Origin of the sequence: Catenovulum agarivorans YM01 (genome assembly GCF_000281085.1) — a bacterium.
Lineage (GTDB): Bacteria > Pseudomonadota > Gammaproteobacteria > Enterobacterales > Alteromonadaceae > Catenovulum > Catenovulum agarivorans.
In genome coordinates, this window is the sequence record NZ_JH767524.1 from 120206 (window position 1) to 177876 (window position 57671).

A 57671-nucleotide genomic window follows, 5' to 3' on the forward strand; every position below is an offset into this window, starting at 1 on the left:
GCTGCTTTTGTTCGGCAGCAACTGGCGTGCCTACTTCTTCGACAGGCGTTTGCTCAGTTACAGCTTGTTTAGTTATCTCTTGTTCAATTACAACGTCTTCAACTTCAGTTTCTTCAATGCTTGCTTGTTCAACAGCTGGCTGTTGAGATTCAACCGGCTCTTTAACAACAAGCTCTGCAGTACTTTCAGTAGGTTCTGCTGGCGTTTTATCTGCTGTATTAGTATTTTGTTCAGCCTCTGGCTGAACGACAGCTTGCTCAATTACTTCTTCAGTGTTTTTTTGTTCAGACTTGCGTCCAAACCATCCAAATAAACCTTTTTTCTGACTCATTTTGGCTAACTTACTCTTTAAAAATCGCGTTAAATATGATGGAAACTGGCTCTAACACCCAGCTTTGAGGTAAAATATCATTTTTATATTAAATCTAGACGCCAATGGTATCACGCCCAGCCCGTAGACAAAATAAAGCAAATGCTAAAGCAAGCAAGAATCCAGGAAGTGTACGTATTATTTCTGGTTTATTTAAAGGAAAAAAGCTTGCTGTGATGGATATAGATGGTTTGCGCCCGACCACAGACAGAGTTAAAGAAACAGTATTTAACTGGCTAATGTTTGATGTGGCAGGCAGTACCACACTTGATTGTTTTGCAGGCTCTGGCTCACTCGCTTTTGAGGCGCTCTCTCGTGGCGCTACTGACGTTACACTTTTAGAAAAATCATCGGCAGCGGCACAACAACTGGAAAAAAATTTAACTAGCTTAAAATTAGCTGCAAATACCAACACTCAAGTTATCACAACTGATAGCCTGCAATATTTGGCAACTTCGGCAAACAAACAGTTTGATTTAGTTTTTATCGACCCGCCTTTTCGACAAAACTTAGTCAGCCAATCTTGTCATTTACTGGTAGATAAAGGTTGGTTAGCGCCTGATGCCCTAATTTACCTTGAATATGAAAAAGAACTCAATTTTGTAGATTTACCAAGCACTTGGCGCTTATTAAAAAGCCAAACTGCCGGCCAATCGAGCTTCCATTTATATCAACACACAGCTTAACTTTCGCTAGTTAGTGTTGCAGATAAAAAATTTTCATAAAAATTTAAAATATTGAGCGACATTTAACCAATTTAGCTGCTACAATGAATTCTGCGGTTTTTCGCAACTGAAAAGTTGTCAGATCCTGTGGCAACTTAGTTTTATTTTGTAAGAGAAGAAAATGTCAAATCAAGTTATCGGTACAGTAAAGTGGTTCAATGATGAAAAGGGTTTTGGATTTATTGAGCAAGAAGGCGGCAAGGACGTATTTGTTCACTACAGCGCAATCCAAACTGCTGGTGGACGTAGAACCCTAGCTGAAGGCCAACAAGTAACTATGACTGTTACTCAAGGTCAAAAAGGTCCTCAAGCTGAGAATGTTGTACCGGCATAATTTCCTTTAAAGGTAATTACGAATCTTAAAAAGCCGACTTGAGTCGGCTTTTTTGTATCTAAAATTCAAGCGCATCCCTTGGCGCAGCCTATTAAGCTTGTATAATCACCCCAGATTTATCTTAGTTTGACCATAGGAGCTTGCTTTGGAAAAGCAGTTAGAAAGATTGTTGTATGCAACACGATGGCTTTTAGCGCCAATTTACATCGGTTTAAGCTTGGCATTAGTCGCACTAGCAGTGAAATTTTTCCAAGAAATATTTCACCTTATTCCTCATATACTTGAAACCAAAGAAACTGATTTAATTCTGGTTATCCTGTCATTGATTGACATGGCGCTGGTTGGTGGCCTTCTGGTTATGGTGATGTTTTCTAGCTATGAGAACTTCGTTAGCCAAATCGACATTGGTGAAGGACAAGAAAAACTCGGCTGGTTAGGTAAAGTGGATGCTGGCACACTCAAAAATAAAGTGGCAGCATCAATTGTGGCAATTTCGTCAATTCATCTACTGAAAGTCTTTATGAATGCCGACAACATAGAAAGCGAAAAGATGTATTGGTATGTCATTATCCATTTAACGTTTGTCGCTTCTGCTTTTGCTATGGGTTATTTGGATAAAATTACCCGCAAAGGTCACTAAAGCGGTTGATGGCCCTTAAGCTAAAAGTAATCTAACGCTTTTAGCTTAAGTATAGCCGCAACACTAATTGAGTCATGAATTTTTCCGGCAAGAACTAACTCATATACATCGGCCAGCGGCATTTTAACCAATTGTAATTGTTCGGTTTCTTCTGGTTCTGCTTCACCTTCTACAATACCTGTCGCCAAATAGACTATCGCTTTGTCATCGGTAGAACTATTAGAAAGCGATAATTCCATAAACGGCATGAGCTTCTCTGCGGTTAATCCCGCTTCTTCCTTCAACTCACGTAGTGCGCAATCTTCTGGTTTTTCCCCTTTGGGGCAACCACCTTCAATAATTTCCCAACTGTAAGCTTCCAGTGGATAGCGCCACTGGCCGACCAACCAAGTATTACCTTGCTCATCAATTGGTACTATACCAACGGCTAAGTTTTGGAACTCAACCACACTATAAATACCTTGCGTATTCGCTGGTGTTGTTACTTGATCTTCACGCACTCTGATCCACGCATTACTATAAATTTCTTTGCTAGCATGTACTAACCAAGGATTACTTTCATCTTTTAATTCAATCGCCATATTTTGTCCTTTTCTGTTGTAACTGGTTAATCACTTACGCAATTTCGCCCAGCTTTTTTCGCTCTATATAGAGCTTCATCCGCCACTTTTAAACAAGCATCAAAACCACCATGCGCTTTGCTGCTAATACAATAGCCTAAACTTATCGTGACATTTACCACTTGTTTGCTCGCTTTAAGGTTCGTTTGGCGGTCTTTTTTGCTTTGATTTGGTCGTGTTTTATCACGGACAACCATGTCGTAATCAGCTATGCTTTGACGCAATTTCTCTAGCTCTGCGACCACTTTAGTTTGTTTATGGCCTTTAAACACTAATGTGAATTCTTCACCGCCATAGCGAAAAACGCGCCCACCTTGACCAACTTGATTGAGTCGGCTCGCAACCAGTTTCAGTACCTGATCTCCAACATCGTGGCCATAGGTATCGTTAAACTTTTTGAAGTGATCTACATCTGACATCACTACTATATAATTGCGTCCAAGTGAAGAAGCATATTGGTTTAACGCTCGGCGTGATGGTAGCCCAGTCAATTCATCATAATAAGCAAGACGATAAGCATGCTGAGCAACAAAAATGATAGCAGTTACAGCAACAGCTAAATAACTTAAAACAACCAATTGCACATTATCAGCCAATTGCGTGGATAACCATGCAGCACAAACTAATCCAATAAATACGCCTTCTTGCGCCTGTTTATATCGCCAACAAGCAAACAAGCTAAATAACATTGACGATATGCAAGCTATCAAGGCTGCGTATGAATAAAACGGAGCTTGCAGAGCCGGCTGATTTAACGCTACGAATAATGCAGTTAACTTAGTTGGTGCGAGCTGCCAACCAATATAACTCATGATTAACGGACTCAAACCAATAATTAACAACATCCAGCCTAACCAATGGCGTAAACTCTTATTCGGTAGGGCTAAACAAATGATTACGGCTGCAGATAGTGTGGTGAGCTTAGCCGCATTTTGTCCGGATAGGTCTAGCTGACCATGAGTATTCCAAATATCAAATTGCGGTAACAACAAAGCAGCAAGTATGCAGGCTAGCGCAACGCGCAACTGATTGTATTGTACAGCAAGGCCTAAAGCGAGTAATAAACATGCTTGAGGTAACCAGTCTAACGCCCTATGCCAAGCGCCAAATTGGTATAAATATTCTACGTGAGCAAGGTAACTTACTATGACTAGGGCAACCGGAATAATAAGCGCTTTTAGTAACATCTGGTTATATCAGTTCAAAACTCTGTTTTTTGCCAGCAGTATACTGACTTCCCCTAGAAAAAACACGTTTAACCAAGACTCAAGCGCATATATCCGCTATAGTTAACTGGTCGTACCATTTAACATCTGTAAATGTTTGGGGGAATCATGAGTGCCGTGTTAGACGAATTAATTGGTTTAATGTCGTTGGAGCGCATTGAGCAAGGAATATATAGAGGACAGTCGCAAGATTTAGGTTTCGGCGCAGTATTTGGAGGGCAAGTACTTGGCCAAGCTTTGTCTGCTGCACAACAAACGGTTGAAGCCGAGCGCGATGTTCATTCATTTCACTCATACTTTTTGCGCCCTGGCGATGTTAAACACCCGATAGTTTACAAAGTAGATGTAATTCGTGACGGTAAAGGTTTTAGTACCCGCAGAGTTGAAGCAATCCAACATGGCAAAACCATATTTTATCTTACCGCTTCATTTCAAATTGACGAGCAAGGGGTCGACCATCAAGCACAAATGCCTGATGTTGTTGGCCCGGAACTGCTTGTCAGTGAGCTCGAGTTTGCTAGGGCTAATCAAGAATTAATCCCAAGTTCAATTCGTGATAAATTTACTTGTGACAAACCAATTGAAATTCGCCCAGTTGAATTAATTAACCCACTTAAACCCGAGGTTTTACCACCACACAGGCATATTTGGCTCAAAGCCAATGGCAGCGTACCGGATAATATTGCCACACATAAGTTTTTGTTAGCCTATGCGTCCGACTTTAATTTCCTAACAACAGCTCTGCAACCACACGGGCGCTCATTTATGGACCCTAATATGAAAGTGGCCACCATTGATCACTCAATTTGGTTTCATCGTCCGTTTAAATTCGATGATTGGCTGCTTTACCAGATAGATAGCCCGTCAGCTTCAGGTGCTCGTGGTTTAGTAAGAGGCCAACTATTTAACCGTGACGGCCAACTAGTTGCCTCATGTGTACAAGAAGGAGTTTTGCGGTTTAAGTAATTAACTGGCCGCTTTTGTTTGATACCTTAATTCAGGTCGAACATAACCCGGTATCTTGTCCAAATCGACTTCGTCAATTTGTTCTGGGTTAAGAAACTCTTTGGCAAAGATTTTGTAAATCCCCGAGTCGACAAACACATCAAATAGATCTGGATCTATATGATTATCTTTTTTCATAAAACCCAATATTTTTAAACACTGGCTCAACGACTTAGCAGGTTTGTACGGTCTATCAGCAGCTGTTAATGCTTCAAAAATATCTGCAATGGCCATCATTCGCGCTGGTACCGACATCTGCTGACGAGTTAACTGTCGAGGATATCCTGTTCCGTCCATCTTTTCATGATGCCCACCTGCATATTCAGGTACCCGGCGTAAATGCTTAGGAAATGGCAGTGCTTCCAGCATATCTATGGTGATTTCGATATGACGATTAATAATCGCTCGCTCTTCATTATTTAACGTACCACGGGCAATTTGTAAGTTGTATATTTCATCGCTGGTTAACAACGGAGTTGTAGTACCATTAATAGTTACTTCCGCTTGCTGACCTATTTCCTCAACTCGTTTTTGATCTTCTGGCGTCATAAATTCACCGCCAATATTAGCGTTGCGCAGAAATTCAAAATCAGCGTCAAGTTGAGCAAGCGCCTCATTCAGTTCGGCTTCGTAATTGACTATAGTGTCTGCTTGGTTCGTTTTATACGCATCAATTATTTTTTGCTGATAACTTAATTGGATATCACGTTTAACAATTTCAAATCGACTTGCAACTAAATGAATTCTATCGGCAATAGTTTCTAATTTAGTTGCTTTGTCCATCACATATTCAGGCGTGCCAACTTTACCACAATCGTGCAACCAAGCGGCAATATTAAGCTCGTACATGTCTTTTTCTGTCATTGAAAAATCGGACAATGGCCCATAATCAACTTGATTAACGGCTTGTGCGAGTAACATGGTAATTTCGGGTACTCTACGGCAGTGCCCCCCCGTATATGGAGATTTTTCATCTATCGCTTTCGCAATCAATTTAGTAAATGATTGGAAAAGCGTTTGCATGTCGTCAATGAGCTGCCTGTTTGTCAATGCAACAGCGGCTTGCGAAGCAAGTGAATCAACTAAACGTTGGATTTCAGGAGAAAACGGAATTATCTCAGTTTCCCCATTTTCCAATATTTTTTGCGCATTAATTAATTGCAATACGCCATTTAATTCACCTTCATGGTTTTTCATCGGAATGGTTAAAACAGACTGAGTACGATAGCCGATTTTTTTATCCATTTCCCGTGCAGCTGTCATATCAAAGCCATCAAAAGGTTGATAAGCATCTGGAATATTGACCACTAAGTCTTTATTTGCAGCAAAAGCCACCAAGGCATTTAAGTTGGCTTTGCCTTCAATTTCTAATGGGATATTTGGAAACGGAATCGCTTGTCCGCTGGTGCCACCCATATACATGTTTAATGTATGATTAATGAGGGTCTCAAATTTAAGCTGGCTGTCTTCGGTAACTGAATAAATAGTACCGCCGTCAGCGTGGGTAAGCTGTTGTGCGGCAAATAATATTTGTTCGAGTAACTTAGTGGTGTCTTTTTCAGACGACAGCGCGACGCCTACTTTTATTAGGTGATCAACTTGCTCATGCAAGTCTTGCTGAACTATCTCTGAAATAGTTTCCGAAATACTCTCACTCATTAACTGCTCACTTACTTATTCACATTAAACATCCATGCGCCTCTTATATTATTTACTCGTATGGGTAAAACTTCCATCCCAATTTTCAATAAAGTCTTGCTCTCGCAATTCTTCAATACGTTCAAGGTAGATTTTATATAACATTCTAGCCGGATACTGGTCGGATAACTGACTAAAAACTTCTTCTGCCTGTTGCCACTCTTGTGATAAATACCAATCGTAAGCTTGTAAGTGCAGTGACAATTCGTCTTTGATATCTTCAGTTAACTCTGAAAACAAACAAATTGGCTCTACAATTGCCACGGCTTGATTTTTACCTTTAACTTTAACTCTGTCAATTGGTCGATAAACATAACTGGTGGCGAGCTCTTGTGTCGATTCACTTACCAATAGTTTGACACCATAAAACTTGGTTAGCCCTTCTAAGCGACTGCCTAAGTTTACTGCATCACCCAACACAGTATAGGCTCGTCTAAATTCGGAGCCCATATCACCCACATTCATCTCACCGGTATTAATACCAATACCAATTGCTATTTCAGGTAAACCTTGTTCGACAAAACTAACATTCAGCTCTTCAGTTATTTTTAACATAGCGAAAGCTGCAGTAATTGCATTATCTGCATGCTCTGGGTCGTCCAATGGTGCGCCCCAGAATGCCATAACCATATCACCTACATACTTATCTATCGTACCTTTGTGATCTAAAATGCTTTTAGTGATAGGTGAAAAATACTGATTGAGCAGTTGTTTCAGCTCTGTTGCTGACAGCCTTTCAGAAATAGTCGTAAAACTGCGAATGTCTGAAAACAGTACACTCATGACCTTTCTTTCACCATCAAACGATACACTGCTTGGGTCACTTAACATTTTGTCAATATGCGCAGGCGGCACATATTGGTCAAAGAACCCCTTGATCACTTTTTTCTGGTTCGACTCTGCTGCATATCCAATAGCGACATTCACAGCTGTTATTGTAACCAGCAAAGCGATTACGGTAAACAATGGTAATACAATACTAAAAAAATGCCATTGAACCAGATTAAACACTATACTGATTGCGATTAAAGTTGCGCCTGTCAATGCCATTTTGATTGAATCTAACTTAGGCATTAACCAACTCGTCAGCATACCGAGCACACATAAAATCAACACTACCATACCATTGGCAGTATCGGGTTTAAATTTGAGTATATCTGGATGTAACAAGGCCTCAGCAACATTTGCATGAATCTCAACCCCCGGATATTGAATACCAACTGGGGTTTCCCGTAAATCAGCTAAACCAACAGAAGAAGTGCCTATAAACGCAATTGCGCCTGCGAGCTTTTCATCACCGACTCTGCCTTCAATCACATCAGTCGCTGAGATGTATTCAAAGCTTTGTTTTCCGCCACGGTAGGGCACCAAAATGTGCCCATGTATATCTGTCCGTATATTTTGTTTATTTAATTCAATACCCACAATATTGTATTGACCACCTTCAGGCTCAGTTTTTACCTTAATAGTAGGTTCAAACAAATATGCGCGGACAGCTTCTAAAGCCAGTGAAGAGTAGAGTTTGTCTTGATGACGAATGACTAGGGCTGCACGACGAATCGAACCATCTTCATCTGGCATTGAATTCATAAAACCTTGAGAGATGATAAAACCACTTTGTTGTGCAGCTTGATACAAGGTATCAACAACCCCGACAAATGCAGGTTTTGCGACAGCTTTTGTTCTAGTAATGTCGACTTGTGGCTGCATAATAATAGGGCTATCAGGCAAATGCCCAGACATAGCGACTAGTTGATCTTCAAATAATGTCCCAAGAATCACATCACCTTGGCTAATACTTTCAGCTAACTGAGTATCGGGATCGAGCTGCTGCCGATACTTGGATAAATGCTGCTCAACTACATCTGACTTTGGCGTATTGGATAAAATAAAGTCAACCGGATTAACTTCTTCTTCGGAAAACATGACGTCGAATGCGATAACAACGGCACCCGCGTTAAACAATTGATCGACCATTTTTGCGGTTTTGACCCGACTCCATGGAAAGCGACCTTGTTCACGTATGCTTTTCTCGTCAATATCTATAACAACAATCTTGTTGTCCGAATATTGATTACGATAAGGTAATAAAAAGTTGAAACGCAAATCGTAGAGCAAACCATCTAAGCGATTTAATCCAGCACGAGTGTCTGAGTTGACGGGCGATAACTGCAGCAAAATAAAAGTTAGTGTTAATAATAACCCACAGAAAACAGCTAGTCTGTGGGAGGTAATTTTAATCATTTATTGGTGCTGCATCATCTGCGAGTTGGATCACCATACCTTCGTATGCGGCAAATATATGTGTTTTCGATTTTCTGCGCTCTAACATAGCTTGTATATGTGCAACTTGATGTTCAATATCTTCATCTGTGCGCGTGTAGTCATGGCTATATAAGGCACACTGTTTTACTTTAGCGGTAACGGCTAATTCAACCGCCTGGTCAACTAAGCTGTGTCCCCATCCGTGTTTATGTGGCATATCTTTGTCAATATATTGAGCATCATGGATTAATAAATCAGCCTCGCTAATAAACTCAACCCATTCTTCAAAGGTAGTCGATATTTGATATGGCGGGTACAGTTCATTATCTGTTACATAAGCGAGTTTGTAGCCATTTTCTTCGATTAAATATGCAGAACCACCTCCAGGATGGTTGAGCGATTTGCGTCGCACGGTTGCACTACCGACCTGCCAGCTATCTTGCCCTTCGTATGGCGTTAATTCGATATCAGCTCTAAGCTCATCCGATTTTATCGGAAACCAAGTACCTGACATTTGTTGTAAGACTGCATCATCTTCTCTGGGTGTGGTTAACCCGGGTGTTAAAACAATTTTACGCTTTACTTGGTATGCTGGAGTAAAAAACGGGAATCCTTGAATATGATCCCAATGATTGTGCGTCAACATTAAATGAATAGGTTTACCCTTAGCGAGCAACTCATCACCTAATTTAACTATACCTGTACCCGCATCAAGTATGATATCTGTACCGTCTTCAAGTTCTACATGAACACAAGCCGTATTGCCGCCATATTTTGCAAACTCAGCGCCTGCTGCTGGCATACTACCTCTTACTCCAAAAAACTCTACCCACATGCTTTACTACCTTTTGTTTCCATGTACTTACAGATCTGTTGCAATATCATCGCTTGCGACTGATTCATTCGTTTCAGTTAGCTCAAAGGTTCCTGAAGCATTAACTTCTGGGTTATCAACCTCATTTAACGCCACATTACCGTTTATTGTCTCGGATGTAGTAAAAATAGCGTCAATTTCGCCTTCTGCCAAGTTATCACCATGAGACGCATAATTAACACCTACATCTAGTTCAGCGCCGCGAATCGCCCCATTAAAACGAGCTAACCATTCCCCCCCTTCATCGGAGAATGATAAAAAGCCTCGCTCAACACTTTGTTGATCAAAGTTAATTTGCATGCTCACGGTCACATCTGATACGGCCCCTAAGCTACTAACAATTTGATGTTCGTCCAAACTAAAATTCGCGATGCCAACTCGGTCAGCAATCGGATCAAACGTTGGATCGTCGAAGTCAGGTTCTTTGTCAAATTCCTCCGGCAATGGGACTTCCGGCGTCTCATCTTGAGTTGGCTCAAATACAATTTCTGTGGGAGAATCGTCTTGCGCAGTTGGGCTAGCGCTCTGTTCAGACTCAGTCATTCCAACATTCAAAGAGTCCGCATTACCTTCGTTGCTTGCTAGCGTCGATGATTCATTCGACCCTGAATTATTGCTCTGCTCGCCATCATTCTCATCTTGCTCTGATTCAGTTGATTCCTGCTGCTCTGAATCCTGAGTTGGATCAACACTATGTCCCGAATCAAAAACTTCCGGAGCAGTCAACAACCCAGTTACTTGACCGTTTGCTTGTATTTTACCAAAACTAAAGTTTTCGTTAGCCCCAAAAGAAACTAAGTCAACTCCACCACCAACTTCAACATTAACGTCAATCGCGCCATCCCAAACGGCAATAAACATTTCACCATCAACCAGTTCAATCTCAAAATGAGTCCCGCGAATACCAATACTACCAACAGGTGTTTTTAACTGATATTCGCCATTGTCATTTTTTATTTTTCCACTAATAGTCCGAATGCCACCTGAAAGCAAATTCATTACGGCTGAGCCAGTATCTGTTTCTGGATCATACTCATAGGTTGAAATAATCAGTTGTGTATTCTCTTTTACTGCCAGCAAACCGCCATCCATCATTTTAAACTGAGCTTTGCTTTTAGGCCCGGTTGTTACCGTATCAACATCATACACAGCTGAACGTCGTTTTAATGGGCGTGTTTCTTCACCAACCGCCGCCACATCACCTAATGCGACTAAGGTGCGTCCAGCAATATCAGCAGCAGTGCCTAGTTGTGGCATAAATGCTAGAGGTAAAAAAACGATACGTAGACCAAAGTTAATTTTCATGAGTTACCTCTGCACTAAAACGTATATCGAATACCGCTGTTCACGACATTACGATCAAAGCTATAGACATATTGGTTACTGTTTTTACGACTAATTCTGGCTTGGGTACGCCAAGTCCAATTATTTGCAAATGGATATTCATAACCCAATTGGTAAATGATATTGTGATCTTTGCGCTTTTCAGCAAAAAACGGTGACACACCATCAAGATTTTTAAAACTTAAATTTAAATGCTGATGTTCTGCTTGTTGGTATTGCCAACTTAAACGTAGCATGCCCCAAGACTCAAATTTTTGCATCCAACTGGCGGAAATACCATTAATAGTTCGTTCGTACTGCTGAGATTGTTCAGTAAAACTCTTAACATTTTCATCTCTAAATGACGTACCAATAGCTAACCTAGCATTGTTTAACTGTTTAATATATTGGAGACGAAGGGTTGCGCTGTTGATATCTAAATTATCGTTTACCGCGTTGTTGATCATTGAGTAGTTGCCAGACAACTGAACACTAGTACTTTCACTGATGGATAAATTCGCGCTACCCATTACGGCCAGCATGTCGTGATATTTCTCACCACCATACCAAAATGCCTGAGCAAACGCATTTGCTCGCAGTTGCATCGCCCCCAGTTTATAATTGTAACCGGCGGCTAAATCTAAATTGGATTTATTAAAGTCAGTCAATTTACTATTTTGCGTATGCGAGACATTAGCGCTAGCAAACCAAGCGTTAAATTTAGCTGTTGGATAACGGTATGCAACATTTGCATCAAATTTACTAAAACTATCTGATTCAACTGGAAACTGTAGATCAAAAATACCAACCCCAGCAACAGGTATAGGATACAATTCGTCGCCCAAACCTGAATTGGCATTAGAATCATATCCTAGAGCCAAACCTGCATAACCAGACCAAACCGGATCTAGCTGTTCACTTTTTTTATCTATTAATAGCAGATACCGTTCGGCCTGTTCAGTTACTTTTGCGGTTGGTTTCAGTTTAAGTAGATTGACAAATTCACGTTTAGAAGCCACCAAGTTATTAACTTCAAAATAAGCGACTGCCAGCGCATATCGTGCGTTTAGGTTGTTCGGGCGATTAATTACCACACGCTCAAAAGCAAATATCGCTTCTTGGTGCATACCAATTTGCCGTGCAGCCAACCCGTATAAATAATCAAAATCTGAATCACCCGCATATTGATCAAACAAAGATTCAGCCAACTCAAAAGCATCTTGGTATAAACCTGCTTCAACAAGTTTTATAAGATATTTACGATCATCCGTTTGTGCATTTGCCGTATGGGCACACAACAATAAGCCCAGATATACAATTTTTTTAAGATTTTTCGCTGTCGAAAACATTGAATATATCCCTAGTGGATAGCCTAGTTTGTTCGCAATCGAGTGATTGCTGGATTTCCCAATAATTACTATTAAACTAACAGTATAAGTGTAGGCAAACAAAATAGACAATGATAGAGCTAAGTATTTGTTAATCTAGTTCATAAGTAAACCTAAAGGCTGATAGTTGCGTCACATTATTTTTATTCTCATCGGATTAATATTTTGCTACTCACATGATTTAAGTGGCAAACAATTGGCGTTTGAAAAACTTAAACAAGGTCAGCAAACCCAATTCAACTATGTGTGGCTAAACCACCAACAACAAAAGTTACAACTCAGCTTCGCCCTCGACAATAGACAACTATTTGGTTTATTTAGAAAATTCAAACTCTACCAACCCCATTTAGCACAAAGATATGTTTACGTTAGTATGCAAAAAGCTCTGGTTAGTTGGCCAAATAAAAAACAACGAGTGAAACTAATTTCTCGGCCTAATGACATAAAAATTGTTGCTTATGGTAGTCAAGATGAACAACCACATGAACTCATGCAACATCTACTACAAATCCAATATCAAGCACAACAAACCTACCTTGAGCAAAACACCTATAGCCAAATGACTAATGCTTTTGGTAATCAAGTTATCAAACCAGACCATATGCGTATTGCCAAAGAGTCACTTGAGTTTGTTCAGCCTATTGTTGAGCAAGTTCCACAAGAACTATCAGGTTATATCACCCGTGATTCAATTAATTTTTTATTGTCCTGGCTACAAAGCATACCTTATTCAGCACTTGAAAGTCGCAGCGAATCTATGGGGTTAGGCTTTAATCCACCGAATAAATTATTATTTGAAAACCAAGGCGACTGCGACAGTAAAAGTACTTTATTTGCGGCGATTATGCGCGCTTTTGTGCCTAATTTAGGCATAGTTATGGTTTATTTACCTAATCACGCATTAGTCGGTTTGCAAATCCCGTATTCACAAGCGGACGAATATATCGAATTAGATGGCAATTATTATGTGTTAGCTGAACCCACTGGCCCAGCTGTATTGCCGCTCGCAGAGATAGGTGTTGAATCAAAAAGAGCCATAGACGCTGGCTCTTTTAGTGCAGAGTCGATGCCTTAGATTAATCAATGACCCAAGGTTGTGACAACCAGTAAAAGCGCCCGTTTTGCTTAGTTTGCATGGTGCAGTTATAGCGCGAGCGTCCTTTTTCTAATTTTTGTTTTGCGCTGATTTTATACTCAGTAGCAGATAACTTTTGTAAATCCATTTCAGCTTTGCCACCAATAAAACAATTCAGCGGATTAACCGGCGCCGTCAATAATTTAAGCTGTAAACTTGGTGGGTTAGAATTTGGCTGTACAATAGGTGATGGCAACAAGTTATAATCCACCGGCAAGGCTTTCGTTAACAGCTTAGTTGTTAAGGTTTTTTCGTCTGCATAAATGCCAGAAGCTGGGAAACGTGGCAAGGCAGTAAAATCAGAAAACTGTGCCACGGCACCACTTTGCTGACCAAAAGTAACTAATTTTTGCGCTTTCAACCAATCTTGTATCCAAGTGTCGTATTCACCATATGGATACGCGACCAGCTTTTTACTGTAACCAATGTGCTGCTCAATCGCCAGCTCTGTTTTAGTAATAGATTGCTTAATCTTCTGTTGCCAACTTTGATTCGTGGCCGCATCGTTACGTACCCAATAATCGTGCTCCCACCCATGATTAGCAATGGTCATTTTATGTTTCGACCAATATTTCAATTCATCCCAAGTTAAATAAAAACTAGGGCTTTTTGTCAATAACCCAGGGTTAACAAAAATAGTTGCTGGCCAGCCGCGTTTTTGAAGTTCAGGTAAAGCTTGCACAGCAATATTTTTGTACCCGTCATCAAATGTAATCGCGACACTTTTATCTGGCAATGCTTTACCTGTTCGAACACTGTCAATCGCCTCAGCCAAATCAACCACAGTAAAACCAAGCTTTTCAATTAACTGCAAATGCTGAATAAATTTTTCATTGCTCAGGCTTGTTACATCAGGCGTCGTTTCATCAACATGATGATACTGCAAAATAACAAAACTGTTATCTATGGCACTTGGGTCTATAGCTGCGCAGGCAAGTTTGCTAAACTGTAGCCCAACCAAGCCCAATAAAATTAAGCAACTACGCTGAAATAATTTAACCATGCAACTTTCCCCTTCTTTAACTGCGTATTTGGCACTTGCAGTGCCTATGATAGTGTCTAATATTACCACACCTTTATTGGGCATTGTCGACACCAGTATCTTAGGCCATTTACCTCACGCCTATTTATTAGCGGGCGTTGCACTTGCCAATACGGTTATTACCGCTGTTGTTTGGTTGTTTGGTTTTTTACGCATGTCGACCACAGGCTTAACCGCACAAGCCATTGGTAAAAACAATCCCCTGCAAACAAGCCAACTATTGGTACAAGGCTTATCAATTGCAATAGGTGTTAGCCTAGCATTACTTATTTTGCAACCTTGGATTTTGCAAGGCGCGTTATGGTTTGCCGAAGCAGACGCGCAAGTAAATCAAGCTGCGAGCGAATACTTTTTTATACGCTTTCAAGCCCTGCCCGCTAGCTTAATCAACTTAGTTTTAGTCGGCTGGTTACTCGCACACGGCAAAACCAAAGCAATCATGTTGACACAAATTGCAATTAATTTGGTTAATGTAATTTTAGATTTAATCCTAGTATTTGTGTTTGATTTAGCCGTTAAAGGCGTTGCTTGGGCAAGCTTAGCGGCTGAGTACACAGGTTTAGTTATTTACCTGCTTATAGCATTTAAGCTGATAGTAACAACTAACTTACATCGTTCAATTCATCATTCGTTTGTGCACCTAAGTAAAATAAACTTCCGCCAATTTCTAGCAGTTAATCGCGACATACTTATTCGAACGCTAACTTTAGAATGTGCCTTAGTCTTTTTAACCTTTCAAGGCGCTAGAATTGGCGTAGATGTACTAGCTGCCAATGCTTTGTTAATGAATTTTTTAATGTTGATATCACTTGGGTTGGACGGCATTGCTTATGCGGCTGAAGTGCAAATTGGCAAAACATTTGGTGCAAACGATAAAACAAAACTTAAGCAGAATATTATGCTTGGCATGAATTTAAGCCTAGCTTTAGCCGCTGTTTATAGCTTAGTGTTTTTATGGTTTGACCAGCACATAATCGGCCTAATGACAGATATACAGTCGATAAAAACCGCAGCGCTCGCATTTAGTTTTTATATAATCATTTTGCCGCTGACAGCTGTATGGTGTTTTTTATTGGACGGAGTATTTATTGGTTTAGCTGACAGCAAAAGCATGCGCAATAGCATGTTAATGTCGGTTGTTGGGGTATTTTTTCCAGTTTGGTATACAGCTAATTATCTAGCAGAGATTCACAGTTATAATCCAAATCATGCTTTATGGATTGCCCTGCATGCCATGATGTTAACCAGAGGCATTACTCTTGCTCGGAAAATAACTCTTTATATTTAGCTTTATGAAAGCGCAAGTTAGCTATTCGTGTGGCAAATATGCCAACATAACCGTAAACAGCTAAAGCAAAAGCAATTAGTAAAATCGCCAGTAATGGATATAAGAGTATTGTTGGAATGTTAGAGATAAAAATAAATGCACTGGCGCATAACCAAAACAAAGCTAAGCCGATTAAAAACACACGCCAGCTGCGTTTGGGGTTTTGGCTGAGTTTGTCGCTCCAGTGCATTATTAAGTATTTTTAGCAGTTGTTAATAATAAGAGTGGTCGCCAGATTTGTGCTCTGTAATATCGCGCACGCCAGTCAACTCACCTGCAAATTTTTCTAACAATTGTTTTTCGATGCCTTCTTTTAGCGTCACATCAACCATAGAACAACCGTTACAACCGCCGCCGAATTGCAATATAGCAACACCGTCATCTGTGATTTCCATAATATCAACTTTACCACCATGGTTAGCTAATTGTGGATTCACTTCGCTAACCAAGACGTACTCTACACGTTCAATTAAGCTTGCACCTTCGCTAACTTTACGCATTTTTGCATTTGGCGCTTTTAAGGTTAATTGTGAACCCATTTGATCAGCGACAAAGTCAATTTCAGCGTCTTCAAGATATGGTGCTGAATCTGGGTCAACCACCGCATCAAAACCTTGGTAGCTGTATTTTAAGTCTTTGTCTTCAACCGCATCAGGTGGGCAATACGAAACACCACATTCAGCATTAGGTGTACCTGGATTAACAACAAAAATGCGAATTTGTGTGCCTTCTGCTTGGTTTTCTAACAAGCGGGCAAAATGAGATTGGGCCGATTCAGAAATAGAAACTAATAGCTTTGAGTCGCTCATAAAGTACCTGACTATTTTACTCAAGAAATAGCCATATCATACCGCAAAAATTGAATATTGGCTAAGAAACTGTATAGTTTGCCTAACTAAGTCAAATTGTTCCGTCGGAGCCTAACTTTGAGCCGCTTGAGCCATTTTTTCGTTGTTTTTTTAACCTGTATTTTCAGCGTCAGCATTTCCGCCAATGTTATCAGTCCAGAACAATATATCCCGAGCTACAAAGCAGACAAACACCTGCGCTTTAGTCAAATCACTAATTACCTCAATCATGTTGCACAAAATAGTGCCAACACTAAATTAATCCAGTTTGGTTGGAGTGAAGAAGGCCGACCTCTTTATTTATTGGCAGTATCCTCTCAGCAAAATATTCAAAATTTGGATGAAATTCGTATCCGCCACGAACAACTGAGTAATCCTTACGCAACTCGCCTCAATAGCAAAAATTTACCTGCTATTATCTGGTTAAGCTTTGCCAGTCATGGCGACGAACCAAGTGGTCCACACGCGGCAATAAAAATCATTCATTATTTAATTAGTAGCCAACAACAAGAAATACAATCTTGGCTAAATAACAGCGTATTGTTATTTGAAGTCGTAGCCAATCCTGATGGCTTTGACCGCTATGCGACGTGGGCAAATGCATTTTATAGCCAATACCCAAGCAAGCATGCAGAACATGCAAAAAACACTCAAGAATGGCCAACCGCCCGTGGCAATCATTATTGGTTTGATTTGAATCGTGATTGGCTGCCACAAACCCAAGTTGAAAGCCAAGCGCGTTTAGCTGAATACCACAAATGGAAACCCAATGTATTGGCTGATTTTCACGAAATGCAGTCTAATCAAAGTTACTTCTTCCAGCCTGGTGTGCAAGCACGCATTAACCCATTAACACCTGAAGACAATATCACACTAACCAAAGCTTTATCCGACTATACAGCTCGTGCTTTCGACCAACAGAACAAGCTATTTTATAGCGAAGAAAACTTTGATGACTTTTATATAGGCAAAGGCTCGACCTACCCTGATTTACAAGGTGGCTTAGGCATATTGCTAGAACAAGCTCAAAGCCAAGGGCAACAAATTGAAACCAGCAATGGTTTATTAACCTTTGCCCAAACTGTTGATAATCAAATGACTGGGGTAATTTCCATGATCCGTGCAGCCAATGCCAAACGTCAGGCTTTGATTGATTTTCAGCAAGATTTTTTCCGCGACAATATTAAACAAGCACAAAAAGACAAAGTATCGGGTTACTTAGTGCAAGCGCAATACGACCAACATAGTCTGGATGACTTTTTACAGTTAATGGCCGCACATCAAATAAAAGTCTATCCATTAGAACAAGACTACCAAGCGAATGAGCAGCTCACTTTTTATAAAAACACCAGTTTTTGGATACCTGTACAACAGGCACAATACCGCCTAATAAAAAGTATATTTAGCCAACAAACTGAGTTTAACGACCACACATTTTACGATGTAACTAACTGGAACATAGCTTTAGCTTATGGCCTAGAGCATCATACAATTGAAGGGCGATTCTTTGGGGTTAAAGCACACAAACAAGCTTGGGATATTAATCGTCAACCAAACAAAATAACTCAGCCCAACGACTATAAAACTGATGCGGTCGGTTATTTGTTAGATTGGCGCGACGGCGACAACCGCCATATTTTAGCTGAGTTGCTCAGGCAACAAATACAAGTTAGAGTCGCAAAAGCAGCTTTTAAAGGCGTAACCCCAAATGGTAGTCAAAACTTTGCTGCTGGCAGTTTATTAATTTTACAATCTGATAATTCACAGCAATCACTGCAAAACTTTAAACAGCTGATTGGCCAGTACAATTTAACCATCACGAATCTAACAACAGCACATACACCCGAAGGGCCAGATTTAGGTAGCGACAAAATGCAGCTAATACAGTTGCCAAAAGTGGCCACGTTAGCTGCGCCTTGGGTTCAACAAACTGAAGTGGGCGAATTTTGGTATTGGTTGGATAAAAAAATAAAACTGCCACTGATGATGTTGACTGGCGCTTCGGATACAAAGTGGCCATTAAAAGATTTTAGCCATTTGTATTTAGTTGATGGCCAGTATCAAAATTTAACCACCAGCCAAACTGAACAAATCAAACAATGGGTTGAACAAGGTGGCACTTTAATTACCACTAAACGGGCTACTGTGTGGGCAAGCCAAAATCAATTAATTAAAAATGATTATTTGTCAGAGCGTGATTTAACTTCACCTTTTAAACAAAATTATGATTATGTTGATAAAGAAAAGTTTTACAGCGAAATGCGCATATCCGGCACTGTTTTTAGTGGTGAAATAGACAACACCCACCCGCTTGGATTTGGCCGCATTAATAAAGCATTAAGTTTATTCCGCAACGACCGAGTGGTTTTGCTGGAATCAAACACAGCATTTGCCGACGTGGCGCACTACTCTGATAAACCTTTAATCGCTGGATATGCTAGCCCGGAAAACATCAGCCATATTCGCAACAGTGTCGCAGTTACCAGCCATAAATATGGCCAAGGCCGAGTCATTGCTTTTAGTGATAACCCTATATTCCGTGGTTATTGGTTGGAGACAGCTAAAATACTCACCAATAGTTTGTTTTTTGCCGAGTTGATTGATTAATTTTATTGTCAGCGCGCAAAATGCCAAATGAGGGATTGAGAGTTAGGGACAATATGCGGGAATTGCTTGAATAATCGAGGCATAGAAGGTCAAGGTAATTTAGGTGATTTTCACAAAATCGCTGCGAGGCCATCCATGGCACGCTCTCAAACGGTATCCCTACCGTTTGGAAGTTTTGTGAAAATCACCTAAACCACCTATCCCGACAACTTTATCGCTGGTTGACAAACACCTTCAACCAGCGACTCGATTTCAGGAAATCGCCAGAGCATAACTTTCGCAAAACCGCTGTGAATACAATCCCTGTACGCTTCGCTTTTTCATCCCTGAAAAAGAAATTTTGCTCTAAGTTATTGCTCTAACACTTTCCTCACATATGTATCGCTGCATTTTCCAGCTCCGAAAACTACGAAAATGCCAAATTAGGGATTGGGAGTTAGGGACAATGAGCCAACCTCCGATTACATGGATGTAATCGGCGAGCGACCACGGATGGCTCGAAGCGTTTGGTGAATTGCCCCGAGCTTTCAAGCCCGTGAACCCTAATCTTGTCGCTGGTTGTGAGGTGCAATATACAGAAATTGCCAGAGCATTTAACCCAATTTCGCCCAACTAACCGTGACCGCCGATACACTCGCAACTTCATATTCCAATAAACAAGCAGCCAATGAATTCAGCGTTGCACCCGTGGTAATAACATCATCTACCAGCAATAAACGTTTCTCCTTAACTTGCTGAATAAACTGTGACTTAACCGCATAAATATCTTGTTTATGTAATCTGCGTGCTTGACCGGTTAATTTAGCTTGATGTTTAGTAGCTTTAGTTTTTTGCAGTGCATGTAGAACAGGTACTTGGCTATAGATGCTAAACTGTTGCGCCAACCATGCAGACTGATTAAACCCACGAAACCACAGGGCCGAATAATGCATAGGTACAGGAATTAAATAATCGAACTTAGATAAATCGCCAAGCTGCGATAACTCACTATCGGCAAAACTTGCAGATAAAAGTTGTGACAATGCGGTGCGCGCCGTTAAATCACGCTGATATTTGTATTGAGTAATTAAATTAGCAATAGGTGTTGTATGTTCAGCCAAACAAAAAATATGCTCAAGTTCGTCAATTTGCATGCTTTTTTGTGCATCTAACAAAGTGGTTATATCCGACCAAGCTAAATAATTAGCACCTTGCTGCCAGTCGTTAACACAATATTGGCAAACTAAATGTCGTGCTTGAGTTGCACTGTTACAAGCTAAACATCGACTAGGTAGCTTTTTATGAACTTGTGTTAAAATAGCCGATAATTTTTTAAATCCATTAAAGTAGTTTTGCAGTTCCATGGCAAATAATCATCCAATTTATTTTATACACGGTTGGGGTATGAACCGTGCAGTCTGGCAACCGACATTTGAGCAATTAAGTCAAAAAACCAAGCGGCCGCTAATCGCACTCGATTTACCCGGTTATGGCAATAGTATCAATCAATTGCCAACTAACTATAACCTAGCTGAAATCAGCCAACAAGTTGCTACTCAAATGCAAACTCCTGGAATGATCCTTGGTTGGTCACTAGGTGGTTTAGTAGCGCAGCAAATTGCCATCTCTCAACCAGAGTTGGTAGATCAGCTAGTACTAGTTGGATCTTCACCGTTTTTTGCAGCTAGCGACAACTGGCCGGGCATACAAAATAAAGTACTAAGCAACTTTCAGCAGCAATTAAAATTAGACTATAAAAAAACCTTAGAAAGATTCTTAGCCATCCAAGCCATGGGCAGCGCGGATGCAAAACAAGATATCAAGACTTTAAAAGCCTTATTACTGACCTGTGAAGAGCCAAATGCAGAAGCACTCGCCGCTGGATTAGTCATATTACAAACAGCTGATTTACGTGGGAAAATTCAGCAAATAGCTGCGCCAACCTATCGTCTATATGGCAAATTAGACAGCTTAGTGCCAAAAGCGGCTATCAGCCAAATCGAGGACTTACACCCACAAAGTACGAGTTATGTGTTTGACAAAGCGTCACATGCGCCGTTTATTTCACATGCTGATGAATTTTGTAAATATTTGCAGACGCTGCTCAATGGTTAATTTGTCGTTTACAGCTTTATTTCCAACCCATTTTGATTAATAATTAAGCATTGGTTGAGTAGTTGAGGTGGTTTGATGGAAATTTCATCTGGGTCTTTATCTGGTGCTTTGCAAAGCAGTTTGCAAGGTTTACAGAAAAGCAGTGACGGCATAACAGAACATGCGCGAAATATTCGCGATAATAGCTTGCCGACTCAAGCGGACGCCGAGCAAAACCAACAAACAACTTCAGCGCCATCTACTACTGATAGTTTAGTCGGTTTAGTTGAAGATAAAAATTTAGCTAGTGCTAACATTAAAGCTTTGCAAACTGAAAACGAAGTTTTAGGCAGCATTATTGATATTAAGGTTTAACTCGCAATGAACATTGTGACTCAGTTTCCAGTTAACATTAACTTGAATATTGCCAACCCGCAAACTGAAGCGGCGCGCAAAGAAGCTTTGTCACGTGATGCTATTACCCAAGCCACTGAAAACGAGCAGTCAGCTAAAGAATCTGGTGTAGGCTCAGAGCGTGAACGTGCCCAAGCAAGGGCCAATCAACCAGTTACCTACGAATTTATAAAACATGAGCGCCATGAACAGCATATTGAACAGCGCCATGCCAAAGATCATTCAGAAGATAATCCAACTGAAGATAATTCCGAAAAACAAACGACAGACCAAAATCAACAACAAGCTAAACAACAAAAAGGCTCGGATGGACAACAATTATCCGGAGGTGAACAGCAAAAAGTTGATGATTTAGAAAAACGTGATCGTGAAGTTAGAACCCACGAACAAGCACACGCTAATATTGGTGGCCAATATGCTGGTTCTCCTAGTTACGAATTTGAGCGAGGACCCGATGGCAAAAGCTATGCGGTTGGCGGCGAAGTAAAAATTGATGTTTCAAAAGTTCAAAATGATCCACAAGCGACCATTCGTAAAATGGAGCAAGTGCAACGCGCTGCGTTAGCCCCAGCAGAACCATCAGCTGCGGATAGACGTGTTGCCAATGAAGCGGCACAAAAAGCCCAGCAAGCTCGCGCTGATTTACAGCAAGAACAAATTGAAGAAATTCAAAGTGTCAGCAAAGTGGCTGAGCCAACTCAAGTTGATGGCGTTGCAGCCAATAGAGAAATCAATCAAGCTGAAGCAATTGCAACCATCTTTGGGGTGAAAGATGCCATTCCTAACTTTGAACCAAAACAAAGTTTAAATATTGAAGAGACAGTACAACCGCGCACAGAAGATTACGACCCAAGCGTCAGTGCGCGTGCATTGCGCATACAGAAGTTTTACAACAGCACAAGTGTGCCACAATCCACTCATTTTACCCGTTACGCCTAGGGCCTGTTGACCTTTCGTGTACAAAATTTCTTGCTATACTTAGGATAAATTCAATTGAAATAATAGGTTAGGATGGCTATCTCAAAACAATTTTATCTAGCAATTGCATTTTGCGCATCATGGCTTTCAAGCGTTCAAGCAAGCACGCTCGCCAGCGCAATTGGTCCGCAGCTACAAAAACCTTGTAGTGAAATTACTAACAATGAAAAACGCCTTGCCTGTTTTGATGCGAAAAGCCAACAAAACAAACAAAAATCGTTACAAAAAGAGCGGCGAGAACTCGAAAAAGCCACCTCAGATACGCCGTTTATTATGCAATCATATCGCCCGAGTTATTTTTTGCCGCTCAGTTACAATCCCAAACAAAATCCAGTCAATCCAAACATTTTGTTCAATAGTCCAAAAGAAGGTATTAGCATTGATGATGTTGAAGTAAAGTTCCAAATTAGTTTTAAGTTACCTTTGGCAAAAAATGTCTTGATGGATAATGATGTGATTAGCATGAACTATACCCAACTGTCATTTTGGCAACTTTATAATAAACACGCATCAAAACCCTTTCGCGAAAACAATTACGAGCCAGAAATAATGTGGATGTTAGATTTTGACAATAAACAACCACCTAGTTTATTCGGTTTACCTATAGATAGTTTTGGTGTTTCGTTTAACCATCAATCAAATGGCCGCTCTAATAATTTTTCGCTTGGTTGGAATCGGGTGATCTTTCACTTAATGTTCAGCGATAAAAACTGGTTAATCGCCTTCAGGCCTTGGATACGCATGCCGGGGGATCATCTAAAAGTGCATGATACTTCGACTGACCACTATATGGGGAAATTTGATTTATCTGCTGCGTATAAGGTCGGTAAACATACTTTTTCAACTAAGCTACGCAACAACTTAAACACAACCAAAAATAAAGGTTATCTTGAGCTCAATTGGAGTTTCCCACTGCCCGTGAGTCAATTAAAAGGATTCGTACAATATTCAACTGGTTATGGTGAAGCTTTAATTGATTACAATCACAAAGTTAATCGCGTGAGCTTAGGCTTTTTACTTGCAGACTGGTTTTAATAAAAACAAGGTAGTCAATACTACCTTGTTTTCTCGGGGATTAACTAGGCGATGCCGTATTGAGCGCGGTACGCCTGAACTTTTTCTAAGTTACTTTGGCTTTGTGCGTCTTGGCTATTTTGTTTTAAATATTCAATTAAATCGGTTAATTGAATAATTGAGATAACTTGTGTGCCGAAGTCTCTTTCTACTTCTTGGATAGCTGACAATTCGCCTTTACCTTTTTCTTGGCGATCTAATGCGATTAGCACACCAGATAAGTTTGCACCTTGCTGCTGAATAATCTCCATTGATTCACGAATTGCAGTGCCAGCTGTGATCACATCATCAACCAACATAATGTCGCCGACTAAATCAGAACCGACTAAAGTACCACCTTCACCGTGATCTTTTTTCTCTTTACGGTTAAAACAGTAAGGTACATCTTTTTGATAGCTATCAAACAAAGCTATGCTAGTTGCGCTTGCAATAGGAATACCTTTGTAAGCTGGGCCAAATAACACGTCAAATTTAACCCCACTATCTTGCAAGGCTGCGGCATAAAAACGACCAAGTTGCGCTAAATCACCACCGGTTTTAAATAAACCTGCGTTGAAAAAGTATGGACTAGTACGACCTGATTTTAGGGTAAACTCACCGAATTTAAGTACACCGCGAGACAAAGCAAATTCAATAAAAGCTTTTTTGTAATCTTGCATTTCTGTCACCTCTTAAGCTAAAGCAGCTTTTTGGATATCAAAAATTTCTTTTAATGCAAGGCGCGCGTATTCCATCATTTCCTGCATTTCTTCAAAGCTGTACGGTTCGCCTTCAGCAGTGCCTTGAACTTCAATTAATTTGCCGTTTTCAGCCATAACTACATTCATGTCTGTTTCAGCATCTGAGTCTTCTAAGTATTCTAAATCAGCTATTACTTGGCCTTTGTATACACCAACAGAAATTGCCGCAATCATGTGTTTTAATGGATTGGTTTTTAGAATCCCTTTGCTACGCATATGCGCTAAAGCATCAACCAAAGCAACACAAGCGCCTGTGATAGAAGCCGTACGTGTGCCACCATCAGCTTGAATAACATCACAATCCAAAGTTATGGTGTTTTCACCTAATGCTTTTAAATCAACCGCAGCACGTAATGCACGACCGATTAATCGTTGAATTTCTAATGTACGACCACCTTGTTTACCACGAGCGGCTTCACGATCACAACGCGTATGAGTTGAGCGAGGTAACATGCCATATTCAGCAGTGATCCAACCTTCACCTTTACCTTTCATAAATCTTGGTACACCTTCAACAACTGAAGCGGTACAAATAACTTTAGTTTCACCAAACTCAATTAATACTGAACCTTCAGCATGTTTGGTAAAACCACGGGTGATAGTAATAGGGCGTATTTGGCTAGACGTTCGACCACTTGGGCGCATGAAACTCTCCTGTCAATTTTGAATTGGCGACATTATACCGAAATATGCTAACGCTGCGACTATATGAAAAAATTAAAAGCTAAATAAAGACTATTTCAACCAATTCTGTGCTTGCGCTTGATCACTTTCTTTCGCATCAACCCAATGACTGCCCTGCTCGGTTTGCTCTTTTTTCCAAAACGGCGCTTGGGTTTTGAGTATGTCCATAATGAATTGCCCAGCTTCGAAAGCCGCTTGCCTATGTTGACTAGTGACTCCAACAAATACAATTTGTTCACCGAGTTGCATTGTGCCCACTCTATGCACCACTGCAACACGGCCTAACGACCATTTTTCGCGCGCTTGTGCCACTATTTGTTTGAGCACTTTTTCTGTCATTGCTGGATAATGCTCTAGCGTTAAACTCTTAATACTTTGTTGCTGGTTGAAGTCGCGCACTAACCCGACAAAAAATACTACTGCACCATCTTGTTGGTTATTTTCAATCAGCTGTTGATATTGTTCTGCGACACTAAAGTCGTTGTTTTGAACTTTGATTAAGTCATTCATGTTAGCCCGCTCTTATCAGATACTAATAAACCTCATTTTAACGCTATTTATGCGCAATGTTGTGATATTCGATAAATTATTGAGACACCACAAAGATAAACATTCTCTGCATAACATCACATTTCATAGTTTTGCCTTTGACTATTCATACCGCTTGTATATCATGCGCGCTATAACATAAGGAATAAGGATCAGATGATGAAATATTCTCTAACCACACTTTGCGCATCTCTTTTAGTCAGTCACTCTGTTGCAGCTAACTATCTAACTGCAGATATCAGTAATGATGCGTTTAAAGCCGAAATAAGTTCAGATAAATTAGTGCAAAACGCACGAATTACCGCAACAGGTATAGCTACAGATGATGATGCAAACCTATTTGCTGTAAGCGCTGTTGTTGCAGGGCCTGTACAAGAAATAGAAAATGTAACCGCAGGTTTAGGTGGCAAACTTTATTTTAACGACGTTAACGATGAAAACATGCAGGCATTTGCCTTAGGTGGGTATGCTGAATACCAAGTACCAAATGCTAAAAACATTTCATTGTTAGCTGAGTTTTTCTATGCCCCTGGTATTACCGCTAGTGACGATATTGATTATCAAACAGACTTAAACTTGCGAGTAAGCTACCAATTATTGCCCAATGGTGCGTTTTTTGCGGGTTACCGCCGAATCCAAGTTAATATTGAAAATGGTAGAAATGTTAGTTTAGATAAAGGCTTACATTTAGGTTTTGAGTTTCAGTTTTAAGCTACACCGCTACGCACCATTGCAAACGATAAAAGTGTTTAGCGGAGTCTAGCTGAATGCTAATTTTTAAAACCTCTTTATCAGGGATGATAAAGCGGAGCGTCCAAGGATGGATTTACCGCGTTTTTAAAAATTATGCTTCAGCTAGGCTTGATTGCACTTTGTCGAGCAGCAATATCTAAGCTGCTTCAACTTCAATGCCACTATGGCGTAACAAAGCATCTACTTTAGGCTCTCGCCCTCTAAAAGCTTTAAACAATTCCATAGGCTCCTGCGAACCACCTTTTTGTAAGATGTGCTCTAAGAAATCATGGCCTGTTTTAGCATTGAAGATACCTTCTTCTTCAAAGCGCGAAAAAGCATCACTGGATAATACTTCAGCCCATTTGTAACTATAGTAACCCGCAGCATAACCGCCGGCAAAAATATGGCTAAAACTATGTTGGAAACGATTAAATTCAGGCGGTCGAACCACAGCGACAGTTTCTCGAACTTGATTTACTTTTTGCTGAATATCAAAACCAATATTAGGTTTAAACTCATGGTGCAATTCAAAATCAAATAATGAAAACTCTAACTGGCGCATCATCATCATAGCCGACTGGAAATTTTTCGCTGCCAACATTTTATCTAACAAATCTTGTGGTAAAGATTCGCCGGTTTCAAAGTGGCCTGAGATAAATCCAAGTGCTTCAGGCTGCCAACACCAGTTTTCTAAAAACTGACTTGGTAACTCGACTGCATCCCAAGCTACACCATTAATACCGGCAACAGCACTTACATCCACTTTGGTTAACATATGGTGTAAACCATGGCCAAATTCGTGGAATAAAGTTTCTACTTCGTTGTGCGTGAATAACGCTGGTTTATCACCAACAGGTTTGTTGAAATTACAGGTTAAATACGCAACTGGTAATTGTAAATCACCATCGTTTTTACGCATTTGCCCAACACACACATCCATCCATGCCCCACCGCGTTTGCCTTCACGCGCATATAAGTCAAAATAAAAACTGCCTTTCAACTGGCCGTCTTCTGAGAAAATATCGTAGAAACGCACAGATTCATGCCAAGTTTGCACACCCTCTCTTGGTTTAATTTCAATCGAGAATAAACGCTGTGCTGTGGCAAATAAGCCACTAATAACTTTTTCTTCAGGGAAGTATGGGCGCAACACTTCGTCTGAAATTGAGTATTTTTGCTGCTTTAGCTTCTCAGCGTAATAACTCATATCCCAAGCTTCGAGTTTGTCTATGCTGTGCTGCTCACGGGCAAACTCGATTAACTCGGCTAGTTCAGCTTGTGCTTGTTTTTTACTTTTGTTGGCTAAATCATATAAAAAGTCAGTCACTTGCTGTGGGTTTTCCGCCATTTTAGTCGCTAAACTTAAGTCGGCATAACTAGCAAAATCGAGCAATTGCGCTTTTTCATATCTAAGTTCAAGAATTTGCTGCATCACCTCTGAATTGTCCCACTTGCCAGCATTTGGACCTTGATCAGACGCGCGCGTGGCAAATGCACGATACATTTCTTCACGTAAACTGCGATCATCAGCATACATCATCACAGGCAAATAGCTTGGGAATTCAAGATTAAACAACCAACCATCAACTGATTTTGCTTCCGCCGCTTGTTTAGCAGCAGCAATCGCACTTTCAGGTAAACCAGCTAATTGTTGCTCGTCAGTGATTTCTTTGCGCCAGCCTTGGGTTGCATCTAATACATTGTTAGAAAACTTAGTAGTTAACTCGGACAAAGCTTGGCTAATTTCACCAAAACGCTTTTTCTTTTCATCCGGTAAACTCACGCCGGATAATTTAAAACCACGTAACGCATCATTAATCGCTTTTTGTTGCGCTTGAGAAAGAGCGACAAAATCTTCGCTATCGGCTATTTGTTGATAAGCTTGGTACAACCCCTGATGTTGGCCAACCCAAGTACTGTACTCAGATAACAAAGGTAAACAAGCTTCATATGCTTGGCGCAACGCTTCGCTATCCGCAACTGAATGCAAATGTGACACTGGCGACCAAATGCGACTAAGTTTGTCGTCTACTTCATCAATAGGTTGGACAAAATTTTGCCATGTATAATTTGATTGTTGCACCACTTGCTCGATAACTGCTTTGCAGTCCGCTATCGCTTGCTCTACCGCAGGTAAAATATGCTCAGGTTTAATATTGGAAAATTCCGGTAAGCTCGCTTCAGATAATAATGGATTACTCATTTAAGATCCTTTGTTGTTGTACGCTAGTTAGCTCTAGCCATATTATTCTTAGTTATTTGGTTGAAGAAGCTAAATTACAAGGTAGGTAAGCGGATCTTTTTATAAGTTGTAGGCAGCTATAAACAAAAAAGGTTTGCGTAAAAGCAAACCTTGAAACACAGAAAATGGCTGTGGCGTGAAGTTATTTCAGGCCATTTTGTAAAGTTAGAGTTGCGACGTCTGCGACAAAAGTAATTTTGATATTACGTTTGTTGTCACCCCAAACACATTGTTTAGTGCCTATCACTTCGGAGCACTCATCCGCAGTACCAATTATTGCTTCAACTTCTTCTAGCTCCATACCAACTTTAATTTTGTTGTAATTATCGGCGGTTATTTTGCTGCATCCACTGCAAATGCTTATCAAGGCAACTAAAATTGCTAAGCGCTTCAACATAACATCTCCTACTTTCTACCAAATCAAATTTAGGTCAAATATCTAACCACAAAAAAAGTAACAAGGATGTTAAATATTTTTTAAATTATTACAAGGATTAATTTAAAAAATAACTTAGAGAAATGTGGGTTCGCTTAAAAAGAAAACAATTTTGAGCAGGAAAAGTAAAAACGTAAAGTTAGCAGCCGCAAGTATTCACGGCTGCGGCTTGCAAGAGGTATTGATTAAGGACGGATCTGACCTTCGCCCTGTACAATAAATTTCTGTGTAGTTAGGCTTTCTAAACCCATAGGGCCATAAGCATGCAATTTAGAGGTTGAAATACCAATTTCAGCACCTAAACCAAGTTGGCCACCATCAGAAAAACGTGATGATGTATTCACCATTACAACCGCGCTATTTACTCGGCGCGTAAACTCGTTAGCTCTTTGGTAACTTTGGGTACAAATCACTTCAGTATGGCCTGAGCTGTAGGATTCTAAATGGCTAATTGCCGCATCAAAATCATCCACGATACGTACCGCAATTTCTAAAGCCAAGTATTCTGCATGCCAGTCATCTTCTGTTGCCAAATCAGCACCGGCAAAATAACCTATGCTTTTTTCACAAGCATGGATTTTCACACCTTTTTCGGCTAATGCATTAGCTGCAATTGGCAAAAAACTATCCGCTTGAGCTTGATGAACCAATAAGGTTTCTAATGCATTACACACACCTGTACGTTGGGTTTTACCATTCAACAATAAATCCAACGCCATCTTGTTGTCAGCATCTTGGTCAATATATAAATGACACACACCTTTAAAATGCTGGATCACAGGAATGCGGCTGTTTTCAGTAACAAAACGAATTAAACCTTCGCCACCACGTGGAATAATTAAGTCGATATCATCTGATAAGGTCATCAATTCATTCATAATGGCGCGATCAGGATCAGGCACAACACAAATTGCATTTGGATCGATATTTTGTTCAACCAAAGCTTCATGCAAACACTTTGCAATCACTAAGTTAGAAAACAAAGCTTCTTTACCACCACGTAACACCACAGCATTGCCTGATTTCAAACACAAGGCTGCAGCTTCCGCTGTTACATTTGGGCGCGCTTCGTAAATCATAGCAATTACACCTAGTGGTATACGCATACGACCAACACGCATGCCATTTGGTCTAATTTTTAAATCAGACACAGTACCAACAGGATCGGGTAAAGTAGTTACTTCAATTAATGCATTAGCTAAATCTTTAACTCGCTCAGGGGTTAAACGCAAACGGTCAATCATTGCATCGGTCAAACCGTTTTGTTTGCCTGCGTCTAAATCTTTTTGGTTTTCAGTTAAAATTAACTCTGTGCGCTCAATTAATTTTTGCGCCATTGCCGATAATGCGGCATCTTTTTGCGCTGTACTCAAATTGGCAACCGAGAAAGACGCTTTACGCGCATCTTTAGCCATTTGTGCAATTGAAAAACTCATCTTTATACCTTTATTTGTTACAGGATCACCAAATCATCTCTATGAATAATGACATCACTTGGGCAATAACCCAAGACTTGGATGATTTTTTGACTTTGTAATCCTTTAATTTTATCTAACTCTAAATCACTATACTGACAAATACCTTTAGCTAAAGTTTTGCCAGCTAAATCTTTAATATAAACAGCATCACCTTTATTAAAGCTGCTGTCTGTTTCTTTAATACCAATGCTCAGTAAAGAAGCGCCTTTGTTAATCAAAGCATTTGCCGCACCATTGTCTACTATGATTGCGCCTTGTGCTTTTAAGGTATATTGCAACCAATGTTTACGCGCTTTTATCGGGCTAGCTTGACGTTTAAACCAAGTGCCTTGTGGTGCATGTTGCAACAAAGCATCAAATACTTGGCCTTTGGTTCCGTTAACAATTAAGGTGTGTACCCCATTAACTGTGGCTTTTTCGGCTGCTTCTATTTTAGTGCGCATGCCGCCTGTAGCTATTTTATTGGTAGTGCCACCTGCAAGTGCATAAATTTCAGGGGTAATGCTTTCAACAGTTGGGATTAATTTAGCATCAGGGTTACTGCGTGGGTCGGCAGTAAATAGACCGTCTATATCACTGCATATCATCATCATATCCGCATCTGATACTTGTGAGACTAAAGCGGCTAAGTTGTCGTTATCCCCCACTTTTAATTCTTGTGTCGCAACTGTGTCGTTTTCATTGACTATAGGTAAAATGCCATTGTTTAACAGTTCTCGAATGGTGTTTTTAATATTGACGTAACGGCGGCGATCGGCCAAATCATCATGAGTTAATAAAATTTGAGCACAAGGAAAATCAAAAAAACGCGCCCAGTTAGCCATCATGCGCGTTTGCCCAACAGCAGCCATAGCCTGTTTTTCAGCAATAGATGGAATACCACTATGCGCAATAATGCCACGCCCAGCCGCGACACTGCCACTTGAGACTAAAACAATTTCTTTACCTTGTAACCGGCATTCGGAAATATAACGAGCTATGGGCAACAAAAACTGACCACTACAGCCTTTTCCGTCAGGTGCTATTAGTGCACTGCCCACTTTTATAACCGCTCTTTGCCAGTCAAACCAACTCATGTTGTGACAACCTACTCAAATATAAAAACAACATTATACCCTTATTCAGATTTTAGGTGCAGGGGGCGATAACAATTAATATGATATTGGTGGTAATTTAATCAAGGTTAAATTTGCTTGCGAATTAACTACAAACCATCTATGTTGCATTATGGCGAAACGATTATGATTGTTAGACACTTACATTGTGACAGCATGCTTCCAGAATATTCACATATTAAATTTGATGTAACGTCTGAAAAAAATATCACCCAGACTGAACACAGCCCACACTACAACCAACCTTCAATGGTGTTTTTTAGTGGTGGTAGTGCGTTAGCTGGATTTAGCCAAGCATTAAAACACTATAATCAAAACCATAGCCATATTATAACCACGTTAGATTCTGGTGGCTGCACAGCTAAACTACGCCAATGTTTTTTAATGCCCGCAATTGGAGATATTCGTAATCGACTATTAGCTTTGGCTGATGACAGCAGAGTCGATGTCGCCGCAATGACGCGAATTATGGCATTAAGATTTGCTAAACAAGGGAGTCCTGCAACGCTGCGCCAGTCATTGTGGGCATTTAGCAGCAGTGATCACCCTATGTATGCCCAGCTCAATAGCCAACAAAAAGTCGCTATTCAAAGCTGTTTAGAATATTTTGCTAAAGTTATCCCTGACGATTTTGATTTGCGTAATACTAGTATTGGTAATGTCTGTATTGCTGCAGCCTACTTAACTAACAATCGTAGTTTAACCGCAGCAATAGCCCAATTTAGTCAATTACTGGCAATAAAAGGTCAAGTTGTACCTATGCTGGATAATTATTGTCATTTAGCGGCGCATTTAACCAATGGTCAAATTATTCTCGGTCAACATAATTTAACCGGTAAAGAAGTATCGCCTATTCGTAGTAAAATTGCTCGAGTTGAGTTATCTAGCAGTGCTGAGTATCTATCACCACTGGTTTGCGCAACACCTGAGCATGTCAAAGATACAGTTAAACAAGCACGATTGATTTGTTACCCTCCTGGTAGTTTTTATTCGAGCTTAATAACTAACTTATTAACCCAAGGAATAGGCAAAGCAATTAGCCAAAGCAAAGCCAAAAAAGTCTATGTACCTAATTTACAAGACGACCCAGAACAAATTGGCATGAGTTTATTCGATTGCATTACAACTTTGTTAAATTATCTAACCAGCGAGTTGTCCGAGAATATGCCTGTTACATCCGTGTTAAATACAGTTTTAATTGATAAAAATGCGCAAAATCAATTAACTCCGGCACAATACCAACAACTATCAGAGCTTGGAATAGAAGTTGAAATATTACCTTTAGTCAGCCAACAATCGAGTCCTTTTTATGATCCGCATAGACTCAGCCAAGCATTACTATCTTTGTGCCGTTAACGCTTTAGCCAAAAACTGCGGTAATTGACTGCAAAGTTTATGAATATCAGGACTATAATACTGTAATTGCTCAGAAAAAGGCTGTGCTTCAGCGGCCCTAACATTGGCGAAATCTGTCGATTTGTTTGCCGTTGTGCACGACCAATTGCCGCTGGGATAAATAGGCAGAGGAAACAGCAAGGTTTGCAACTGTACAAAACCTGCATGCAACATATCTTCCCGGATGTTTTTTAGCTGTTGTTGGTGTAGCAATGGCGAACCACTTTGTTGAACTAACACCCCGTGCTCAGTCAGTGCAGCAAAACAGGCTTGATAAAAGTCTTGCTCGTATAAAGCTTGGCTATAGCCTGCAGCGTACGTTGAATCCACAATAATAATATCAAAGCTATTACTGGCTAATCCGCGTACATAATCAACGCCATTGGCAAATAAAAGCCGCGCCCTGTCATCTTGAGTATTGGTAGATAATTCTGGGAAATACTTTTTGGCGACCTCTGTGACTAGACTATCCATCTCGACTTGGGTAACTCGCTCTACTTGAGGATGTTTTAATACCTGTTGCAAACAACCACAATCACCTCCGCCTACAATCAAAATATTTCGCGGCTGAGAGTGACTAAACAACGCAGGATGTGTCATCATCTCATGGTAAAAAAAGCTATCGCGACTACTTAACTTAGTACAACCATCCAGCACCATCAAATAACCAAAATCCGTTGTTTGAAAAATTTCTACTTTTTGAAAAGGCGACTGTTTTTCCACAACCTTATGCCTTAACCTCAAAGCGACGCCAGCTCCGATTGCTTGATTTTGATCTGAATACCAATATTGTGTTGAAGTGTCCGCCATACAATGCCCTTGAAATTAACCAAACAAAGTTAAAAAACTAAATCAATTATAGCTCATACGGCATAATCAGATTACACTATTCGTTTTACTTGTTAAGACTCAATTTTATTCGCTAATGACTGATAGTTTGATTCAACACGCTAAACAAATATACAACGTCGCTAATTGGAGTGATGGTTATTTTGACATCAACAATCAAGGTGAATTGGTTGCCCAACCCAAAGGTAAACCACAACTGCAGATCGCCTTTAATAAGATTGTTCACGACCTTCAACTAGCAGGTTTACGCTTACCTATTTTAGTGCGCTTTACCGATATACTCAGAGATCGTGTGCAAGCGTTACAGTTAGCTTTTAAAGATGCAATTGCACAGCATGATTATTCGGGCAAATACCATGCTGTATATCCAATTAAAGTTAACCAACAGCACAGTGTCGTTGAACAGTTATTAAGGGTCACACCAAAAATTGGCTTAGAAGCCGGTAGTAAACCTGAATTATTGGCTATTTTAGGTGCGACAACAGAACCATTAAAAATTGTCTGCAACGGTTATAAAGACAGCGAATTTTTGCAACTTGCGATTATTGGTCAACAAATGGGCCATCAAGTTTATGTTGTTATTGAAAAATTATCCGAGTTAAAAACCTTATTAAAAGAAGCGGAAAAAATGGGTGCGGCGCCTGCAATTGGCATTCGTATTCGTTTGAATACAGTCGGTAAAGGTCGCTGGCAAGATTCAGGCGGTGAAAAAGGCAAATTTGGTTTAACTTCACATCAATTATTGCAAGCAATCGAGCTACTAAAACAACACAAGCAAACACACTTGTTTCAACTTATCCATTTTCATATTGGTTCACAAATTGCCAATATTCGTGATATTCAAGTCGCAATAAAAGAATGCGCGCGCTATTACGTTGAGTTAAAGAATATGGGCTTGGCGGTTGATACCTTAGATGTAGGTGGTGGTTTAGGCGTTGATTATGAAGGCAGCGGCAGTCGCAGCCAATGCTCTATGAATTATGATATGCACGAATATGCTCGCAACATAGTTGCCGGCATTAGCGAAACCTGTCACGCCAATGGCGTAGTTGAACCAAACATTATTACTGAATCTGGCCGTGCTATGACAGCACACCATGCAGTACTCTTATCTAATATCATCGACAGCGAACAACCTGTTCGTCTTGCAGCACCTTTTATTGCCAGTGCCGATGCACCAGCAGAAACTGTTGAGCTAATAAAACTCAGTGAAAGTGTTTCACCACGCCGAGCAATCGAATGCTACCACGATGCTGTGCATTATTTCGCCGAAGCACAACAAAAGTTTACCCTAGGGTTAATCTCGCTAACTCACTGGGCTGAATTTGAAAGTTTCTACTTTTCAATACTCTACATAGTTAGAGACAATCTAGATAACAATGCGCGTTCACACCGAGAATTACGCGTAGAATTAGATGAAAAACTTGCATGCAAACTTTTCTGTAATTTCTCATTGTTCCAATCTTTGCCAGATGCTTGGGGTATTCAACAAATTTTCCCTGTTGTGCCTTTAAGTCATATGGCACAACAATTGTCTGAACGCGCTATCGTTCAAGATATTACTTGTGACTCAGACGGACAAATTAAGCAATATGCTGACGGCATGGGGATTGAAAGTAGCTTGCCAGTGCCGAAATTTGATTCAGACAATCCCTACTACCTTGGTATATTCATGGTGGGTGCCTATCAAGAAATTTTGGGTGACATGCATAACTTGTTTGGTGACACTGACTCTGCGCACTTAGAGTTTGATGCAACCGGAAAAATGCGTATTAACCACGTACTCCATGGTGATACAGCAGAAACTGCATTAAAAACAGTACACTTCCAACAATCGTATTTGTTGGAAAACTATATGTCGCAACTGAGTCAATCTAAGCTAACACCAGAACAAAAAGACCAATACTATTTAATGCTAAAAACCGGCATTGAAGGTTATACCTATTTTGAAGATGAGCACAGCAGCTAGCCTGTGCTCACTTGCCGCCCCGCTCGCCATTACGAATTTTATCCGCCCAAGCCAAAGATTCTTGATAATATTCATGAATATCATTTATTGGCACTCGTATCGCCATAGACAAAGTTTCAGCTTCGTCCCATTGCGCTTTTTCATAATTAAGTGCCAATTTCAGATACAAACCTAAAACCCCTTTCTGCTCAATTAATCCCTGCTTAATTTCATCTGCAACAGGCAGTTTGGTCGCCAACGTATCCATAGTTTCATCTAACAGCGCATCAACTAAACTCAGCATGCCAACTAGAAAGGCCATAGGTGGATTTTCATCATCCCCCCGAGCCTGTGCGATATGACTACAAAAACGTGCACGCGCTAACGACAACACCATAATTTCATCTGGTTTGTCACCGCTTAAATTAGCTAAGGCCAATAAAGAAATAAACTTTTTAACCTCAGCTTCGCCCATATAAACAATGGCATGTTTTAGTGAAGTAATTTTTTGATTGGAATTAAAACCAGCACTATTGATAAAACGCAATAATTTATAAGATAAAGCAACATCCTGCGCCAAAATTTGGCTGATTTTATCAATATCCATATCGATACGACTAGCTTGTGAAATAAGCTGCAACAAGTTAAGTTTATTCGCTTTAATTTGTTTAGATTTCAGCACCTCAGGACGAGCAAAAAAATACCCTTGATAATATTGAAAACCTAAGGTTTTTAGCTGCTCAAATTCCTCACGGGTTTCTACTTTTTCAGCTAGCAGTTTGACGCCAAATCCAGCAATACGGCGTACATATTTACTAATTTGTAAAATATTAAACTGACGGACATCTACTTTAATAGTATCTATATAGGGCAGGAAAATATCCCACACAGGATCAAAGTTATGGTCATCTAATGCCAACTTATATCCCTGCTTTTTTAATGCTCGGCAAGCATCAAGCAACTCTTCACTAATTTCGACACTTTCTAAAATTTCAATTACAACACTTTTAGGGTCTAATGACGTCGGAAAACGGTTAATTAAAGTATCTTCAAAAAAATTAATATAGGTGCATTTACCATCCGTGATTGATTCCAACCCTTTGGTTAAATGATTCGAAGTTAATATTTGTGACGTAGCCTGATCTGGGCATATATCTGGAAATGCATTCTCCACTCCATCCCTAAATAATAATTCGTATCCAACGATTTCCTCATCCACATTAAGTATTGCTTGGCGCGCGACATAAGAATACATAAACCACTCTCAATAGATACAACTTGGTTATTTTTTTAACATTCCATTACAGATTAATGTCAGTTCAGTAGAATAGCCAGAAAATTGTGCGATAAAAGCCATCTAGCGTGTAATAAATAACCAACTACCAACTTAATGCTATTTGATATAACACACTTGTATAAAAACTTAACTTTAGTGTGTTATGTTGTTGGAACAAAATTGGTTGACTTGGCTCTAACAAAGCAGTTATAACCTTATTAAATGATTAATTGGTCCTTGAAGAAAAATTGTCGCAATCCTATATATTGGGTTGTTGAGTGTTAAAAACGGTATTGATAAAATATTGACATCAAGGTAACCGGACTGGAGTGATTCATGACAACGTCATCTACATCTACAGCATTAATGTTGACCCCACAAACGGGTAGTCTGGATTCTTATATCCAAAGCGTAAATAGCATTCCTGTATTAACCGCTGAGCAAGAAAAAAGCTTAGGCGAACGATTATTTAACGACGGCGATTTAGAAGCTGCACAACAACTTATCATGTCGCATTTGCGTTTTGTTGTGCACATTGCCAAAAGCTACTCGGGTTATGGCTTGCCACAAGCAGACCTAATCCAAGAAGGTAATGTAGGCTTGATGAAAGCAGTTAGACGTTTTGATCCATCAGTTGGTGTGCGTCTAGTCTCTTTTGCCGTACATTGGATCAAAGCTGAAATCCACGAGTACGTATTAAAAAATTGGCGTATCGTTAAAGTTGCAACCACAAAAGCCCAACGTAAATTGTTCTTTAACCTACGTAAATCGAAAAAACGTTTAGGTTGGTTTAATAACGCTGAAGTTGATAAAGTAGCGAATGATTTAGGTGTAAGCCGCTCAGAAGTGCTTGAAATGGAAAGCCGTATGAGCAACCAAGATACAGCTTTTGATTTAACCAATGATGATGACGAAAGCACCAGTTTTGCCCCAGCGCAATATTTAGAAGATTCGTCATCTGATGTTGCAATGCATGTTGAAAACAACCAGTGGGATAATCACGCAAATAACCGCTTGTTGCACGCTATTCAAACCTTAGATGAGCGTAGCCAAGACATTATTCGTACGCGTTGGTTAGACGATGGCAACAAATTAACGCTGCAAGAATTGGCTGAAAAATACAGTGTTTCTGCCGAGCGTGTTCGTCAGCTCGAAGCTAACGCGATGAAAAAACTCCGTAATGCTATGGGTGAGTTATAAATTTCAGTCATTTTATAATTCAACATACATGTATGTGTTGCAATAGCCGGTTTTCCGGCTATTGTCGTTTTTGGCGATAGTAAATTTATTAAAGGCGAATTAATGCAATGTAATCCGGGTTGTGGCGCTTGTTGTATCGCACCATCAATCTCTAGCCCAATTCCAGGAATGCCAAATGGCAAACCTGCGGGTGTGCGCTGCGTGCAACTTGACGATAACAATTTATGCAAAATTTTTGGCCAACCACAAAGACCTAAAGTCTGCCTACAATTTAAAGCTGAACCACAGATTTGTGGAAGCAGTGCCGAGCAAGCATTACGTATAATATCCGACCTTGAAGGTTTAACCGGTAATCCGTAATAAAATATCCAAAGTTCAGGTTAATTGAATATAGGTGGTTTCTCAACTGAACTTGACCCTTTTGAGCTGCTGGGTAGATTATTTAAATATTTTTCTACTGTTACATTGGCCAACATCAACTGCTCAAAATCATCAACTGCTTGCTGTTGTTTATATTTAACTAAACTATGCCGAATTTGCGCCTCAACTTGTTTAAGCGGTTTTACCTCAGCTTGAGTTTTATCTAGTACACGCAGCAAATACAAGCCTTTGTTCGTTTCAATGACCTTGGATACTTCACCTTCTTCTAACACAAAAGCTTTAGCGACAATCTCATCTGGTAAATAACTAGCTTGGTTTTTAAACACCCAACCGACTTGCCCACCACGATAACGACTTGCCTGATCATCTGAAAGCTCAATTGCATATCCGCCAAAATCATCACTATCTAATTGATTGATTAAACTGTCACGTGCTTGCTGCAACTGTATTTTCTGTTTGGCTCTATCACCATTAAAACGCTGAAAAATTATTGCAATTTTAGCCTTTTCAGGTTGAATAAATTCGTTTGGATTTTGATGGTAATATTGTTTAATTTCCTCAGACGAAACTGAGATTTTTTCAAATTTAGGTTGAAGTACTTGCTGTTTAATTTGCCCAATTAATAAGTTATTTGCCGCGTATTGATAGTCAAACAACTTGTCTTGATTAAAATCCTTAGCATAGTGAACAATAGCCGCATTCAACACCATTTCATCTAACAGCTTATCAAGTTCAACTTGTGGAGCATGAACACCACCACGCAGTTGCAAAGTTTGTTTAAATTCCGCAACGGTAATACTTTGTTCACCCACCTTAGCAACAATTGGCTGAAATAATTCGGGCTGGTGAAAAGCATTTTGGCCAACCCAAACAAGACAGCCACCGAACAATACACATGCAATATGTGAATACCACAACTTCATTATTGCACCTTAACTGCAACTGCATTAGCACTGAATTGATAACCACTGGCTAATGCTGAAGCGGTAAAGTTAACTCGGGTATCACCTTGTAACACAGCGTTAAATTTAGCATTGGTCAAGTTAAGCGGCAGCTCAGCAACTGTCGGCCACTTGCCTTCGGGGAAGTTTGCCCAAGACAAGACAATATACCTATCTGTTGTTGGGTCTTGGTCTAAGTCATCGGAATCGACCTCAACATCACCAACCCCCAATAAACTACTCGTATATAACTCACTTGTATCTTTGAAATTCAAATACTGGCTAGACCAATGCACTCTGAAACCAATGCCAGCAAGCTGAGTTTTTTCTGGCTCAGTTAAATAAACTAGAGGTAAGTCAAAATCTGCACCTTGCACCACAGTCAGTTGATTAGAATCTGTATATACTTTCTGCAGCAGTGTATCGCCTTCTACCGGTGTTTCTGGCTCAACCGGATCAGGCGGCGGGTTGCCGTTGCCAGCTCCATTATCGACTTTATAACTATTATCTCCGCCACCACAAGCAACTAGACCCAAGCAGGAAATCAAAATAAGTGACAAATAATGTTTATTCATTTCACTAAGCCCCTATTATTCGGTAAATTGACGGCAAATTTGTAAGATAGACTCAGGCAATTTTCGACCTGACTGACTATTAATAATCCCTTCAACTAGGGCATCCCCCTGATAGCCAGCTATACAGCGCGACAACAGTAAACCATCTGTTAACGCATTGATTTCACCGTCGGCGTCTAAATCCATATATTGCATAAGTTGGGATAACTGATTATCTAAGGCCGTAGTTGCAACATCTTGTTTAACTTTATCGCCTCTGAGTCCCGTCATATAACGCATCACAGCCAAAGCTTCTTTATTGGCAGTAGACTGACCATCATTATTCAAGTCGAGTTTATTCGGGCTGGCTTGCATCACGATAACAGGCTGAGTAGCCAACTCATAACCTACGCTTAACTGACTCGCGCTAAAATTAATTTTACTATTCTGGGTTGGCTGAGCCAGTACAGTAAAGTTTATGCCGGCTAAGGCTTTATTAGGTGCGAGCCAATCAGAAGTCAACTTAGACCAACGTAGCTCCACATAACTGTCGGTACGAGAATCATAGTCAAAATCAGCAAAATCTTGTACCGGTGTCAATGTCTCAAAGACAAAGTCTGTTGCATAAATATTGGAAAAACTATCAAATTTAACTAGCTGACTGTTGTAGTGGATACGCACACCTAAACCATCTAAACCAGAAGCTGTCGCGCCACTATCAAGTAAAGCTTTAGTATGAATATGCAAGGTAAATACATCACTAGCTAAAGTTGCAATTTGTTTTGCACCAGCGTAAATATGCTGAGTCCCAACACTATCAATTTGGGTAGTATCAGAAGCATCATCAGGTGACCTATCGAGTTTATCTGCAATTCCATCATTATCTGTATCGCTTGAAGTTGGATTTAACCCCAGTGAGTATTCTTTAATGTTGACCAAACCATCACCATCAGCATCTAAAAACTTATCGTTTTTATTAAAATCGAGGCCATGTTCAATTTCCCACATGTCATCCATGCCGTCACCATCACTATCAACAACAGCATCAGTCTCGAAAATCCCCACACGCACACTCGACAAATCAGATATTTCATAATTCGGTGAGATAGCTATAGCAATCTCAATAAATTCAGTGCTTTCCGCTTGAGAGTCAGCATAAGGCAAAATTTCGATACTGGTTTGCTGCTGGCCTTGCGCAAAAGTAATTTCTTTGCTGATAAACCCATAATCAACACCATTGCTCGCTGAACCAACAATCTCTAGTTGAACTTTGAGCGGCACATTTAGTGAACCATTACGACTAAATGTCACTTGAGCAGCTTTGTCTAATCCTTCAATCAAACTGGTGTTACTAGCTATAACCGAAATTTCAGGCAAACCATCACTAATAACAAAAGAAGCTTGAGCATTTTGTCCTAATTTATAGGCACTCAAAGGCATCAATCTCAATTGAACTTGTTCGTCTACTTCAGCGACATTGTCTTTGATTGGCGTAATGCGCAATTTAATCTGCGAATCTGCACTCGCCACATTAAGAGGAATTCCATTGGTGAGCAGTTCCTTCCATTGATAAGGCTCATCTGCAGCTGCATTACCGGTAAATTCAGCATATTCTAGCTTGTAGTCTTTGCCAAATTCTGCGCTACCTTCTAACGCAATAGGTACAGATAAACCTTTAGGCAAAGGCGTACCATTTGTTTGTAATACAAACTCTACACTATTTTGAATTCTTTCTTCTAATCCGTCTTGAGATGCAATAGCTAAATTTAGCTCTAGCTCTGGCCTGACAACACCTGTTTGCAATACACCTTGCGCCCAAAGTTTAGCAATTTCGTTGTTGCGAATGGCGATATTCGATAATACGACGGTTGCATCCGTGTAGCCGCTACCGTCCCCATTCGCATCAACAAATAAGTAAGAGTCATAGGCATCTGTTTCAAATCGAATATATTTATTTAATGGAATATTTGGGTCTTCAACATCAAACAACTGAGTTAAATCTAATACGTCTTCTGTTTCATTAAAATCAACGACAGTTGCATTATTACTGACCACAAATAAATCTGCTCCGGCTAAACCCGTTAACCAATCGCTACCACGTCCCGAGACAAGTATGTCATCTTGGCTACCACCAATAAATTTATTGTGTGCTGTACCACCGATAAATACATAAGCTTTGTCTTCGCCAAATTGATTTAGATAAGTTTGCTCTGCCGTTTGAATAAAATCGTTTAAATTGTCGCCTAGCTCATATAAAGCTTCATCAAGGGACGAATAATTCCCACTCTCGTCGGTTGGTACGCCAATGTAACTTGCTAACGACGACTGAGCATTAACAGCATAAGTAGTTTGTGAATGATCAATCACCACATAGTCAAACCACTTACTGTATAGATAAGCATAAACTCGCCATTTTTCTGCTTTGCAGTCGCCACAATTAAGCATTAATACTTCACCTAAACTACCTTTGAATGGATGAAGCATTTGATAATTTTCGTCATTCGCGCTGCCAATCATTTTGCCGCCAATAGTGCGGCTTGTTCCCCAAGTCACATTTGAGGGATCTTCTGAACCCGCATGCGCACTTGCATAACTAAAACCAGAATCACGGCCATTTAGCTCTAACATAGCAGCACCATCAGCAACAAATAGCGAAACGACTGACCAATCTTTAGCAACAGCCCTAGTGCCATAAATGGATTCGTAACCTTCGCGAGAAAATCTCAAACGGCTTGGATAATATGGGTCATCCGACGCTGTCAGGGCAATTTCAGCTTGAGTATCATGAGTTAAAATTTGCGCCGTATCACTACGTGATTTAAATACCGCAAAATAGGCTAGTTCGTCATTAAAATGGAATGGAATTTCAGCAACAGTATCATTCTCTTCTTCAGCCCAAGACTCAAAATAATGGCTGCCATCTAATTCAATCGTCTGCTCACCATTCGGACCTTGTAAGCTAGTTTTAACATCAGCCCATTCCCAACCAGTTTGGTCAATATGATGGATTAAATCTAACTCACCACGATCACTACGCCCGTACCATTCTTCATCTGCGTCTTCAGTGTATTCTTCATCCGGATTGTAATAGCTGCTAAACAAACTCTGATCGACCGTCGCATCTAGCCACATCTGAAATTTAGTAGCTTGATTGTCATTCGGTTTAACCACAGCTACGTCAATATTCATGGCAACTACATCGTTGTCTTTGTCGTTTACCGCCATACTCACAGTAAAAACTTGCCCTTCGGTCGATTGTGCATCAACCGACTCCGGCATATGTTTAACGACAATATGGCCAGTTAACAAATCACTTAATTTGACCGTATCACCTGCAGTTAATACTGTATCGGTTGAAAGAGTTAAACTGCCACCCGCTAGATAACTCAGTTGTAAACTGTCGCTAATCTGGCTGAACGCCACGTCTATTTCAGTATCTAGCGTGTCGCTGTCTAAAATGCTAGGTTGGAACAGCGTATAACCTTGTTCTGTGATAGATATTTGTGCATGAATTAAGGTTGGTATTCGGTTGTCACCGCTACCAGCACGAGGATCACTGGATAAGTGGTACTCCTCCAAATTAGTCAAACCATCTTCGTCTTCATCACCGCTCGCAGACGCTAAAGTTGTATCGCCGAAAAATGCCAACTCCCAACTATCAGGTAAACCGTCACCATCAACATCACTCGGTGGTTTAGACACATGCAAATCAATTTGGATATGCTGAGAGCGTTGCAATTGACTTAAACTAAGTTGCGTTTGGTTAGAATTAAGTATGTAAGTTCTAACATTATCAATCGCAATTAAATTATGACTAAAATCTTGCTCATCTTCACCAACCGCTATGGTATTTGCATCAGCAAATTCAGTGGTTAACGACGGCGTAATAGCTTGCTCTAACAACCTCTGTGGGATATCTAACCTATAATCATAAACCCCATCAGCTAATGGCTGTAAACTCGTTGCATAAGTTAACAATTTCCCTGAACCATCGTCGGCTTTGATCTGCCAAACTAAGTTGCCTGAACTCAAGCGAGTTTCTATGCCTTGGTAACGGTTAAATACTTGTCCGTATAAGGTTACTTGAGGTTCAGGTACTTGTGCTTCCACCCAAAAAACTAAGCTACATAAAACAGCTATTAAAACTTTTATTGGCAAGTGAATTAGCGTCTTCATAATTAGTTTCCTGAATAAGAATAAGTTTGGAAAAACAGTTTGATGTCACTGACACCGTTACCATCACGCAGCACGGTATTTTGCCCAGGGATTTTTTGTCCATAGATAAAGGTATTCATACCATCTGCTGAATTAGCCAAGAAAGTGCCGCCTGGAATAATCAACAACCATTTGGTATTCCACACAGAGCGGCCGATTAAGCGACTGCTATACGTCATGTCAGTTTCGTTAAAATTACCTGTGTCATGGTATGCTCTAAAGCTTGAATGGCGGCGAATTTTATCAAATGAACCACTCAAGCCATCGGCACTCGGGATCCACGCAGTGTTATTTAAATCACTGTCTCTTGCTGGTAATGGCACAGGAATTACTTGGTCAACCACACTCCACTCACGTGTATCTAATTCCACGCTGTCGGGCACATACATGACATCCAAACCAACTGGGATCAAATATACTCTTGGCGTGGTTGATAACGCCGCATTGTTGTAGTTATCAAACCAGACTCCGACAGAGCGGATTTTAGTAGCATAGTTGCTCGCATCGTAGGCAAAATCACCACCTGATAACGGCCAACCAAAGAAGTTTTTACCAAACTCAATCGTCGATGAGAAAGGAATAACTAGCCCTGGTTGAGCGCCTGCACTTTCAGGGGCAAAGTTACGCGCAAAACGTCTGAACTCTTCTACATTCCATAGGTTATCTACCTTGTATTTAGCCAAAGTATTACGCCATAAATCATCGTCATCAGTAGAGTCTGCGTCTTGAGGGATGCGGAATAAACCATGTCGCAGAGAGAAACGACCTGACTCAGTTTGTGGATTGTTAAAGCCCATTTGTGTTTTTAATACGTCAAAGTTTACTTTCAAAGTAGAAAGTATTTCGCTTAACCCCCCACTACCGCTAACGGAGCCTGATAAAGCTTTTTCGCCCAATGCGCGCTCTTTGACTATCTGAGTTAACATATGTTGTGCGGATGCAGGATCACTCTCTGCTAAGTTAGTTTCAAAGTCGTACACTCGCGCTGCCATATAAGTATACCGAGCGGCTAAATCAAAGGCTGCACGATATTTTTGCAATGCATCGTATTGGCCTAACCTGAAGGTCATATCTTTATAACGTTCACCTTGCGCTTTGGCAGCAATACGTTTGTTTAAAGTTTCACGTTCTTCCAATAAACGCAGACCTTCGGCTAGAACTGTGCGATATTTTTCGCCGGCTTGGCGTAAATTCTCACGATTTTTATACATTTCAACTCGAAGATATGGTTCTTGGGTTGTTAAACTGTATTCGACTTCTCTTAATTGTTGCTGCGTTTCAAAATCATAGCCCGCTTTTTCAATTTCTAATTCATGTTCAATAGACTTGAGTTCTTTCTCAGATTCGGCGTCTATTGCAGCTGAATCTAATCCTGCACTCGCCGCAGATAGAACAGGATCAGTAATAGCCCAAGCAGTATACAAGGCAAAACGAGCTGGCGAAGAGGGATCTACCGCCAAGCCAACACTTTTTGGTAACGACTCAGCAGTATTGTCCACCACATTGCGCGCAAAATCTCTTGTTTCAGTCAACACTCGACTGGCTATTTGCAGATCTGCTATTTTATCCGTCAGTGCTTTTACTTCATTTTTATTAGTATTTTTTACTTGAATCACACCATCTTCAAACTGTTTTTGCGCATATATTTGACTAATCTGAAACTCCATATCTTCTATTAAATCATCATAAACATCTGCTGATTGGTTAAAGTTAGCTTGTGCAATGAGTATTTCCGCTAAGGCTTGCTGGATTTTCCCTGATGCTCGTCTAATACCCCAAGAATCAGGGGTTTCAAAGCCATATGAAGCAGCAGTTACAGGATATTCAACTTGAATTGAATTGGCTGTAACCACGGAATTAACCGTATCCATACTCGAAATATGATCTAAAGATGTTGTTCTAGCGTTGAAATACCCGGTCAAAATGGTATCGAAGGTTTTTCCATTTGAATTTGCTACAGGAGCAACCTCGTTGGTAATATCAATCGCATCAACATATTGGTAGAAGTACAAATCGGGTCCGTCGTAGCCAGCTTCGTATACCTTGCCACTGCCTATAGTACCTTCATATGGCGTACCAAAGATTTCAATTAACCTATTACGTAAATCTCTATCCTGATCTTGTGCCTGTTCAAGCATGCCTTGTGCTGTATCAGCCACTTCACGGATACGATTTTTTTGCTCATTGGCGTAATCGTAAACTTTAAAGGCATTTTCTAATGCTTGTTCAGCTCGTTCAGCTACCTGCTCAAAATGCGTCGCTGGATTGTCATAATTACGATCTACCCGCACAGGATCAATATCGAATGGCACAATATCAGGTGCAATGCCAAGTGGATTCTGCCCTTTGTCTGAAGACGATGCTAACGCATAGATACTTTGCGCTTCGCTAGCAATTTGCTGGATATCTACAACAGTGGTTCTATCAACTTTGCGAATATCTGCGCTATCAGTGTAATCAGCATCTTTGGCTGGAAGCATATTGTTAGCCATCAACCAATCAAAATACGCGCCAGTTGCTGCACGCTGTGCCCATTCAGATACACCCCAAGCACGTTCTGTTGTTCTGTCTTTATAACCTTGCCATTGGCCATCTTCATCTTCAACATAACTGGCGCGATAAGTCATATCCACGATATCTCGGCCGGTTTTGGCTCTCGCCGCTGCTATTTCTGCAAATCTCTGCTCATCTTGGAAATCAACATCTACAGTGACACCATCTAGTAATACTTTCTCTGCACGAGGCGTCCATTTAAATACAGGGCTTTGCATCAAGTCATAATAATAACGCAGTGCCATAGTGTAATGACCCCATGCATCTCCATGCCCTTGCGGATATAGGGTGCGCGCATCATCTTCATCAATGAAACCACTGCTATCAACATCTTTAATGTTGTAGTTAAGCGCGTATGCAACTTCACCGTCACCTATAGTAAAATTCCACAATAAGCGGTTAAAGGCGGGGCTTGCGCCGTATTCAGCACGTCCGCGCAGCAAGCTCAGTTCTTCTTGCAGCAAACTAGGCATTTGGTTTTTAAAAGTAAATATACTTGGCGCTAAGCTGCCATACTCTGAACTTTCAGTGGTAAAACCGATTGAAGGATCGAGCGCATCCACATAAGCTTCATTTGCCAGTAAGGTATATAACTGGGCTAAACGAGTAGCGGCTAACTGCAGTGCATTATTTACACTGCTAGTGCTCGTTGGTTGTGAAGCATCAATACTTAACGCACGCGCTCTATCTAACACAGTTTGATAGAGCTGGATTAAGCCAACATTTTCAATTACATCCTGATCAGCGTTTAACGCAACTGCACCGTTATAACGCTGGCCCGCTTGCTGCAACATGCTCGAATAAGTTGCTGGGCTGTCACTGCTGTAGAAATCGCTAATACGTGCTTCAAACAAGTTCACTCTATCGATAACACGTTTAACCCAACCTTCAGACAACTGTGCTTTGTAAACATTTTTGGCTGGATTATTATTAGCCGCCCCCGCCCAATCAGACCAACAACTAGAGTCATTAGCTGGATTACAATCTCTATGGCGATATCGAGTAAAGAATAAATTGTCAGCTAGCAAAGCAGCTGTTGCACCTTGTAAGGCAATTTGATTTTGACCTAAACCATTGTTTGGTAGGCTAAATGGTTTCCATGAATCAACCGCTTGGTCTGGCGGTGCAACTTCCAAACCATCGTCCGCACGATATTTCCACTCATACACCATATCCAAACCATTTGCGCCAAAATCTGCTGTATGTCGCAATACCACTTTTTCGTCAAAGACATTTGGTGGCATTAACACGTCAATTTCACCTCTGAATTTATGTGCTTTAACCAGTTTAACTATATGTAAACTGACAGGCGCTGAGCCCAAATCTTTATGGTTATTTTCAGCAATCGTCACATAGCTTATATCTGGAGCGCTCGAATTTGGGTCAAGCATTTCTGAGCTTGGCATTAAGGCCAAACCTGAGCCTAAACCCGCAGAATGAATAAACACACTGCTAGTGCTGCCGTCGACATTTTTCGTAGCCTCAAGACCAATGGCATATTCAGTCGCATTAAAACCTTGAGGGTTGCGCGATTTTGCATAAAGCTCATCGACTGTTTGTTTGAAGGTATTATTTGCACTTAATGTTTTGATAACCTCTACATCATCACTGGTCAAAATATTAGGTAATAATGAATAAATGGCCCCAGGCGCTGCAGTTAAAGAATCATCGCCCAAAGTTTTGCCATCAAGAAAACCTATCATCACTAGCTCTTTGGTCAGTGGATCGTAATAAATCCGGCTTTGTAAGTTGGCTGGTAACTCAGCAAAATAATAAAAACCACGCTGTTGAATGACTTTGCCTTGAGCCAAATCGAACTCTGCGATCTGATTAAATGCCGTACCTGTTGACGGCCATTTGACCGCGCGTTTTTCTAAAACCTGCGCTAATCGAGCTGAATATCGACTATCCGCACTATAGTTAGAATTTTGCCCCATGAGTTTGTTAACGTCGTCGTAAACAATTTGTCCTGCCGCAAATGCTAAAACACCTGGTAAACCTTTATCTGCAATGCCATCTTCTTCAGCTTCACCACCTGAATAAGTTAAAGTTTCACCCGCTTTTAGCATAGGTAAGTCTTCAGGCCATGTCGTATTGTAGGCAATTCGAACTTCGCGCTTTTCTCCATTTTGTATGCTCGAAAGAGGAATAAATGTCCCATCAGACACAGTATGACAAGTTGTGCTCGTCGCAGTAGTAGCAATTAAGCGCCCTTTAAAATCAGTAGGTTCGCTGGCGTTGTAGCATAACTGGGTATTTTGTGGCCACCAGAAACTTGGTTGCATTGGATACCATTGATAACTATACAAGGTTCCACCTCCTGAAATTGCCCAAGCTTGGCCTTTATGATCTTCCCAATAAACATTTTGCGATGGCGAGCTGCCTTGGTGTCCCCAATTCACATCTGGTATTTGTACACCTTGCACTAAGTTAATTGGATAAGGCGCCACCACAGGTTCACCCGCTTTCATTGGATAGGCAAAAGTATAAGCTAGCTGACTATCAGTTTCTGATGAAGTAGACGAGCCTGGCGTGATATCAATTGGTGCGAGCGCATCTAAATTAGCACTAGATATCAGGGTACCTTCAAGCAAGTTTTGAGCTGTTTGTGATGGTTTAATCCATCTAAAATATAACTCTGCTCCACCTCCATGTTCATAATATTCTAAACGAACATTATAACTTCGATTAGCTTCTAATCTTACAGAATGAGTTCGGTCAAACGGCCCGGAATCAATCCAAGAATTAATAACTAACGCACCATCTAACCATAATCTGACACCATCATCGGCTCGCGCGACTAACGTATATTGACCCGTTACATCCGGTGTAATAACACCGGTATAACGAACTGAAAAATTATCATTACCAAGTCCGTGGCCTATACTTCCACCAGTTGAAAAGCCAATATTCGACACCCGAGTCACAGCAACTGGACTGCCAGTTAGAGTTCGGTTGTTGAAATAGCTAGCAATAAAGCCACTTTGCGAACTCACAGCTCGAGATTTTAGTACACTGCTCGGAATAATCACTGCTGCTGTTTGACTCGGCTTTTTCCAATGCAAACTAAGTCTGGTTGAAGATGAAGCATCGTAATATTCAAGTTTCAATTTATAAGCATGATTCTTCGCCAAGGTTTTATTGAAAGTTTTGCTACGTTGCGCGCCGTCGGTCCAGTCATTAACCAATAACTCATCGTCAATCCATACTCGAACACGGTCGTCATGCTCTAGGGTAAATATGTGATCACCCGATTCTTGGACAAGCATTACACCTTCATAACGCACAGCTACATTATCATTTGGCAACGCGCTATCGAGTTGGTCAGCTGTAATATCTAAATTGGCAACTGAACTGCGGTGGATTGCGTTAGTAAAATTGGCATCGGCATAATAAGTTGCAATTAATCCGCTGGTTAGCTGACTAACTTGTTTATCAAATGCTTCATCCGCCGCACTCGAAGATGTTGAATGCACAGTTTCGGCATCTTCCATCTCTACCTTGTAGACCTTCATACGATATGCTGCTGGTGTTAACGTTTTGTCTTTGTACTGCACCAGCGTATATGGATGAGAGGTATAATTATCATCCGCAGTTGTGATATTTAAGTCAGTGCGCAAAGCAAAAGCCGCTTTTGGCCGTGGTGATTCGGTTTGATAGCGGAATGATGCTTCAATAAGCGAATGTTCTTCGTTCGGGTTGTAACCAGGTAATGCGGCATTTGGTTGGTTATAAATTTGAATCTCGTCAAATTTAGCTGGATCAAACATCTCCTGCTCAGCTATACGCAGACTGTTTTTGCCATCAGAGCCGATGCGGCTTGCAACCACTATGCGTTGTAACGCTTGTGGATCGTCATTGCCATTTAGTTTTTCCGGCCAACGAATATTATATCTAACCTTTTTAAATGGCCAATAAACCGCTTCAAATACGTTATCGTAACTATAATTTTTGTACCAGAATACTTCAAATAAGTGCTCAGGATCATCCGTGATAAAGTTTTTATTAACCGGAATAATCGGCCCAGCGAGCCGTTCTGGCATATAAATATTTGGGTTGTATCTAGCTAAGTTATTTTCAATGTATCCACTGTGCGGTGCGTTATGCTGACTATCAACCAAAACATCACCAACTGGTGCAGCTCCTGTCGTATGAGTCATGGATTGAGGCAATAACGATACAACCCGAACACACACGGGTTCGTTGTCTATATCACCAATAGCTGGACTTGCAGTATCATTGCCGGCTAAATTTTTATCCGTACAGGTGAATACTAGGGTCGATTTTTTATTCACCTCAGTGGTTTTCGGTACTGGATCGCTTGCACTTTCAAAAAGAAACTTGTCGACATTAACAACAGAGTTGTTTGTTTCAACCTCAGAATAAGCTAATTTAACAAAGGCCCAAGTATCTAAAATACTTCGGTCTAACCACACTGCAGGCGTATCAATAACATAACTATAATGACTTGCAACAGGCCAGTTGGATGTTAATTCAACTCTAAAAGTTTGAGCCTCTGTACCTTGCACCGCGTCATTGACCGACCACTCTAAACTAAACTTGCCAGGAATAACTGGGTATAACTTGTCTTCATAGTCAGCCCAAACAAACATGTCTTGGTAGGTCGTTGCATTTCCGCTAATAACAAAACCATTAAATGGCGCGGCATTTAAGCGATTATTATTGGTAAGCGTCTGTTTCAGTGATGCTACCGCAGTACCAATTGATGGGTCAGTTAAATTGGCATTGAGTATGTCAACTAAAGTTAAACTTGAACCAATTGATTGAGTTGCTTTAAGGGTAAGAATTTCCATTTCCCATGCCAGTGACACTGCATTACTTAAATTATTAATATCTATGTAGTAATAAGTTTGGCCATTAATGGTTGTGCTATTAGTCAAGTTACTTAAACTACCTGACTCAGGTAGCCCACTCGGTAGCCCTTTACCATATAACCAACCTTTAAGCTGGTTTAAACCACTTGCTGCTGGCATTAACAAACGTACATGATCGTATTCATTAACCCAATATTTGCCTGCATTTTGTTCGAGTTTAACCACCTTGCCAGATTGTAGGGTTTGAATGCGGACTAAATCTTCATACTTTGAAGCTGTGGTATTGAGATCTATCGCATATTGAGTTTGCCAGTTATAAGTCACTTGCAGCGGTGCATTAAAACTTAAACTTAACGGCTGCTGCCTTTGATCACTAGGCGTAAAATCTAATGGCAAAGCAACATCATTACTGACAAATTTCGCACCAGTATTCAAACCAACTAGTGTCGCATTATTGGTGTTGGTTGCAAATTGACTCGCCAAACTGGCACTTGAACCATCAAATTTTAAATAATACTCAAGGTTAGACTGAGCACTTGTAAACGCTTGATTCATATTGTTGCGAATTTGCGCCTGTGTTCTCGCCTCTCGCCAAATTCTTAACTCATCAATTGAGAAGTTTTTCTTGTAACTACTGCCTCCCAATGAATCATTCCAGAAAGTCGCACCTAAAAAGCTCCAATCTCTATCAATTGAACGCGGTAAAGGCATGTCATAACGCGCACCAGCAAACTGCCCGTTAATATAAAAAGTCGCAGTGTTTTCGCTACGATCAAAAGTTAACGCAATATGCTGCCATTCATTATCGGCCAAAGGCTGAGTTGCTAACAGACGAGGGTAAGGGTCAGACGAGTTGATTGTTGAATCCAAAATATAAAACTCTGGTTTTTTTCCTTCCCCATTTAATCCCACCAATAAGTTGTTGCGGAAATTACCATTGTTACTTGCACTTGCTGAAATATCGAGCACACGGTTGCCATACAAGGTGCTGTTATCGTGAGGGTTTACCCAAAATTCGATGGTGAAATCACCATCAAATACCGCTTTATTCATTGTAGGCAAGTCAGCTTTTGGTGTTGCAAATGTACTACCTGACAGAGTGAGTGCAGAACCTGAGTTGGTAAATGGACTATAACTTGTACGTTCGTCCAGTACTTTTAAACCAATGTCGTTGAGCAAAACTCGCTTATTGTTATTGGCTGTATCTACAACTGCACCATTAACTTGTAAGGTGACCTGCTCACCTTCTTCAATCCAGTGGCGACCAATGGTTGGTTGAGGATTTGGTTGAGCTAGTGTGTACTCACCTAAAGTAGTTATATTGGTTTTTAAATCTAATAAGTGTTCAACTTTCCAATTAAATTTAATTGAAACATCTGAACTAAAGGTAAATGAATAGCGACATGCTTGACCACTAACCACTTGGTCTTCTAAATCATACCCAGTACACGTATAACGTGTTACCGCTCGGGTATCGTTGGGATCAGATACAAGAATTTTTTGGTTTGCTTCGTCTAATACAAAATTACCAGAAGAATCAACTTGATACAAAACTTGACCATTTTTATCTATGTAATATTGATTAGGCGCACTGACTTCAACAGTTGAGCCTTTTATATAATTAAAATTGCCAACGCCAGGAAATACCAAATCACCTCCATATGCAGAATCAATATTTACCGTCGCTCTAGTTGACCATTTACCACTAGAACTGATGGCAAGTATAAAGCTCCTGTAATCGTTAGCGCCTGCGGACAATTCAACTTTATCACCAGACTCATCAAGCAGGGTTAAAGTGCCATTAGTAAAATATGTACCAACAGTAACTTCGCCCGAATTCGGATTAACACTTATACCACCACTATATTTTTGGTTTTGCGGTAACTGTCCATCAAATCCATTTGGCCTAGCTATCCACTGCCATTGCAAGCTTGGATTCAGTTTACCAACAAAAAACGAGCGGTTACCCGTTGTGACACCGTCATACTTAATTGTATCTTGAGACTTGAAGTCAGCTGCACCACCTTGCTCCAAAGTGGCCATTAAATAGATATTGCCAGATGAATCTGACGTAAGATCAAAAACCTCGCCGTTATAAGCAGCACCATTTTGCATTTCGATAGATGCAACTGTGTTGTTAATTTTATTTAGGTTGCTATCTAATGCGTATAACTTGAATCCAGTGTTTAGTACGGGTGTTACACTTGCATGGCCACTCGCAGCGGGGTTAGGAACAATAATCTTTGCTAATACGTAAATTTTAGAGTTTGCGTACAGTGCAGTAACGGGTACTTCGCCTTCAAAAACAACGCCTTTTTCGATGCTACCATCACTTGCTCGTTTAAATATTAAAGATTTACCTGTGTTACCACTATCATATTCATTCGGTCTAAAAACTTCACCTGAACGAAGAAAACTGTCTAAGACTTGATTGTTATTGCTGTCTAGTATTTTATCTTTATAAGAATTACCTGCTTCCTTTATTTCTGCGCTTCCACTTTTTGCTAAATAGTGAGGCCAATACCATGTCCCAATACCATTAGAGTCTATACCCGTGGAAAAATAATCCCTGTATACAACCTCATCCAATTGGTTGTCGGTCGGGTGCTGATAAGTAATACTAAGCCTTGCACTCTCCCCACCTCTATCGTCATAATGTTCAATTGTAATATAGTGATAACCTGCGTCTAAGGTATACACCTTATCCTGATGGCCATTCAGATGAACTTCCATTGCGTTCTCTTTGGCTTTGTTAACAATAACTCGAGTCACATCATCTACATGGTTAAGCGTAAATTTATAGTTACCTGATTTGTTTAATCGAATCACGCCGTCGACACGATTATAGTGCCCATCATCGTGTTTATTCAGAGCGGGTCGAGTCGGGTAACGCATACAGGTTTCATGATTGTGCGTGTCACCACAAAGGCGGACAGCGTTGAAGGCTTGCCACCCTCTATCTTCAATATTCCACCAGTTGCCAACAAACCCATCATGGTTTTCATTCCACCCGCGGACTAAGTTACTATAGAGGTAACCTGAATAATCTACAGCACCTGTTGCACCATCAATTTGCTGACCATGTGCCAACTGATTCATACCGTGAAAAGTGTAAAGCTTACCGCTTGAGTCTTCCACCACGGCCTGAGTTTCGATTGGAACTTCAAATCGTGTATCGGACCTATTTTCTAGATAACGATCATTCTTAAACTGATACTTTGATACATGTAGTTCAGTTTTCTTTTCCCATAATTTTTCCCCGGCACTATTTCGTTTCTCAATGCTGGGCTGTATATATTGGTAGTTAGCTTCTAAGCCTGTTGTCGTTTGATAACTATTGCCTACTTGAACTATGTCTCCGGATGTCGTAACTATATAACCTCCAGAACTGTAGTTACTGGAATTGCTTAAAATTTGAGAATAGGTGCTAGGCAATGAATTACGAAATTTGTATACAAAATCATGGTTATTCTCCGAGGTAGACAATGATAAATACACAAAATCGGATGTTGTTGACAGAGTTAAAGAGTTTTGGCTATTCACTGTTATTGGGTATGACGTAGCTTGAGTAACCTCCCCCAAATGATTTAACTTTACTAAAGATATACCTTGCTTCGCGACTTGATAGGTTTGACGCTCAATAGTTAACAGACCTTTCGAATCATTGACCACTGCTATATAAAGGTTGCCCTTTTGATCATACAACATATCTTTAATTTGACCACCAGATATATCCATAAGATAAGGTGTTGCTGCTATCAACGGACTACTAATATAGAGGAGCAATAAACCAACTAATGACTTTCGTGCCGGATGAGTGGCCAACCAATCAAATATTATTTTCATTGTCATCTCCTACTGATTCAACTGATTGACTGTGCTAACTAATTGCATACTAAATCTGCCTTTCGAAATAATAGGTGCCAACTCGCCATTTTTGCTTTGTTGATGCAGTCCTGTCACTTTTTCAACATAAACACCAGTTAATTCATTTACCCCTAGTTTGGAATTTTGCGCTCTTTGCTCTGCTGTATATTCGTCAAAGGTAAATTCAATATGGCGTTTAATTTCAAACCCCTTATCTAAATCGGGATGATATATATGTCGATATGGGTTGAGTGGGTGATCAGCTGCATAAGTCAGCAATACAGAAACTTTGCCTCCTTCGCCTACCCCACCTTGCATGATTTGTTGTGTTTTAACTTTTTTGCTTGCACTGTCATAGTCCAAGATAAATGGCACGGCAGACAAACGTACACCAACCAATTTGCCATTTTTACGTACCATACCGTCGTAATTAGCCAACAAGGATTGGTCAGTGATCAATACAGGTCGCACGCTGCCTTCACTCTCTTTGGTTTGCATTAAGGTTACTTCAGACAGAATATTGGTTTGTGTCGTATTGGCGTGCAGCAAAAATGGTAATAAGAAGGTTGAACCCGCCTGGGTAGGTTTACTCACAGCATCGGCACCCGCTTCAAAGTGAGATTCATTCACTTCTCCAACTACAACACGGCCTTGCCACAAACCAGTTTTTAATTCACCAACTGGCATATTGCTACCTAATATAATTGGTGAATTACTAAAACGAATACCAACCGCTGTCGTTGGTGCTGAATTGTCTGCTGCGGTTGCATTGTTCCCAGACACTACATCAGTATAATTACCGGCAAAAACATCGTTAAAATGCCAGCTAGCAACAATTCCTTGGGAATCTTTGGTTGGCGTAGCCTTTTGCAACGCAATTAAATCAGCCAAAGGTAAACTGCGCGACCAAATATGTAACTCATCTAACCAACCGTGATAAAAACCTTGCCCTTGGGTCCCTAAAATGAAAGGTTGGCTTGATGCGTAACTCGTGCTATCAAAAGTATTTGCTGCCAAAACAGCCCCGTCTTTTAAAACGTCAATGGCTAATTTATTGTCCGAATTGATATAAAATTTACACGTCCAGTGATGCCAAGTTAAATCTAATTCAGCGGCTTCTGTTGTCACTCTTTGACCATTTAACTCACAATAAAAAGCATCAGAGCTAGTCACACCTATTTTTAGCGCGTTATCGCCATCAACTTGTTCAAGTAAACTGGCACTTTGACCCGAACTGGCCATTCTTGTCCAAAAGTCTATCGTGATGCCGTTTTGTACATCCAGCGATACCGCTTGGGTGGTTAAAGCATCATCAACACCATCAAAATAAAACGCTTGGTTTAAATCAATTTCAGCAAAACCTAGACCTGTGATTAAATGAGTCGAAGAAAATTTACTTAAACTGGCTTTGTTCAGGGTCAAGCCAGCTGTAGGCGAAAATAAAGATTGATTAAAATTTTGCGCCAATACTAAGTTAGGCTCAGCACCAGTTAATTCAATTTTAAATAATAATTTCAATTGCTCAGCAGTCAGAGCTTTGCTCCACAACTGAACTTGATCAATTGCACCAGTCAAACCTGCCAAGCTAGTTGCTGAAGTTGCTTTACCCAGTTCAAACAAATTGCTCAGTAAAGAGCCAACTTCGGCTGTTGCTTCTGCTTCACCGTTAACCAACAAACTCAGTCTATTGTTCGAATAAATCAGTGCTAAAT

At 40.4% G+C, this 57671-nt stretch carries 42 protein-coding genes (2 of these 42 running past the window's edge); 16 read left to right on the forward strand and 26 right to left on the reverse strand.

Annotated features, from left to right (window positions below):
• Positions 1 to 331 carry the beginning of a signal recognition particle-docking protein FtsY gene (gene ftsY / locus WSC_RS0106710; protein ID WP_016955152.1) on the reverse strand. It extends 956 nt beyond the left edge of the window, so the window shows 331 of its 1287 coding nt (coding positions 1-331); its start codon is at positions 329 to 331; its stop codon lies beyond the left edge, outside the window.
• 104 nt (positions 332 to 435) lie between these two features.
• Between ftsY and rsmD the strand changes: the two genes are divergently transcribed.
• The 3 genes from rsmD (at position 436) to WSC_RS0106725 (ending at position 2069) form a co-directional block, all read left to right on the forward strand.
• Positions 436 to 1056, forward strand: coding sequence for a 16S rRNA (guanine(966)-N(2))-methyltransferase RsmD (gene rsmD, locus WSC_RS0106715; protein ID WP_016955153.1), 621 nt, complete (start codon positions 436 to 438; stop codon positions 1054 to 1056).
• 160 nt (positions 1057 to 1216) lie between these two features.
• The gene (locus WSC_RS0106720; protein WP_016955154.1) at positions 1217 to 1429 is read left to right on the forward strand and encodes a cold-shock protein; all 213 of its coding nucleotides are present in this window, start codon (positions 1217 to 1219) and stop codon (positions 1427 to 1429) included.
• A gap of 145 nt (positions 1430 to 1574) precedes the next feature.
• The gene (locus WSC_RS0106725) at positions 1575 to 2069 is read left to right on the forward strand and encodes a TIGR00645 family protein (protein ID WP_016955155.1); all 495 of its coding nucleotides are present in this window, start codon (positions 1575 to 1577) and stop codon (positions 2067 to 2069) included.
• Between the two features lie 20 nt (positions 2070 to 2089).
• Here the strand turns inward: WSC_RS0106725 and WSC_RS0106730 are convergent, their stop codons facing one another.
• Together WSC_RS0106730 and WSC_RS22035 are read right to left on the reverse strand one after the other, a co-directional pair.
• Positions 2090 to 2650, reverse strand: coding sequence for an NUDIX domain-containing protein (locus WSC_RS0106730; RefSeq protein WP_016955156.1), 561 nt, complete (start codon positions 2648 to 2650; stop codon positions 2090 to 2092).
• Between the two features lie 26 nt (positions 2651 to 2676).
• Positions 2677 to 3876, reverse strand: coding sequence for a GGDEF domain-containing protein (locus tag WSC_RS22035; protein ID WP_016955157.1), 1200 nt, complete (start codon positions 3874 to 3876; stop codon positions 2677 to 2679).
• Between the two features lie 147 nt (positions 3877 to 4023).
• On the opposite strand from WSC_RS22035, the gene tesB reads away from it, so the two are divergent.
• Entirely contained in the window at positions 4024 to 4881 is an 858-nt protein-coding gene (gene tesB, locus WSC_RS0106740; RefSeq protein WP_016955158.1) for an acyl-CoA thioesterase II, read from the forward strand.
• Here tesB and WSC_RS0106745 read toward each other — a convergent pair whose 3' ends face one another.
• The 5 genes from WSC_RS0106745 to WSC_RS0106765 are packed head-to-tail and all read right to left on the reverse strand — an operon-like array spanning position 4882 to position 12429.
• On the reverse strand, positions 4882 to 6579 hold the full coding sequence (locus WSC_RS0106745) for an HD family phosphohydrolase (protein WP_016955159.1): 1698 nt from the start codon (positions 6577 to 6579) through the stop codon (positions 4882 to 4884).
• Positions 6580 to 6627: 48 nt separating this feature from the next.
• Complete coding sequence (locus tag WSC_RS0106750; protein WP_016955160.1) at positions 6628 to 8862, reverse strand: CHASE2 domain-containing protein; 2235 nt, start codon at positions 8860 to 8862, stop codon at positions 6628 to 6630.
• On the reverse strand, positions 8855 to 9718 hold the full coding sequence (locus WSC_RS0106755) for an MBL fold metallo-hydrolase (protein ID WP_016955161.1): 864 nt from the start codon (positions 9716 to 9718) through the stop codon (positions 8855 to 8857). The genes WSC_RS0106750 and WSC_RS0106755 overlap by 8 nt, the downstream gene beginning before the upstream one ends.
• A 27-nt stretch (positions 9719 to 9745) precedes the next feature.
• Entirely contained in the window at positions 9746 to 11062 is a 1317-nt protein-coding gene (locus WSC_RS22040) for a FecR family protein (protein WP_016955162.1), read from the reverse strand.
• Positions 11063 to 11076: 14 nt separating this feature from the next.
• Positions 11077 to 12429: a surface lipoprotein assembly modifier gene (locus WSC_RS0106765; RefSeq protein WP_016955163.1), complete on the reverse strand. Its 1353-nt coding sequence runs from the start codon at positions 12427 to 12429 to the stop codon at positions 11077 to 11079.
• 235 nt (positions 12430 to 12664) lie between these two features.
• On the opposite strand from WSC_RS0106765, the gene WSC_RS22045 reads away from it, so the two are divergent.
• Positions 12665 to 13543, forward strand: a complete 879-nt coding sequence (locus tag WSC_RS22045) for a transglutaminase-like domain-containing protein (protein ID WP_157447206.1) — start codon at positions 12665 to 12667, stop codon at positions 13541 to 13543.
• Between the two features lies 1 nt (position 13544).
• Here WSC_RS22045 and WSC_RS0106775 read toward each other — a convergent pair whose 3' ends face one another.
• On the reverse strand, positions 13545 to 14690 hold the full coding sequence (locus tag WSC_RS0106775; protein ID WP_157447207.1) for a polysaccharide deacetylase family protein: 1146 nt from the start codon (positions 14688 to 14690) through the stop codon (positions 13545 to 13547).
• Here WSC_RS0106775 and WSC_RS0106780 point away from each other — a divergent pair.
• Entirely contained in the window at positions 14653 to 15933 is a 1281-nt protein-coding gene (locus WSC_RS0106780; protein WP_157447208.1) for an MATE family efflux transporter, read from the forward strand. The genes WSC_RS0106775 and WSC_RS0106780 overlap by 38 nt on opposite strands.
• On the opposite strand, the gene WSC_RS22050 is transcribed toward WSC_RS0106780, so the two are convergent.
• Both WSC_RS22050 and nfuA read right to left on the reverse strand, forming a co-directional pair.
• Positions 15899 to 16162: a hypothetical protein gene (locus WSC_RS22050; protein WP_016955167.1), complete on the reverse strand. Its 264-nt coding sequence runs from the start codon at positions 16160 to 16162 to the stop codon at positions 15899 to 15901. The genes WSC_RS0106780 and WSC_RS22050 overlap by 35 nt on opposite strands.
• 22 nt (positions 16163 to 16184) lie before the next feature.
• Complete coding sequence (gene nfuA / locus WSC_RS0106790) at positions 16185 to 16781, reverse strand: Fe-S biogenesis protein NfuA (protein ID WP_016955168.1); 597 nt, start codon at positions 16779 to 16781, stop codon at positions 16185 to 16187.
• A 117-nt stretch (positions 16782 to 16898) separates the two neighbouring features.
• Here nfuA and WSC_RS22055 point away from each other — a divergent pair, with 117 nt between their 5' ends.
• Entirely contained in the window at positions 16899 to 19427 is a 2529-nt protein-coding gene (locus WSC_RS22055; RefSeq protein ID WP_016955169.1) for a M14 family zinc carboxypeptidase, read from the forward strand.
• 593 nt (positions 19428 to 20020) lie between these two features.
• Here the strand turns inward: WSC_RS22055 and WSC_RS0106800 are convergent.
• A complete protein-coding gene (locus WSC_RS0106800) occupies positions 20021 to 20770 on the reverse strand; it encodes a ComF family protein (protein ID WP_016955170.1) in 750 nt (249 codons plus the stop codon).
• Here WSC_RS0106800 and bioH point away from each other — a divergent pair.
• The 4 genes from bioH (at position 20769) to WSC_RS22060 (ending at position 23927) form a co-directional block, all read left to right on the forward strand.
• Entirely contained in the window at positions 20769 to 21521 is a 753-nt protein-coding gene (gene bioH / locus WSC_RS0106805; RefSeq protein WP_016955171.1) for a pimeloyl-ACP methyl ester esterase BioH, read from the forward strand. The genes WSC_RS0106800 and bioH overlap by 2 nt on opposite strands.
• Before the next feature lie 75 nt (positions 21522 to 21596).
• Positions 21597 to 21875: a hypothetical protein gene (locus WSC_RS0106810; protein ID WP_016955172.1), complete on the forward strand. Its 279-nt coding sequence runs from the start codon at positions 21597 to 21599 to the stop codon at positions 21873 to 21875.
• A gap of 6 nt (positions 21876 to 21881) precedes the next feature.
• The gene (locus tag WSC_RS0106815; RefSeq protein ID WP_016955173.1) at positions 21882 to 22853 is read left to right on the forward strand and encodes a putative metalloprotease CJM1_0395 family protein; all 972 of its coding nucleotides are present in this window, start codon (positions 21882 to 21884) and stop codon (positions 22851 to 22853) included.
• 72 nt (positions 22854 to 22925) lie between these two features.
• On the forward strand, positions 22926 to 23927 hold the full coding sequence (locus tag WSC_RS22060; protein WP_016955174.1) for a phospholipase A: 1002 nt from the start codon (positions 22926 to 22928) through the stop codon (positions 23925 to 23927).
• 44 nt (positions 23928 to 23971) lie between these two features.
• On the opposite strand, the gene pyrE is transcribed toward WSC_RS22060, so the two are convergent.
• The 3 genes from pyrE to moaE form a co-directional block, all read right to left on the reverse strand.
• The gene (gene pyrE / locus WSC_RS0106825) at positions 23972 to 24625 is read right to left on the reverse strand and encodes an orotate phosphoribosyltransferase (protein ID WP_016955175.1); all 654 of its coding nucleotides are present in this window, start codon (positions 24623 to 24625) and stop codon (positions 23972 to 23974) included.
• A gap of 12 nt (positions 24626 to 24637) precedes the next feature.
• Positions 24638 to 25351 carry a ribonuclease PH gene (rph, locus tag WSC_RS0106830; RefSeq protein ID WP_016955176.1) on the reverse strand — a complete coding sequence of 238 codons (714 nt, stop codon included), beginning with the start codon at positions 25349 to 25351 and terminating at the stop codon, positions 24638 to 24640.
• A 90-nt stretch (positions 25352 to 25441) separates the two neighbouring features.
• Complete coding sequence (gene moaE / locus WSC_RS0106835) at positions 25442 to 25900, reverse strand: molybdopterin synthase catalytic subunit MoaE (RefSeq protein ID WP_016955177.1); 459 nt, start codon at positions 25898 to 25900, stop codon at positions 25442 to 25444.
• Positions 25901 to 26095: 195 nt separating this feature from the next.
• On the opposite strand from moaE, the gene WSC_RS0106840 reads away from it, so the two are divergent.
• On the forward strand, positions 26096 to 26650 hold the full coding sequence (locus WSC_RS0106840) for a YfaZ family outer membrane protein (protein WP_157447210.1): 555 nt from the start codon (positions 26096 to 26098) through the stop codon (positions 26648 to 26650).
• A gap of 178 nt (positions 26651 to 26828) precedes the next feature.
• Here the strand turns inward: WSC_RS0106840 and prlC are convergent, their stop codons facing one another.
• The 4 genes from prlC to proB all read right to left on the reverse strand — a co-directional run bounded on the left by prlC (position 26829) and on the right by proB (position 31906).
• Positions 26829 to 28877 (reverse strand): oligopeptidase A, encoded by a 2049-nt coding sequence (gene prlC, locus WSC_RS0106845; RefSeq protein ID WP_016955179.1) that lies wholly within the window; start codon positions 28875 to 28877, stop codon positions 26829 to 26831.
• 181 nt (positions 28878 to 29058) lie between these two features.
• Positions 29059 to 29313 carry a hypothetical protein gene (locus tag WSC_RS0106850; RefSeq protein WP_016955180.1) on the reverse strand — a complete coding sequence of 85 codons (255 nt, stop codon included), beginning with the start codon at positions 29311 to 29313 and terminating at the stop codon, positions 29059 to 29061.
• A 224-nt stretch (positions 29314 to 29537) separates the two neighbouring features.
• The gene (locus WSC_RS0106855) at positions 29538 to 30788 is read right to left on the reverse strand and encodes a glutamate-5-semialdehyde dehydrogenase (RefSeq protein ID WP_016955181.1); all 1251 of its coding nucleotides are present in this window, start codon (positions 30786 to 30788) and stop codon (positions 29538 to 29540) included.
• Positions 30789 to 30805: 17 nt separating this feature from the next.
• Positions 30806 to 31906 (reverse strand): glutamate 5-kinase, encoded by a 1101-nt coding sequence (gene proB / locus WSC_RS0106860; RefSeq protein WP_016955182.1) that lies wholly within the window; start codon positions 31904 to 31906, stop codon positions 30806 to 30808.
• Between the two features lie 117 nt (positions 31907 to 32023).
• On the opposite strand from proB, the gene WSC_RS22065 reads away from it, so the two are divergent.
• Positions 32024 to 33301, forward strand: coding sequence for a GAK system CofD-like protein (locus tag WSC_RS22065; RefSeq protein ID WP_157447211.1), 1278 nt, complete (start codon positions 32024 to 32026; stop codon positions 33299 to 33301).
• On the opposite strand, the gene speE is transcribed toward WSC_RS22065, so the two are convergent.
• A complete protein-coding gene (speE, locus tag WSC_RS0106870; protein WP_016955184.1) occupies positions 33284 to 34150 on the reverse strand; it encodes a polyamine aminopropyltransferase in 867 nt (288 codons plus the stop codon). The two genes, WSC_RS22065 and speE, sit on opposite strands and share 18 nt — an antisense overlap.
• Before the next feature lie 115 nt (positions 34151 to 34265).
• Between speE and speA the strand changes: the two genes are divergently transcribed.
• The gene (gene speA / locus WSC_RS0106875) at positions 34266 to 36158 is read left to right on the forward strand and encodes a biosynthetic arginine decarboxylase (RefSeq protein WP_016955185.1); all 1893 of its coding nucleotides are present in this window, start codon (positions 34266 to 34268) and stop codon (positions 36156 to 36158) included.
• Positions 36159 to 36165: 7 nt separating this feature from the next.
• Here speA and WSC_RS0106880 read toward each other — a convergent pair whose 3' ends face one another.
• The gene (locus WSC_RS0106880) at positions 36166 to 37392 is read right to left on the reverse strand and encodes an EAL and HDOD domain-containing protein (protein WP_026016709.1); all 1227 of its coding nucleotides are present in this window, start codon (positions 37390 to 37392) and stop codon (positions 36166 to 36168) included.
• Between the two features lie 357 nt (positions 37393 to 37749).
• Between WSC_RS0106880 and rpoH the strand changes: the two genes are divergently transcribed.
• Both rpoH and WSC_RS0106890 read left to right on the forward strand, forming a co-directional pair.
• Positions 37750 to 38613, forward strand: a complete 864-nt coding sequence (gene rpoH / locus WSC_RS0106885) for an RNA polymerase sigma factor RpoH (protein WP_016955187.1) — start codon at positions 37750 to 37752, stop codon at positions 38611 to 38613.
• A gap of 102 nt (positions 38614 to 38715) precedes the next feature.
• Positions 38716 to 38973 (forward strand): YkgJ family cysteine cluster protein, encoded by a 258-nt coding sequence (locus WSC_RS0106890; RefSeq protein WP_016955188.1) that lies wholly within the window; start codon positions 38716 to 38718, stop codon positions 38971 to 38973.
• A gap of 20 nt (positions 38974 to 38993) precedes the next feature.
• On the opposite strand, the gene WSC_RS0106895 is transcribed toward WSC_RS0106890, so the two are convergent.
• The 5 genes in view from WSC_RS0106895 to WSC_RS0106915 are tightly spaced (at most 15 nt apart) and all read right to left on the reverse strand, a layout consistent with a single transcriptional unit that may run on beyond the window.
• Entirely contained in the window at positions 38994 to 39917 is a 924-nt protein-coding gene (locus WSC_RS0106895; RefSeq protein WP_016955189.1) for a peptidylprolyl isomerase, read from the reverse strand.
• Positions 39917 to 40510, reverse strand: a complete 594-nt coding sequence (locus tag WSC_RS0106900) for a hypothetical protein (protein ID WP_016955190.1) — start codon at positions 40508 to 40510, stop codon at positions 39917 to 39919. Before WSC_RS0106900 ends, WSC_RS0106895 begins: the two co-directional genes overlap by 1 nt.
• Before the next feature lie 15 nt (positions 40511 to 40525).
• Positions 40526 to 44665 carry a Calx-beta domain-containing protein gene (locus WSC_RS24005; RefSeq protein ID WP_016955191.1) on the reverse strand — a complete coding sequence of 1380 codons (4140 nt, stop codon included), beginning with the start codon at positions 44663 to 44665 and terminating at the stop codon, positions 40526 to 40528.
• Positions 44666 to 44667: 2 nt separating this feature from the next.
• Complete coding sequence (locus WSC_RS0106910) at positions 44668 to 55938, reverse strand: PA14 domain-containing protein (protein WP_016955192.1); 11271 nt, start codon at positions 55936 to 55938, stop codon at positions 44668 to 44670.
• Positions 55939 to 55947: 9 nt separating this feature from the next.
• Positions 55948 to 57671 carry the final stretch of a LamG-like jellyroll fold domain-containing protein gene (locus WSC_RS0106915; RefSeq protein WP_016955193.1) on the reverse strand. Its footprint extends 2275 nt past the window's final position, so 1724 of the gene's 3999 nt are visible here — the last part of the coding sequence; the start codon falls outside the window, past its right edge — the gene reads right to left on this strand; it ends in the stop codon at positions 55948 to 55950.

What these genes read in the sequence shown, in the direction of transcription:
- rsmD (WP_016955153.1), top strand. Translation starts at nt 436, where the DNA reads ATGGTATCACGCCCAGCCCGTAGACAAAATAAAGCAAATGCTAAAGCA.
- WSC_RS0106720 (WP_016955154.1), top strand. Translation starts at nt 1,217, where the DNA reads ATGTCAAATCAAGTTATCGGTACAGTAAAGTGGTTCAATGATGAAAAG.
- WSC_RS0106730 (WP_016955156.1), bottom strand. Translation starts at nt 2,650, where the DNA reads ATGGCGATTGAATTAAAAGATGAAAGTAATCCTTGGTTAGTACATGCT.
- WSC_RS22035 (WP_016955157.1), bottom strand. Translation starts at nt 3,876, where the DNA reads ATGTTACTAAAAGCGCTTATTATTCCGGTTGCCCTAGTCATAGTAAGT.
- tesB (WP_016955158.1), top strand. Translation starts at nt 4,024, where the DNA reads ATGAGTGCCGTGTTAGACGAATTAATTGGTTTAATGTCGTTGGAGCGC.
- WSC_RS0106745 (WP_016955159.1), bottom strand. Translation starts at nt 6,579, where the DNA reads ATGAGTGAGAGTATTTCGGAAACTATTTCAGAGATAGTTCAGCAAGAC.
- WSC_RS0106750 (WP_016955160.1), bottom strand. Translation starts at nt 8,862, where the DNA reads ATGATTAAAATTACCTCCCACAGACTAGCTGTTTTCTGTGGGTTATTA.
- WSC_RS0106755 (WP_016955161.1), bottom strand. Translation starts at nt 9,718, where the DNA reads ATGTGGGTAGAGTTTTTTGGAGTAAGAGGTAGTATGCCAGCAGCAGGC.
- WSC_RS22040 (WP_016955162.1), bottom strand. Translation starts at nt 11,062, where the DNA reads ATGAAAATTAACTTTGGTCTACGTATCGTTTTTTTACCTCTAGCATTT.
- WSC_RS0106765 (WP_016955163.1), bottom strand. Translation starts at nt 12,429, where the DNA reads ATGTTTTCGACAGCGAAAAATCTTAAAAAAATTGTATATCTGGGCTTA.
- WSC_RS0106780 (WP_157447208.1), top strand. Translation starts at nt 14,653, where the DNA reads ATGATAGTGTCTAATATTACCACACCTTTATTGGGCATTGTCGACACC.
- WSC_RS0106775 (WP_157447207.1), bottom strand. Translation starts at nt 14,690, where the DNA reads ATGCCCAATAAAGGTGTGGTAATATTAGACACTATCATAGGCACTGCA.
- WSC_RS22050 (WP_016955167.1), bottom strand. Translation starts at nt 16,162, where the DNA reads ATGCACTGGAGCGACAAACTCAGCCAAAACCCCAAACGCAGCTGGCGT.
- nfuA (WP_016955168.1), bottom strand. Translation starts at nt 16,781, where the DNA reads ATGAGCGACTCAAAGCTATTAGTTTCTATTTCTGAATCGGCCCAATCT.
- bioH (WP_016955171.1), top strand. Translation starts at nt 20,769, where the DNA reads ATGGCAAATAATCATCCAATTTATTTTATACACGGTTGGGGTATGAAC.
- WSC_RS0106800 (WP_016955170.1), bottom strand. Translation starts at nt 20,770, where the DNA reads ATGGAACTGCAAAACTACTTTAATGGATTTAAAAAATTATCGGCTATT.
- WSC_RS0106810 (WP_016955172.1), top strand. Translation starts at nt 21,597, where the DNA reads ATGGAAATTTCATCTGGGTCTTTATCTGGTGCTTTGCAAAGCAGTTTG.
- WSC_RS0106815 (WP_016955173.1), top strand. Translation starts at nt 21,882, where the DNA reads ATGAACATTGTGACTCAGTTTCCAGTTAACATTAACTTGAATATTGCC.
- WSC_RS22060 (WP_016955174.1), top strand. Translation starts at nt 22,926, where the DNA reads ATGGCTATCTCAAAACAATTTTATCTAGCAATTGCATTTTGCGCATCA.
- pyrE (WP_016955175.1), bottom strand. Translation starts at nt 24,625, where the DNA reads ATGCAAGATTACAAAAAAGCTTTTATTGAATTTGCTTTGTCTCGCGGT.
- rph (WP_016955176.1), bottom strand. Translation starts at nt 25,351, where the DNA reads ATGCGCCCAAGTGGTCGAACGTCTAGCCAAATACGCCCTATTACTATC.
- moaE (WP_016955177.1), bottom strand. Translation starts at nt 25,900, where the DNA reads ATGAATGACTTAATCAAAGTTCAAAACAACGACTTTAGTGTCGCAGAA.
- WSC_RS0106840 (WP_157447210.1), top strand. Translation starts at nt 26,096, where the DNA reads ATGATGAAATATTCTCTAACCACACTTTGCGCATCTCTTTTAGTCAGT.
- prlC (WP_016955179.1), bottom strand. Translation starts at nt 28,877, where the DNA reads ATGAGTAATCCATTATTATCTGAAGCGAGCTTACCGGAATTTTCCAAT.
- WSC_RS0106850 (WP_016955180.1), bottom strand. Translation starts at nt 29,313, where the DNA reads ATGTTGAAGCGCTTAGCAATTTTAGTTGCCTTGATAAGCATTTGCAGT.
- WSC_RS0106855 (WP_016955181.1), bottom strand. Translation starts at nt 30,788, where the DNA reads ATGAGTTTTTCAATTGCACAAATGGCTAAAGATGCGCGTAAAGCGTCT.
- proB (WP_016955182.1), bottom strand. Translation starts at nt 31,906, where the DNA reads ATGAGTTGGTTTGACTGGCAAAGAGCGGTTATAAAAGTGGGCAGTGCA.
- speE (WP_016955184.1), bottom strand. Translation starts at nt 34,150, where the DNA reads ATGGCGGACACTTCAACACAATATTGGTATTCAGATCAAAATCAAGCA.
- speA (WP_016955185.1), top strand. Translation starts at nt 34,266, where the DNA reads ATGACTGATAGTTTGATTCAACACGCTAAACAAATATACAACGTCGCT.
- WSC_RS0106880 (WP_026016709.1), bottom strand. Translation starts at nt 37,392, where the DNA reads ATGTATTCTTATGTCGCGCGCCAAGCAATACTTAATGTGGATGAGGAA.
- rpoH (WP_016955187.1), top strand. Translation starts at nt 37,750, where the DNA reads ATGACAACGTCATCTACATCTACAGCATTAATGTTGACCCCACAAACG.
- WSC_RS0106890 (WP_016955188.1), top strand. Translation starts at nt 38,716, where the DNA reads ATGCAATGTAATCCGGGTTGTGGCGCTTGTTGTATCGCACCATCAATC.
- WSC_RS0106895 (WP_016955189.1), bottom strand. Translation starts at nt 39,917, where the DNA reads ATGAAGTTGTGGTATTCACATATTGCATGTGTATTGTTCGGTGGCTGT.
- WSC_RS0106900 (WP_016955190.1), bottom strand. Translation starts at nt 40,510, where the DNA reads ATGAATAAACATTATTTGTCACTTATTTTGATTTCCTGCTTGGGTCTA.
- WSC_RS24005 (WP_016955191.1), bottom strand. Translation starts at nt 44,665, where the DNA reads ATGAAGACGCTAATTCACTTGCCAATAAAAGTTTTAATAGCTGTTTTA.
- WSC_RS0106910 (WP_016955192.1), bottom strand. Translation starts at nt 55,938, where the DNA reads ATGAAAATAATATTTGATTGGTTGGCCACTCATCCGGCACGAAAGTCA.